The following is a 57,671-nucleotide window of genomic DNA, read 5'->3' on the forward strand; positions in this document are numbered from 1 at the left end:
AAACTGATTTATCTTGGCCTTTTTGAGATCATATCCCCTAAAACCCCCTTTAAGAGAATGGTTTTTTATTAGTCTATATATATAGACTAATAAAAATTGTAGGGTTTTGATTAGATACCTATATTATATAAGGTGACCTTATTAGAGTATCTCAAACTCCTGATTAAACCAAATCCCTTTATACTAACCCCGCGTTAGGAATTGTAATGACATCCTTTTTTACTTTTTTAAAAAAGATATAATGTAAAGCCCAACCCCTGAATGGGGGAACGCCATTATTGTTTTATAAAAAGAAGTTCCAAACAACACCGAAGCGAACAATGAAATCGCGATATGGGTAGTTTGGCGCTGAATAATAGTTATACCCTGTAAAGGCTGAATTGAAATGTTCTGCTTTTAAATAGATTCGAGTTTGACGGATTTTTGCATTTATAAAGAAATCTAGACGAGGGAAATCTCCAAACTCTCTTTCGTTTTGCACATAGAATTCTGCTAACAGCGGACTGTAATCATTCATATAATACTTTGTGAAGTAATTAAGTGTTACTCCTGTTTGCAAATACAAGGCCTTTTTAAATAAATGACTAGAAAAATATAACGTGTTTCTTGTTGTGATCTCTGGAACGTTTAATACATTATTATCGTCTTGAACGTTTTGATATAATATAGTATTGTTTAAAGCAAACTTGCCAACTTTTATTTCGTTTTCAAATTTAACTCTTAGATATGTTATGGAGTTATTGTTTTGAAATGGTTTTACTTGATTACTTGTTTCGTCTTCTTTGAAATAAACATAGTCGTTTATTGTTGAATAATCCAAAGTAATATTTGCTAATTTTTTATATTTTACATTAAATGCTAACTGCTGAGTTTCGGTGTTAGTGAAATTATTTTGCCAGTTGTAATTTATATAATCACTTTGATATAATAGTGTATTATAATTTGGCGCTTGAGAACTATGGTTTAATGTTGCTGTTGCCGCAATATCTTCATTTAACTTAAAGGATGCTTGTGCTTTTAAAAAGTTACCATCAAAGTCGCCAGATATATTAATACCCAATTCCCCTTGTAAATCAAAACCTCTATACTGTTTATGATATTTACCACCAGCTGAAAAGATATCGCCTTTTATTCTGTTTTTTATGGTATTGCCATTTAAAACTACAATTTTATCATAACCATAATTATAATTATTGTTACTTACATTAAATTGCAGGTCTCCTATTATATTATTACTATAATTTAATTTAAGTTGATTGTATAAATTTTCTAATGTTGCACGATCTTTTAGTTTTGATGTTTTAAAAGCATCACCAAAAAAACTTGTGTTGGCTGTTGATTGATCATATTGAAAATATTTATCTTCAAAAGAAATAATATGACCTATGCTTAATTTGTTTTTTGAAAGAGAATCTTTTTCTCTGATGATTTTATAATTATGTTCTAAATGAAATCTCTTTCCTCTTAAGATACTTTCGGCATTTTCAAAATTCACTTCTAATATTGATCGGTCTAAAAACTCTTCTTCTCCTTCTTCAAAAGATTCTATACCATCATCTTGAATACCTCCGTTTTCTTGATTCAACAAATCTTGCATAACTATATGCCCTCTAAAATTATAACGGTCATTTTTTGTTCTGTAATTTGAAGTAAATCTAAAATTACCAGTGCTTGTTAAAATGTGTTGATATTTCCCTAAAGAACGAAGCCCTTTATAAGCTATTGAGAAATTAAATTGAGGTGATGTATTTATGGTAAAAAAAGAATCGGCTAATTGACCTTGCTCAAAAGCTGTTTTAAAAAACAGTTCTGTTAATGGAGTTGGAACGCGATAATAGTTTATATCTTCAATTTCCATGTAATTGAAATGTCTAGCTCGTGCTCCAAACCCAGGGATTAGGCTTGTATTTTCTAAATTATAAGTTAAACTATTATAGGTTTGCCCTAAATTTGAAAAAGGCATTAATCCAAAATTATCCTTTCTTAAATAGTTAAACTTATATTCTTTTTGAATAGTTAAACTGGTGTCGACGTATGTAGTATCGTTCTCAAAAGAAATAATTAGATAATCTTCTATTTTGGCCTTTGGACTTTTTATTCCTGATCCTTTTTTAGATGTTCTACTTATGGTGTCTTGAGTGTTTACTATATCTTTCTTTTCACCAAAACCTCCGAGCTTTCTTTGAGCATTTAACCCATTACAAAACAATATAAAAAGTAAAACAAAAACTAATTTATTCATAAATACATATTTCCGAGGCAAAAGTAATTATTTGAACGTAAAGTGCGGGTAAATATTTTAAATAAAGAAACCCTAATTCTTAAACAAGAAAATAAATACTTATACTATGTTAAACAATTATAAGTTTATGAATATTTTAGCTCTATGTTATTAGAAAAATATTCGAATTATAATATTGAATGTGGCACAGATGAAGCAGGTCGTGGCTGTCTTGCTGGTCCTGTAACTGCTGCTGCAGTTATTCTTCCTGAGAAATTTAAAAATTCGATATTAAACGACTCCAAACAACTTAGCGAAAAAAAAAGAGACCTGTTAAAACCTATTATTGAAGAGCAAGCTTTAAATTTTGGGGTTGCACATGTTTTCCAAGAGGAAATAGATAGTATCAATATTCTCAATGCTTCCATTTTAGCAATGCATAAATCTATTGAAAAATTAACATTAAACCCCCAATTTATAATTGTTGATGGCAATAGATTTAAACCTTTTAAAAATATTCCTTTTGAAACTATTATAAAAGGTGATGGTAAATATTTAAGTATTGCTGCAGCATCTATTTTAGCAAAAACGTATCGAGATATCTATATGAATGTCATTCACGAAGAATACCCTATGTATAATTGGAAAAAAAACAAGGGTTACCCAACTAAAGAACACAGAGAGGCTATTAGAAAATATGGTATAACAAAATATCATAGAAAATCCTTTAGATTATTACCAGAACAATTTAACTTAGACTTATAAGTTTTTATATTTGTAAATAATTCATTCACTTCATGAGATTTTTTTATTTTGCCCTCATTACTCTACTTTTCATAAGCTGTAATACCATTGAATCAAATCGTTCTAAGTTTATTGATTTTGTTCCAGAAAACACCTCTATAATTATAAAATCCACTAATGTTGAAGGTTTAAAAAGCAGTTTAAATAATAGTGACTTTTTACAAAAAATTTCTAATGCCAATTCTTATAAAAATTTAGAAAACAAGCTTGAAGGATTATCTTATTTAAATCCATCAAGTGAAGTATTAATATGTTTTTCAAACGATTCAAAGGATAGTCTTCAATATTCTATAATCACAAAGTACAGTCAAGACCTATTTATTAAAGACTCCTTACCTAATTATATAGAAGAAACACTTAAGCAGAAAAACAAAACCATTACAAAATCTACCATAAACAACAACACCTTTTATAGTACAGTTATAGATAGTATTTTTTTCGCCTCATCTTCAAAAGATATTGTAGATGCCGTTTTTAATAAATCTGATGCCGATATTGAATTAAAAAAAACATACAGTACCATTAATAATGACAAAACGTTTTCTATTTTATTAAAACCTAATAAGGTATTTGCTAAAACATTTTTTGTTGAAGATTCTATTTCATTAAAAACATTCACAAATTATATCGCTGCAGATGTTGATATCACTCAAAACAGCATTCTTATAAATGGTGTTACAAAAGCGAACGACTCATCAAAAAGCTTAATCAATATTTTTAAAAATACGATTCCGCAAGAAAATCAAATTCAAAATATAGCACCATCTAATAGTGATGGTTTTATGAGTTTTACTTTTGATGATTTTAAAACTATTGAAAACAACCTTGCTAAGTTCAATTTAAAAGATTCTATAACCTCTACTTCTACTCTCTTTAATGATATTATTGAAGTTGGAGTAGTATATGAAGATCATAACCGGGCTATTATTTTAAATTCGATTGATATAATTGCTACAAAAGATGCTCTTTTAAGTGAACAAACCGTTATAGACACTTACCGAGAAATTGATATTTACAGTTTTAGTAAACCAAATTTATTCTCAAAAACATTTTCACCATTAATTTCATTTAACGATGCAACCATATATTGTGTGCTAGATAATCTATTTGTTTTTGCCAATAGTATAGAAATGCTCCAAAATATTATTGCTAGTTATCAAAACAAAACCACTTTAAGTAATAACAATGAATTTAAAAATATAAAAGACAATTTAAGTGACGCATCATCACTAATACAAGTAACAAATTCATCATCTTTAAAATCCATATTAAATAAAAATTTTAAAGATGATAACAACTACAAACTAAACAACTATAATGCATCTGCAATTCAATTTATTTATGATAATAATTTTGCACATATTCATGCCATTATAAAAAAGAGTGAAACTAAAGCTTCCATAAATTCGGTTTCAGAAGAACTTAATATTAAACTTGATAAAGATCTTTTAAATAATCCTCAGTTTGTAACAAATCATATTACTAAACAAAAAGAAATTGTTGTTCAAGACGTTAACAACAACTTATATTTAATTTCTAATGAAGGAAAAATTCTTTGGAAAAAAGCATTACAAGGTCCTGTTTTAGGAACTATTGAACAAATTGACATTTACAAAAACGGAAGATTACAACTTGCTTTTGCTACTCCAAATAGAGTTTATGTTATTGATAGAAGCGGTAGAGATGTAGCGCCGTTTCCTGCAAAATTTAATGACGAAATCACGCAGCCTTTATCTGTTTTTGATTATGATAAAAACAAAAATTACCGCCTTTTAGTAACACAAGGTAAAAATATTTTAATGTATACTGTTAAGGCAAAAATTGTAAATGGTTTTAATTTAAAATCTGCTAATAGCAATATTATTTGCCAACCTAAACATTTTAGAATTGGCACTAAGGATTATATCGCTTTTAAAACACAAAACAAACTTTATATATTAGATAGAAAGGGAAAAACAAGAGTATCACCTAAAAACGAAAATAATTATTCTAATCAACCCATTTTTTTATATAATAATACATTTACGACTACCAGTCTTGACGGTAATTTAATTTCTATAGACACTAAAGGAAATGTGTCTTCAAGAAAAATAAATCTTTCAGAAAAACACACTATTGAATCAAGCAGTAAAACACTTGTAGCCTTGAGTGAAAACAAATTATTAATAAAAAATAAAACCACAGAACTGGATTATGGTGATTATTCAAAATGTAAACTTTTTTATATAAACGATAAAATTTATGTAAGTGTTACCGATTTACAATCACATAAAATTCTCCTTTTTGACAGTCAATCCAATTTACTGCCTAATTTTCCGGTTTATGGAAATTCTTCAATAGAAATTAATAATATTGATAGCGACAGAAAGCTAGAGTTTGTAACAAAGGGTGAAAGTAATTCTATAATTCTTTATCAAATTAATTAATTGCTAATAACTCTGTTAGTAATTTTATTTTAAGGCACTTGTTTATCAAAAACTAATCTTTATATTTAACCAGCTATTAATCAAATTTTCACAGAAATCTCTACATAACTAATATACCTGTTTTTTCATTTTAGGATAACACCTAATATGGATAACTATTGTTATGTTAAGCAAAAAATATAACGACAACCAAGTCGCGCAAGTCCTCGAATCTTACGGAACGTCAAAGTGTAATGCTTTGGCGTTCTTTTTTTATCAATATTCAAACTTAATTTAATAGTATTGCAGTCTTAAATATTTATTTATGATTTCACGTAAAAATGCCTCAATTTCAAAGTTCATTATTCATAAAGTTGGTAATAAATTCAACGATACAAAAAATGCTTTTTCAGAAAAATTAGTCGATTTTGATGAAGCCAGTTACGATTTAATGTTACCTTTTCTTTTAAGGCCTTTTGGTAGTGTAGTACAAAGCTATCGTTTTAACCACCATGCAAATATTTCATTAAATGAAATAAATAGCTACAGCACACAAATGTTTAATGATGAAGATGGTTTTGTAGAAATCTCAAAACACATGGTAACACATTTATATGAGCAGTCTAGTTCTGCAAATATAAAAACAGGTGATGTTTTAATAGTTATGTTTGAAGGTATCGAATTTAGAGACATGACAACCAATGCTATTGGTATTTTTAAAATTGAAAATAAAGTAAATTTCTTTCAAACCTTTTTAGAAGATAAAAGTTATGATGTATTGGTGCAAAAAGGAATAAGCTCAAAAAAAGTAGATAAAGGCTGTTTAATTTTAAACCAAAGTGATGGTGAAGGAAATATTATTTTAAGTGTAGATAATAATAGTTACGATGCCCAATATTGGATTAATCACTTTTTAAATATTAAATATGCTGATGATTCTAATAATCATACCCAACAATATATTGAGTTATGTAAAGATTTCTCTACCGAGATTTTAAAAACGAGTTATGGTGCCAAAGAACAAAATACATTTCTAGCAAAAACTATTGATTTTTTTAAAGAAAATGAAATTGTAAATATCGAACAATTTAAAGAAGAACTTTTTGAAGATGAAAAACAAATTAGAGAGTTCGAAGATTATAAAAAAGAATTTGAAGGTGAACAAAATTTAGTTATCAGAAACCAATTTGACGTAGCCGAAGCTGTTGTTAATAAAGAAAAACGAAAAATAAAAACAGATATTAAACTAGACACCAACATACAAATAAAACTAGATATTGATGCTCCAGACGCTTCAGCCGAATATCTAGAACGTGGTTATGATGATGAAAAGAAAATGCATTATTATAAGGTGTTCTTTAACGCAGAAAGCTAAATTTTGCAATTGACTTTATGAAATTATCAGCTAAACTTAAAACGATTTCAAATAATCATCATGTAGTTTCAAACATCTTATGATGTTGTAACAAAAGGTAAGTGAATTAATTCTTCACAACTTTTCTATAATAAACTAAAACTTATCTTTTCTGATATTTAACTTATGTTCCCTACCCCAATCTGAAAGAGCAATAATGGTATTTTTCAATGTTTTGCTATAATCTGTAGATACATATTCCACAACCACAGGGTTTCGTTCTGCATAAACAACTCTTTTTACAAATCCATTCATTTCCAAGTCTTTAAGTTCATTAGAAAGAACACGAGCCGAAATTGCACCAATATTTCTTTGCAATTCATTAAACCGAATGTTTCCAACTTCCTGCAACACAATAATAATTTTTAGTTTCCATTTCCCACCAATTACATAAAGCGCATCTTCGACAGCAAATAATTTTTCTGAACATTTGTTGACACAAACTTCTGTGGGCTTTTCATAAACAGATTCTTTCTCCATAACAATATATAATTATAGTTAACTAACAAAAAGGTTACTACTAACCTTTTGTTTACTACTAATTTTTAATAACCAAATATAAATAACTTTGCAGAACAATTTTAAATTTTAAAAAAAATATGAAAAAAGTATTGCATATTATTTCAAGCCCAAGAACCGACGCATCTGTAAGTAGAAAATTAGGAAATGCTATTGTGGGAGAAATTAAAAAAAAATACCCTGAAATCACTTTGAAAGAGCGAGATTTATCAAAAAATCTTATTCCACATTTAGAAGAAACTCATGTAACTTCGTTTTTTTCACCTGCAGAAAGTCGTACTACTGAACAAGAAAAAATTAATACATATTCAGAGAAACTAATTTCAGAATTGCAGGAAGCCGATATTATCGTAGTTGACTCTCCTATTTATAATTTTTCAATTACTTCTTCGCTCAAAGCATATATTGACCATGTTTCGAGAGCAGGTTATACATTTAGTTATTCCGAAAAAGGACCTGAAGGTTTGTTGAATAACAAAAAATTGTACCTCGCAGTTTCAAGTGGAAGTATTTTTTCAAAAGGAGTATATCAAGCAAACGATTTTAATGTGCCATATCTTAAAGCTCTTTTCAGTTTCTTCGGTGTTAATGACACAAGTGTTTTCCGTGCCGAAGGTTTAGCTATGCCAGGAATTATGGAAAACGCTTTAGAAAAAGGCATCGAAAGTATTGTTATAGATTAATACTATTTTTACCTATGTTTATAAAAAAACCTTCCTAGTTTCTGGAAGGTTTTTTATTTTCAGTATCCTTTTGTATTAATTTAGGCTTTTCAAAAAAAACGCCATTAATTTCAACTACTTTTTTATCCTTAATGGTTTTAAAACTTAAATTAAATATCTTTTTTCAAAATCAAACTTTAGATATTCTAACATAAAACCTGCTTCAAACTAAACAAGCAACTTAATATTTGCATAAGAATTTTCAAGAGCTTCTTTAATTTGGTTGTTATCTAACCACTCTACTTTAGTAATACCTTCATCTACTTGAGCATTTAATTTACCGTTATAGTTAGTTTTCATTTCAAACCAATAAGTTATTTTTATTTTATAACGCCCATTACGTTTAAAAATATGGTAAGTAGTATCTAACGGTTTGGTTATTATTAAACTTTCCACACCAGTTTCTTCTTCTACTTCTCTAATAGCAGTTTTTTCAATGGTCTCTTTTCCTTCTGTCTTACCTTTTGGTAAATCCCATTTATCATTTCTATAAATGAATAAAACCTCCCCTTTATCATTATAAACTTTACCTCCACCTGCAATTACATTAGGCAGCTTTTTTAAGAATTTTTTTAAAAGCTTATCTTTATTTTTATGTATTAATCTAACTTCTTTTAAAGATGTTGTATTAAGCTTTCTAATTGCCTTTCTTATATTTACTGTGTTAAGTAAATAATTCTTAAAGTCATCTTCTTTCTCTACTACCGTTGTTAAAATTATTGGTTTATCACCAACAAAAACTCTATACATACTTAGCTGTAATTAATATTTTCAACATGGTAAAAATATCATTTTTAGTTATAAAATTGTTAAAAAATTTTTTTTTTATTGATAATTAACTGTAACATAAAACTAAATTTATATGTAATTTCGCCAACATGATTTTTAACAAAAATACCGCTAAAAAAACCGCCGAAGTTTTATTGCAGGTTAATGCCATAAAACTTAGCCCTAATGAACCATTTACTTGGGCTTCTGGATGGAAATCACCAATTTATTGTGATAACCGCATTATATTATCATTTCCAACTATTAGAAATTACATTCGTGAAACTATGGGAAAACATATTGAAAAACAATATGGAAAACCAGATGTTATTGCAGGTGTTGCGACGGGCGCCATAGGTATTGGTATGTTAGTTGCAGAATATTTAGGCTTACCATTTATTTATGTAAGACCAGATGCTAAAGGTCACGGACGTAAAAACCAAATTGAAGGATTTATTGAAAGCGGACAAAATGTAGTTGTTGTTGAAGACTTAATAAGCACAGGAAAAAGTAGCCTAAATGCAGTTAAAGCCTTAAAAGAAGCTGGTATAAATGTAAAAGGTATGGTTGCTATTTTTACTTATGGTTTTGATGTTGCTGATGAAAATTTTAAAAAAGAGAACATCCTTCTACATACTTTAAGTAATTATGAAAACTTATTGGAAGAGGCTTTAGAAACCAATTATATTTCAGAAAAAGAATTAAAAACATTATCTGAATGGAATACCAATCCTAGTGAATGGAACGCTAATTGATATAGCAATAAAAAACAAAATTATATTATGAACTTAGAATCCCCAAAAATTAGCGTAAGTAAATCACCAGAAGAAGTATTTAATTTTCTATCTGATGTTAAAAATTTCAAATCATTAATGCCTGAAAATATTAGCAAATTTGAAGTTTTAGGTGACGATAAATTTTTATTTGCTTTAAAAGGAATGCCTGAAATCATTCTTAAAAAGAAAGAAGTTATCCCGCCAAATAAAATTATTTTAGGTGCAGCAGGTGGCAAAATAGATTTTTCACTTATTGGAAATATAGTTAAAATTGATGATGCATCAAGTGAAGTACAATTAGAATTTACTGGTGACTTTAACCCTATGATGGCTATGATGATAAAAGGCCCTATTAGCAAATTCATTGAAACACTAGCAACAAGTATTCCTAAAGCTATTTAATAAAGCAATGTAATTTCTTTAAGATCAAATTTCTTTACAATTTCGTCTTCTAAAATCACTTGTAGTTTACCATACTTGGTAACACCTTTTATAAATCCAGAAAATAACAAACCATCAGTATTTTTGAATGTTGATGGTTTATTTTTTCTAAATAAACTCTCTTCATATTCATTTTTAACAGCATCGTATTTTTCTTGCTGTAAAAGTGAAGAATAATGTTTTGTATCTTTAATAATACTACCTAAAATTTCATCCAAATTATAATGAATTCCAGTAATATTCTTTAAAGATGAAGCCTTTGGAAGGTCACAAAATTTAGTCTGATTTACATTAACACCTACACCTATAATTGTTGAATTGAGTCTGTTTTTTATGACATTTTCAATCAAAATTCCACAAATTTTCTTATTTGCTGACAAAATGTCGTTAGGCCATTTTATACGTAAGTCAGGAATATTTAAAGTTTTTAAAGTTTTTAAAATAGCCAAAGAAATAGCCATACTAATATAAAAAGGGTATTCAACATCATGTTTACTTAAATCCTTAAACAAGCTAAACATAAGGTTTTCACCTTTATTAGAACTCCAAAGAGCGCCCATTTGCCCTCGTCCATTTGTTTGGTATTCTGCAACAACAACAGTATAATCGGCAACCTCTTGCTTACTAATCATCTCTTTTAAAAATGAATTTGTAGAATCGATGGCATCAAGTTTGATTATGTTCATATTGAAGTTATTGTTATGCTTAAAAATCTTATGATTATTTTAAAGTATAAAGAACTAAAAAAATAATAACTTTGCACAAATTAAATAAAATTAATGGCGAAAGAAAAAATAAGCACAGACCAATTAATATCAGTAATAATTAGTGGCATTGAAGATGTTAAAGGCAAAGAAATAAACATTCTAGATTTAAGAGATATTGAAAACACCGTTTGTGATTACTTTATAATTTGCGAAGGTACTTCTAATACGCAAGTAAACGCCATAGTTAATTCCATACAAAAAAAGGTAAGCAAAGAGCTTAAAGACAATCCTTGGCACACTGAAGGTGTTGATAATGCCGAATGGGTTTTAATTGATTATGTGAATGTTGTAGTTCATGTATTTCAAAAACACATAAGAGAGTATTACGATATTGAAAGTCTTTGGGGCGATGCAAAAACAACAGTAATAGAAACTAGCTACTAAAAAAATCAGATGGCAAACGATAAAAAAAATATAAAAGACAAGAAACCTAAATTCAGTCCGTATTGGATTTACGGTATATTAATAGCTATTTTCTTAGGCTTTCAATTATTTAGTAATGGAAGTTATTCAGATGGTAGTGCAACAACTCCTGCAGAATTTTTTAAATATTTAGAAGCTGGTGACGTTGAAAAAGTAGATATCATTAAAAACACCCGTGTTGCAAAAGTTTATTTAACTAAAGATGCTGAAGCTAAAGAAATTCATAAAAACTCAAAGCCTCAAACCTTTATACCTACTGCTACAAAATTACCTAACTATAAATTTGAATTTGGTGATCTTCAAAATTTTGAAAACAAATTAAATGAAGCCACTAAAGATTTAAGTGTTAAGCCAGTTGTAAAATTTGATACCGAAACTAATGATTGGGGAAATCTTCTTATGGGAATTCTGCCTTTCATCTTACTTATTGGTGTTTGGATATTTATCATGCGTCGTATGTCAGGTGGTGCTGGCGGCGGTGCTGGTGGACAAATTTTTAATATTGGAAAATCAAAAGCTAAACTTTTTGACCAAAATACAGAAGTTAAAACAAGTTTTAAAGATGTAGCTGGTTTAGAAGGTGCAAAAGAAGAAGTTCAAGAAATTGTAGACTTTCTTAAATACCCAGAAAAATACACAACACTAGGAGGAAAAATCCCTAAAGGCGCATTACTTGTAGGACCTCCAGGAACTGGAAAAACCTTATTAGCAAAAGCCGTTGCCGGTGAAGCTAAAGTACCTTTCTTTTCATTATCTGGTTCAGATTTCGTTGAAATGTTTGTTGGTGTTGGTGCATCTCGTGTTAGAGATTTATTTAAACAAGCCAAAGAAAAATCTCCTTCTATCATTTTTATAGATGAAATTGATGCCATTGGTCGTGCTAGAGGAAAAAACGCTATGTCTGGAAGCAATGACGAACGCGAAAACACACTAAACCAACTACTAACCGAAATGGATGGTTTTGGCACAAATACTAACGTTATTGTTATTGCTGCTACCAATAGAGCTGATATTTTAGACACAGCTTTAATGCGTGCAGGACGTTTTGATAGACAAATTTTTGTTGATTTACCAGATGTTCGTGAACGTAAAGAAATTTTTGAAGTACACTTAAGACCTCTTAAAAAAGCTAAAGATTTAGATTTAGATTTTCTATCTAAACAAACCCCAGGTTTTTCTGGAGCTGATATTGCTAACGTTTGTAACGAAGCTGCATTAATAGCTGCTAGAAATGGTAAAAAAGCTGTTGACAAACAAGATTTTCTTGACGCTGTAGATAGAATAATTGGTGGTTTAGAAAAGAAAAATAAAATAATTACTCCTAGTGAGAAAAAAGCGGTAGCTTATCATGAAGCTGGTCATGCAACAGTAAGTTGGATGTTAGAACATGCTGCACCTTTAGTAAAAGTAACAATCGTTCCTCGTGGACGTTCATTAGGTGCTGCATGGTATTTACCAGAAGAGCGTTTAATTGTTCATCCAGAACAAATGCTTGATGAAATGTGTGCTGCTCTTGGTGGTCGTGCTGCCGAAAAAGTAATTTTCAACAAAATATCTACAGGAGCACTTAGCGACCTTGAAAAGGTGACTAAACAGGCTAGAGCTATGGTAACCGTTTATGGATTAAGTGATAAAGTTGGTAACCTAACTTATTACGATTCTTCCGGACAAAATGAGTTTGGTTTTTCTAAACCTTATAGTGAACAAACTGCAGAATTGATTGATCAAGAAATTTCAGATATTATTGAAAAACAGTACAAAAGAGCTATTGATTTACTTGAAAAGAACAAAGACAAACTAACAGAGCTTGCTGAAGTTCTTTTAGAAAAAGAAGTTATTTTTAAAGATAATCTCGAAAAAATATTTGGAAAAAGAGCTTTTGTAAAAGAAGAAGCTGAAGAGAAAAAAGTAAATAATGAAACTTTAGAGGAGCAATCTGAAAAGTAGATATTTGTTAAGCTTTTAGTAAAAATCTTAAATTAACTGCATGGTTAATTTAAGATTTTTTATATTTGAAAAACATCTCAAAAATTTTGGTTAATAGCAATTCACTAAATGAGTCTTTTTAGAAAAATTTTTGGTTCTAAATCCGAGAGTTCAGGAGAAGAATTAAAATCTGAAAATAGAGGCAAATATATGCCTGAAATAAAGCTACCAATAGACGAAAGGTTTACTATAAACTTTAAAGCTAATGGCGGTAAGTTCTTGTATTGTGAAAACTTAAACGAAGTTTTTGAAAACTTAGACTATATTATTGCAGAAAATAGCTGGGAACAAGAAAAGGTTTTAATACTTGATCAGAACTTACAAGCTAAATTTAAAAATTCAGGCTTACTACCAACAAAAAAAATAAGTGACTCTACATTTTTATTAACTACTTGCGAAAATTTAATTGCAAATGATGGATCACTCCTTATTTCATCAAAACAAATATTTGAAAAAAAACTCCCAGAGTTACCGGTGAATTTTATAATGTTTGCTACAACTAGTCAAATTGTTGAGAATATCGGAGAAGGTTTACGCGGAATAAAATCTAAAAACAAACAAAAAATTCCAACTAATATTACGACTATAAAACATTTTAAATCAGATGATGAAAAAGATTTTCTAAGCTATGGCAGTAGTGCCAAAAATTTATATCTACTACTTTTAGAAGATTTATAGAATGAAAGAAATTCTTGTACGTTCATTTTCTGGGTTACTCTATGTTTCCTTATTAATTATTTGTTTAAATTTTGAACAAGCATTAATAGCACTTTTTTTTGTTTTTGGTTTAATTTGTATAGGCGAATTCAAAAAGCTCATTCAACTTAAAAGTAATATTCCATATGTTATATTTATTATATTATATGCTGTTTTTGGCTATTGGCAAGCCGTATTAAATACAAATCTTGGTTTAAATGAAGCTACTCAAATACTTATGGTTCTATCTATATTTGTTGAGCTATTTTTAATAAAAGATTTATTTTCAGAAAAAACAATTCCTCTATTTGCAACAAAACGTTTTATACTCACTACATTTTATTTATCAAGTGCCTTTGTTTTTTTAATATTAATTGCAAACTATTATGAAGATTATAACCCTAACATATTATTAGGTTCATTTATTTTAGTTTGGGTAAATGATTCTTTTGCTTATATAGTTGGCAAGAATTTTGGTAAGCAAAAGCTTTTTGAAAAAATATCACCAAAAAAAACTGTTGAAGGTTTTCTAGGAGGATTGTTTTTTTCATGTGTAGCTAGCTATTTTATTGCTACCTTTACAAACTCTTTAGAGTTTACAAATTGGTTGATTTTAAGCATTATTATTAGCGTTTTTGGAACCTTAGGCGATTTAATAGAATCTAAGTTTAAAAGGCAGGCAAAAGTTAAAGATAGTGGTGTAATTATGCCTGGTCATGGTGGATTGCTAGACCGATTAGATAGTATTATTTTTGCAGCACCTTTTATATATTTATTTTTAAGAATTTTACATTATGTTTCATAAGGAAGGTCATAAAATCATTTTTATAACATTTATTGTTATAGTTGCTTCTTTTTTATTGGTTGATAATTTTATAAGTATTTCATGGTTAAGAGCCATTGTTATGATTGCCTTATTGGTTTTCTTAATATTAATACTTCAATTTTTTAGAAACCCTAAACGACAAACCTCTCTAAATAACAAACAAGTAGTATCCCCTGTTGATGGCAAAGTAGTAGTTATTGAAGAAGTTTTTGAAAAAGAATACTTCAAAGAAAAACGTATACAAGTAAGTGTATTTATGTCTCCTATAAATGTGCATGTAACACGTTATCCTATTAGCGGTAATGTTATTTTTAGCAAATATCATCCTGGTAAATATTTAGTTGCATGGCATCCAAAAGCTAGTGAGGAAAACGAACGCACAACAGTTGTTATAGAGAATGAAACTTATGGAAAAGTGCTACATAGACAAATAGCAGGTGCTCTTGCCAAACGTATTGTTAATTACGCAAAACTTAATGACAAAGCAATACAAGGAAGTGATTCTGGCTTTATTAAGTTTGGCTCAAGAGTTGATTTATTTTTACCATTAGATACTGATATAAAAGTGTCTCTTAATCAAAAAGTTCGCGGAGGCGAAAGTGTGATTGCTGAACTTAATGAATAGTAAAAAATTAGACATAGAATTCCAAGATGCAGTAAAGCGTGTTAATGCACACAGTGAACCTTTTCCTGCCGATACTTTATTAAAGCTTTATGCTTATTATAAAAAAGCTACTAATGATTATAGCAGACCTAGTAGTAAAAAAGCTATAATTAATGCTTTTAAAACTAATGCTCTATTTCAAGTAGAAAACATCACTGAGGATGAGGCAAAACAGATTTATATTGACTTGGTAAATAACTACTTTTTATATAGAAAGTAATATTCTAACTTTCACTAGAAAAAATTTAGAAAACTAAAGAATTCAAGAAATTACCAAGTTTTTGTAAAAATAGTTTTCTAGTTAGCTAACTTCTTTCAACAAAAAATCAGTTAAAACATTATTTATTTAACTCCAATTTTTCAGCAAAATAATCACAAAAGTCTTTCATTGTAGCTGTCATTTTTTCGTCTTGAGTTGCCCTATTAAATGTATCACTCATAGCAACTAAGGTTTGATGAAAAAACACTTTCATCTCATCAACAGGCATGTCTTTTGTCCATAAATCTATACGTAATGTCTCTTGTGTTTTACCATCCCAAACAGCAAGCATCATAGCTTTAGCTTCTTCATTTGTTATACCACCATCTTGTGCTGTCCAATGTAGTTTTTCTGGCACTCGGTTTTCATCCAATTCAACATTAAGTTCGATTTTTGAGGTTATAGTATTTGCCATTATTTTCTAGGTTTAAACTTTGTATTGTTAAAAATATCTTCAGTGTTTTTTATTAGCATCTCCTTAAATGTAACATCATTTTGTTCCATGTATGCACGTATAATTTGCCAACCAACATATTGCCCTAATCTCCCAGGGGAATCAGCATCAATATCTTCTAAATAAAACTTAGAAAATGGTGCATCATTTATAAATCTACCTGGTAATTTAGAGTCTGTACTAAAAAGTAATTCACGCTCTACAAAGTAGCGCCAAACATAACTTTCATTAGCCATTGCCCAATCTAATTCTGCTTGGGTGTAACCTATACGTTCTGCATCTGTTTTAAAAGGAATCATAACATCTTTAAAATAGAGTTGCTTTCCATAATAAATCATTTCATCAAGTAACGTTTTACGCTGTGGTTGATATATATATTTCTTGGCATATTCTTCTGCTATATCAACAACTAATTGCTCTTTTTTAAAGTTAGATTTCAAATATTTTTGAATACCACCGTAAAATTCATGATCACTTCCTAAATAAGTGTCAAGCGCAATTACCACAATAGTATCTGTAACTATTACTTTGCTTCTATAATCTACATCGTTTGTGGTAGTAATAACTCTTGGAGGATTAAACTCTGGGAAATAATATTTTAAATGATTAAATAAAGCTTCTATTTCGTTTTCTGTGTCATCAAAACTATTAAAGGTTTTATCAACTTCATTAAACAATTGCACTTGTAAAGTATCATTTTTTTTTGCTAGCCAAAATGAATCCTTATATTTTTCAGAAAACATAAAAGGATAAGCTGTTTTTAATTCGGATAAATTGTTTGCAGTAACTTTTGAAAATAGCTTATCAAAACGTTCTACTTTAATATCAGTATTTATTTTAGCTATTTCAGTCTCTGCTTTATTTTCTTTTTTGCAAGAAATAGCAACAAATAACAATATAAAAGATAATATTATTGATTTCATATGAAACTTAAACGATATAAATTTTTATAAATTGAGCCTATGGTTTATTTTTGTTTACAAAGGTACTATTCTCAGATTTAAATTCATTTAAAATGCAAACAGAAAAAGTTGTAGATTATATAGTAAATTGGTTAAAAGATTATGCCACTAACGCTGGCATGAAGGGTTTTGTTATTGGGGTTTCTGGCGGTATAGACTCTGCAGTAACATCAACACTTTGCGCTAAAACTGGATTACCTCTTTTATGTTTAGAAATGCCTATTCATCAAGCATCTACTCAAGTTAGTAGAGCTATGAATCATATTGAATGGTTAAAATCTAATTTTAATGATGTAAGTATCACTCAAGTTAACTTAACACCAGTATTTGATAGTTTAATAGATGCTTTACCCGATGTTGATAATGAAGCGGAACGCTTTATGTCTTTAGCTAACACGAGAGCTAGGTTACGTATGACAACTTTGTATTACTTTGCTGCTTTAGAAAAGTTTTTAGTAGCTGGTACAGGTAACAAAGTAGAAGATTTTGGAGTAGGGTTTTACACAAAATATGGTGATGGAGGTGTAGATTTAAGTCCTATTGCAGATTTATTAAAAACTGAGGTTTATACTATAGCACAATATTTAGGTGTTAATAAAGAAATTATTGTTGCTCCACCAACCGATGGTCTTTGGGGTGATGACAGAACTGATGAAGATCAAATAGGAGCTTCTTACCCTGAACTAGAATGGGCTATGAAAATGGCTGATGAAGGCAAAACAGCCAACGATTTTAGCGGCAGAGAGCAAGAAGTTTTTAAAATATACAAACGCTTTAATAATTCGAATAAACATAAGATGTTGCCAATACCAATTTGCGAAATTCCCGATACTTTTATGTAATCATATGTTATTGCAGGTTGTTTAAAAAATTCTTACATTTACATCAAGCTTAATCTCTCAAACTTAACTATTTCTCAAAATAGTTCTAAAAAGCTTTTTAATTATGATAAAATTATTAGTAGCAGACAACCACCCTATTACAAGAAAGGGACTAGAAGTCTTATTTTCTGCTTCCTCTGACATAAAAGTTGTTGGAAGTGTTGATGATGGCGAAGCCATCTTAGAATTTATTAAGAAAAACCCTGTAGACATTATTTTAATGGAAACAGATTTTCCTAAACTTAACGGATTAACTGTTTTACGTTATTTAAAAAATGATTACCCAGACATTAAAGCTATTATCTTTAGTGCACAACCAGAAGAAGTGTATGCCATAAACGCCATTAAAGCTGGTGCATCTGGATACATTTCAAAATCTGTAAATGTAATCACAATAAATGAAGCCATATTAAAGGTTAATGATGGCGGTATTTATTTAAGTAACGATTTAACACAACAATTAGCTTTTGGAAATAGAGTTAATAAAACTAACGGTACTTTTTATAAAAAATTATCGACCAGAGAATCTGAAGTTTTAAAACTTCTAACTATTGGTAAAAAGAACAAAGAAATATCTAAAGAATTAGATATTAATGAAAAAACGGTTAGTACTTATAAAGCACGTTTAATGCGTAAATTAAAAGTTACTAATTTAGTTGATTTAGTTAATCAAGCTAAACTTAACGAAGGTCTATAAAACTCTATTTAGTTTTCTAGACAATAACATTTTTAGACCCGAATAGTCTTTTACTTCTTCAAGTATATTTCTATTCGTGTCTATTTTATTTTGCAATGTTTCTTGCTGAAACTCTTTCACCTTTTGATCAATTAAAAAACAACGTAAACTTAAAATAGTTTCGCTAACTAGTTGTGCAATACTGTGTGTTTTTTTCTTTGGAAAAATATTCATGCGGTTCCAATCATCTAATGCATAACGCTCATCTTCCATAAGAATAGTAGTTATTTCATTAGCCATATCTTGTTCTACTGAATTTACAAAGTTTTTAAGTTCGAAATCTGGGTTTTGGTTTAACCTATCTATAATAGTATAGTACAATTCTTTAAACTGTGGATTTGTAAACTCCATCTCATCATCTTGCAGGTCTAAAAACACTTTCTCAAACACTTTAGCTTGATGAATTACAGGCTCTAAAACCAGTTCTCCCTTATCATTCTCTTTTAAAACTAAGTCTTCAAAATCTTCTTTTTTATTTCCGTAAAGCAACAAAACTTCAATGATTTTTCGCTCTAAAACATATTGAACATCCACCTTTTTTACAGGTTGTTGATGCTTTATAACATCAAAAGCTTTTTGCTCATTTTTATATTGCTTATTATCTTCTTGAAACTCCTTTTTATTTATTTGTGCTAGTGTGCTGAATAGAACTTCCTCACTTATATCCATAATTCTGGCACACTCTTGTATATAAATTTCTTTTTTAATACGATCAGGTATTTTAGAAATACTATTTACAATATCCCTAACTGTATCAGCCTTCTTTATGGGGTCGTTTTTAGATTCTTCATATAAAACCGATGCTTTAAACTGAATAAAATCTTTTGCATTATCCTCTAAATACAAAGACAATTCTTCAAGGGTATTTTGTTTTGCAAAACTATCTGGATCTTCACCCTGTGGAAATGTACAAACCTTCACGTTCATACCTTGTTCCAAAATCAAATCTATACCTCGTAACGACGCACGCATCCCTGCTGCATCTCCATCAAATAACACCGTTATATTTTTTGTAAGACGATTTATAAGTCTAATTTGTTCTGAAGTTAAAGCAGTTCCTGATGAGGATACTACATTTTTTATCCCTGTTTGATGAAACTGAATAACATCTGTATAACCTTCAACTAAAAAACAATTATCTTCTTTGGCTATACTTTGCTTGGCATGATAAATGCCATATAACACTTTACTTTTATGATAAATATCACTCTCTGGTGAGTTTACATATTTGGCGGCTTTTTTGTCATTAATAAGAATACGTCCTCCAAAGCCTAAAACCCGACCACTCATACTTTTTATAGGAAACATAACGCGTCCTTTAAACCTATCAAAACGCTTCTCTTCTTTTACTATGGTAAGTCCTGTTTTTTCTAAATAGTCAAGATTATATCCTTGCTTTAAAGCTTCATCTGTAAAAACTTGCCACTCGTTTAATGAATATCCTAAATCGAATGTTTTAATAGTTTCATCTGTAAATCCACGCTCTTTAAAATAACTTAAGCCAATCGATTTTCCTTGATCTGTTTTATGTAATACTTTTTGAAAATAAGTATTGGCAAATTCACTTACTAAATATAAACTTTCTCGTTCGTTAGCTTTTTCTTTTTGCTCGCTAGATTGTTCTGTTTCCTCAATTTCAATATTGTATTTTTTTGCCAAATACCTTATAGCTTCTGGATAAGTAAAATGCTCATGTTCCATTAAAAATGAAACAGATGTTCCGCCTTTACCCGTAGAAAAATCTTTCCAAATTTGCTTTACAGGAGATACCATAAAACTTGGTGAACGCTCGTCGCTAAACGGACTTAAACCTTTAAAGTTACTACCTGCTTTTTTAAGATTTACAAAATCACCTATCACCTCCTCTACTCGGGCGGTTTCAAATACTTGTTCTATGGATGATGGAGATATCAATATGGAAATTTTATGAAATGTAAATGTAATATAAAGTATTTACTTAATAAATTAAAGCTGTTTTGAAATTTGACTTTTCAGGAAAACCGTCTTCAAAAATTTTATATTTAGCTCTGTAAATTAAACTCTATTTATTTTGATGCTAAATGAAATCAAAAAAAAGCCTATCAAAAAATGATAGGCTTTTCAATAAAGAAAAAAATTTTGAGTTAGTCTTTCTTCTTCTTTTTATCTTCTAATCCTTGTACAGTATCATACATTATTGGTGTAGCAATAAATAGTGATGAGTATGTACCTACTACAACTCCTACTATTAAAGCAAACATAAATCCTCTAATAGAATCACCTCCAAAAATAAATATAGCTAATAATACTACCAAAGTAGTTAACGACGTATTTAAAGTTCTACTTAAAGTACTGCTTAAAGATACGTTTACAACTTTATTAAAGTTCCAGTTTGAATGCTCGTTAAAAAATTCACGAATTCTATCAAATACAACTACAGTATCATTTAATGAGTAACCTATTACAGTTAGTATGGCTGCAATAAATGCTTGGTCAATTTCCATACTAAAAGGCATAAACTTGTATGTTAGTGAGAATACACCTAATACAATTAATACATCATGGAATACTGCAACAACAGCACCAAGTGAGTATTGCCATCTTTTAAAACGAATTAAAATATATAAGAATACTACAATTAAAGACCCTAAAATTGCCCAGAATGATGCTTGTTTAATATCATCGGCAATTGTTGGACTTACTTTGTAATACTTCATTAAACCAACTGTTTTAGTATCGGCATCACTAATAAAATCCTCATATGATACACCGTCTAAATGTGGTTGTAAAGCCGAGTAAAGTGTTTTTCTAATATCTTCATCAACTTCAGAACCTGTTTCGTTTACTTTGTATTTTGTTGTAATTTTTAACTGATTTGCATCTCCAAATGTTTTTGCATCTGCACTTCCAAACACGTCTGGCTGAGATAAAACACCTGTTATTTCAGAAGCACTAATATCTTGTGCAAAACGTACTTGATAAGTTCTTCCTCCTACAAAATCTACACCTTGATCTAAACTATTTGTAAATAAAGATCCTAAACTTAATAAAATGAAAGCACCAGAAATAATGTAAGCCACTTTGCGTTTCTTTAAGAATTCTATATTGATGTTTCTAAAAAGATTTTTAGTAATTCCTGTAGAGAAATCTAATTTTCCACCTCTATTTGCATACCAATCAATTAATAATCTAGTAATAAAAATAGCTGTAAATAAAGATGTTCCAATACCTATTAGTAAAGTAGTAGCGAATCCTTTAATTGGTCCTGTACCAAAAATGAATAAAATTAAAGCTGTTAAACCTGTTGTTATATTCGCATCTAAAATAGATGATAAGGCATTACTAAATCCATCCTGAATCGCTTCTTTTTGCCCCTTGCCTTTGCCAAGTTCTTCTCGAATACGTTCAAATATAAGTACGTTCGCATCAACTGACATACCAATTGTTAGCACGATACCTGCAATACCTGGCAATGTTAGGACAGCTCCTAATCCTGATAAAATACCGAAGATTAATAAAATGTTTAATAACATAGCAATATCTGCAAATGCACCCGCTTTACCGTAGTAAAATATCATCCAAAGTAATACTAATGCTAAAGCAATTGTGAAAGACATTTTACCACTATCAATAGCTTCTTGACCCAATGATGGCCCAACAACTTCACTTTGAATAATATCTGCTGATGCTGGTAACTTACCTGCACGTAATACGTTTGCTAAATCTATTGCTTCATTTAATGTGAAGTCCCCAGAAATAGAAGAACTTCCTCCAGCAATTGGACCTGTAGTTACTCCTGGGGCAGAATATACAACGTCATCTAAAACAATAGCTATTTGGCTACCTTGTGTATATGCTTTACCTGTCATTTCCTCCCAAATCTTAGCACCTTTTGCATTCATTTGCATAGATACTTCCGATTTTCCTGTTGGTCCAAATTGGTTACGAGCATCGGTTACTACCGCGCCACTTAATTGCGGTGTGTTTTCTCTATTACCATCTAATGCATATAAATCGACTAATTCGCTATCTTTTTCTGGTTTCCCGAAAACGAATTTAGTATAACGTTGTTCTGCTGGAAGTAATGATCTAACTTCTGGTTTATTTAAATAATCAAGAACGGTTTCTTTGTCTTTAATTTCAAACTTAGCAATAACTGGTCCTCCAGGATAACCTTGTCCTCTTATTAAATCGAAAACCGGGTTTACTGCTGCAACAGCCGTAGAATCAGTTTCAGCATCACCTAATAAATCATCAATTTGAGAATCTGTAGCATTTTCTTCATCTTGTGGTTCAGCTTGTTCTGCATCAGTTTTTGTATCAACAATATCTTTTAAAACTTCATTAGCTTGAGATAAAAATGGAAAGAATTGCTCCCCTTTATAAGCATCCCAAAATTCTAATTGTGCTGTACTTTGTAATAAACCTGTAGCACGTTCTACATCTTTAACTCCTGGTAATTCAACTAAAATACGACCAGATGACCCTAAACGCTGAATATTTGGTGATGTTACACCAAACTCATCAATACGTTTACGTAATACCTCAAAAGCAGAAACAATTGATTCATCAATTTTTGTTTCGATGATGTTTTTAACCTCATCATCAGACATGGTTCCATCAATTTCACCATCTAGTGCTTTGGTATAAAATATATCTGGAGATGCTAATTTTGTGTCTCCTTTAATTTTATCAAAAGCCACAAAGAAATCTTGTAAATAAGTATTTTGACTATTCTTTTGAAGCTCGGTAGCATCATCTAAAGCCTTGTTAAAAAGAGGGTCTTTAGTGTTATTTGTTAATCCTTTTAAAATGTCTTTTACAGACACTTGAAGAATTACGTTAATACCACCTTTTAAGTCAAGACCAAGGTTCATTGCTTTTGCTTTCACATCGTTATAAGTGAATTTTGCAATACCTATGTTAAAAACCGTATCGGTTGCTATTGACTGTAAATAGTTAGCTTCTTCTTGACTACGTTTTGCACGATAGTCATCTTCTGATTCTGGAATTTTATTAATAGCTATTTCTGCTGCTTCACTTTCAATTTGATTTGATTTGAATGTGAATGAAAGTTGATAAAGACTTACCAAACCAAACAAAAGAGCAAATAACTTTACTAATCCTTTATTTTGCATTTTTATATTTTTTAGGTCAAATTTTTTTAAACGAGCAAATATAGAATTTCCCGTATAATTTGACAATTTTTATATTTAATTAAAATTTCTAGCTTTTTTTAATTGATGAAAGCTAATTTGAGAATGTATTTATGAAACAATTTTAAAAGTTTTTATGAATCTTTTTATTGATTATGAAAAGATTCACTTTTAAATTTGCCCATTAGCAAATGGGGCCAGCTCTAACTTCAGGAATTTTGTGTAGTATATCATCTATTGTAATAGCAATATTCCTACGCACTTTATAGGTTAGTTTTACAATTTTATTGTCGTTACTAACTATTATAGTATTGAAAAGTATGTGTGGGTTTGGGTCAAAAAAACGATCACTTTTTGTGTCGAACTGAATAACGCTTATGCCATTTAAATCCCAATCGGTATCGTTTCCATCTTGAATTTCATAAATATCAAGATTATAACTAATAGTATCTTCACCTAACGGAAGTTGGTTTGAATTTTTATTATGATTGGCTGTAAAATCAATTTCTACCTTTTTCTCTTTAGAAAATGTTTCTTTTATAAGAGTAACATCAGCATCGCTATAATAAGTTATTTTCAACTTACCAAGTTCACCTTCTTTTACTTGAATATTGTCTACACCTAAATCTTGCAACTGTTTCTTTACAATTGCAATAGTGTTTTTAACCTCATCAATGGTTACTGCAACATCTGTAAATTGCAATACAATTTCTTGATTTGCTATAACTGCAGGTCGTTGGGAAACAATACCCAACAGAGTAAGAATAATAATAAAAGTACCTATGTACCATTTTTTTAACATGCGCCAAATATAAAAAATAAAGACTGTATTTCTACAGTCTTTATATAAATATCTACTTAAATGTATTTAGATGTTATACATCTAATAATCCATTTGTTTTTCTAACACCTTCTGCACTATTTAACATATGTGCTTTTTCAGCATCACTTAATTCAATATCAACAATTTGTTCTATACCGTTTTTACCTAAAATTACTGGTACACCAATACATATGTCATTTAAACCATACTCACCTTCTAATAGCGTAGAACATGGGTACATTTTCTTTTGATCACAAGCAATGGCTTGAACTAAACCACTTACTGCAGCTCCAGGTGCATACCATGCCGAAGTACCTAATAATTTAGTAAGTGTAGCACCTCCAACTTTAGTATCGGCAGCTACTTGCTCTAAACGCTCTTCGCTTAAAAATTCTGAAACTTTTATACTGTTTCTAGTTGCATGAGAAGTTAATGGAACCATACCTGTATCACTATGTCCTCCAATCACCATACCATCTACATCACTAATTGGCGCTTCTAAAGCTTCAGCTAATCTATATTTAAAACGAGCAGAATCTAAAGCTCCACCCATACCTATAATTCTGTTTTTAGGCAATCCTGTAGATTTGTGTGCTAAATACGTCATGGTATCCATTGGGTTACTCACAACAATTAAAATAGTATTAGGAGAATGCTCTATTAAACTTGAAGACACCGCTTTTACAATACCTGCATTAATACCTATTAATTCTTCACGTGTCATTCCTGGTTTACGAGGAATTCCTGAAGTAATTACACAAATATCACTATTTGCTGTTTTGCTATAATCGTTAGTAATTCCAGTTATTTTAGTATCAAAACCATTTAAGGATGCGCATTGCATTAAATCCATGGCTTTTCCTTCTGCATATCCTTCTTTGATGTCTAACAAAACAACTTCTGAAGCGAAGTTTTTAATGGCGATATACTCTGCACAACTTGCACCTACGGCACCTGCTCCTACTACTGTTACTTTCATTTTAATTTATATTTTAATTTAATTGATATTTTACGATACAAACTTCAACATTTTAAATCATTAAAATACTGATGTAAGTCATGCGAAATTACGAATTAAAATACTCTAAATAAAAAAAGTACAAGATTTAATCTTGTACTTTTTAAGGAAAACTAAACATAAACTAACTAAAACTAAATAATTATATTTTCTAAACGCTTACTACCTGAAACCAAAATTGATTCCTACTGAAAAAGCGTTAAATTCTGATAAATGATATTCTGCATTAAGTCTAAAAAAACCTAATTTTAATTTTGTTCCTATAGTTCCTCGTACCGAAGAAGCTTCACTTGATACCGAAAATGGATCTACAATATCTTCTGATGTTAAAACACCATTAGTAACCCTATAAGTTCCTAATAAATCTGATTCTGATTTCCCTTTAATATATCCTAAACCGCCGTAAAAATTAATTATTGGCAATTTAGTAGATGCTATTAATTGAAACAACCAAGTATTAGTAGCGTTTTCAACACGTTGATTTTCGCCTTGTATTCCAGACGAATCTGTTAAGTCATAAGAACCATCTAAATGCGTGTAAGCCACTAAACCAGATATAGCAACTGGTAATAATTTATCTGCAGGCAACCACTTGGTCACTTCAAACTGTACGCCTGCACCATACATGCTTAAAGAAACATCATCTGCATCAATTTTAGGCACAAAACGCGCTTTAAGTTCTATACCTTTACTTAATCCTAATGCACCTTGTATAAATGCTGTTGGTATTAAACTTATATTTTCTGAACCAATACCTTGTGGTAATTCTATTTGCTCTGTCTGGCTTCCAAAAATTGCATCTTCATACTCGACCTCAACAAAAATGGCTGGGTTATTTTCCCCTAAAACTGATGAAACCATTTGAGAACTTGGCCCTTGAACAAATTGAACATTATTATAATCATCAGTATTTAAATTAAACACCTTATTTTCATCTTTTACAGATGCAGCATTTACAACAACAGAAATTTCAAAACCTCCTAAAGGTTTTGCATCTGCCGTGTTAAACCAGTTAGAGTTCATACTGTGCATTAAACCATTAGTTCCTGGTGCTAAATAATCATTAGCAAATTTTGCAGCATCATCAACACCCGCAGCAAGTAATGCATCGATATCATTTTGAGCTTGAGAAATTGTTGTTGCCAACACTAGTAACGTAAGTAAAATTATCTTTTTCATTTATAATAAATTTGGTTACACAAACATAAGAAAAAAAAACACAAAAAAGCATTTAATCGTGTAAAATTGTATTTAATCGATGTTATTTATTTAGAATTTAACTCTAAAACTTAAATTCGGAGTTAAACCAAGAGATTTATTATCTATTTGTAAAGCTTTATTAGAATCATCTGGATTAACCTCATAATAACGATTAATGCTGTTTTTTCTATTTAAAATATTTAAAACACCAACTCTAAATACCCCTAAAACAGATTCTGAAATATTAAAATTATAATTGATTGAAGTATCTAACCTTATAAAATCTTCTAAATTTTCATTGTTAGGTGTGTCATAATTAACAGTAGTTGTATTACCATTTTGTACAGTTTCGTTACCTTCAATTGGTTTTGTATAAGGCTGGCCGGATCTACAAATACCGCCAACTGAAACTTCTAAATTATCTAAAACGTTATAATTAAAAGCCAAAGAAACTGAATGCCTAATATCAACATTATTAGGAAAAGTAGATGGTGTAAAACTTTCAAATTTATAATCGTTAATACTGTATGTATAACTTAACCAAGCACTGGATTTGTTTGCTGTTTTATTTATTAAAAACTCAACCCCCTTAACATTATAACTTCCTGTAGCATTTATATATTGAAAATTGTTATAAAACCCTTGATTTGAAGCGGTAATACCATCAATTACTTTATAAAAACCCTCGACATCAATTAGTATATTATTATGTTTAAACTCAAAACCTAAAGACCCTTGTTTACTTTCTGAAATTGGAATATCTTTCTCATTTGCTAAAATCCAACGTCTGTTTTCAACACCTAAAAAATCATCTTGAAAATCTATTTTTTGATTTGCAGACTGATTTTTAAACTCACCTTGCAATTTAATAGCTAGTTTATTGGATAACTTTTGCCTGAAATTTAAACGAGGCTCAACAATAAATTTATCAAATTTTTGAAAATAGTTTCCACGAACACCTAATCGCAAATACGTATTATCCTTATTATATTCTAACTCGCTAAAAAGCGCATGGTTTAATAAAACGTCTTTTTTTGTTTTACTATAGGATGGCGAACTAACTGTGGTTTCGTTTAAAATACCAATTTCACTAAACTGATAGCCATTTAAGAGATTAAAAACCTTATTAATTTTAAAATTAGTTTTAAGCTTAAATCCTGTTTCTAAAACCTCATTAGCTTGTGTTAATTTTTGATCTGTTTCAATTCTATAATCTGTTGCATCTACATTGTATTTAGAATAAAAAGCAGTTATATCTGTTATAAACTTATCGCTCCAAATAGCGTTCCAACTAGTTCCTAAGCCTAAATTTTCTTGTTGTAAATTACTTGTTTTAGATTCTGTTTCATCTGTATTATTAGTATAACTTTCAGTATAATCTAAATTATTACTTATACCAATTATATTGGCTCTAAGCTTATGATTTTCATTAAAATCAAAAAGTATTTTTGCTGTGTAATCGTAAAAGTAAAATTCTGATGATCTATTACTTTCACTTATGTTGTCATCATTTGTTGTAAGCTCGCTATCTTGAAAACTACGTTCAAAATAATTATCATAAGTTGGTGTATTAAAAATATCTGTAAAAGATCTTCTTCCAGAAACATGTAAGGCTAATTTTTTACTTATTGGTATTTCTAAAAAGGCATCGACATGCAATAAATTAAAGCCAAATCCACCAGAAAAATCATCTCCAATCACATCTTTTGTAGACATATTAATAGTGCTAGACACACCATCACTAAACTCACTAGGTGTCCCATTTTTCATTACAACAACTTTATTGGTAAGATAAGGATTGTATGCTGAAATGAGTCCGAAAAAATGTCCAGAATGATACATTTTAATATTATCCCAAAGCATTAAATTTTGGTCGTTAGTACCTCCTCTAACATTAATATTCGCAATACTTTCATTAACACTTTCAACACCTGGCAATGCTTGAATAGATTGTAAAATATCTGGCTCGGTAAGTCCTGGTAAAATACCAAATTTTTCAGTATTTAAAATGGTGCTTCCATCAATTCGCTTTTGCAAACCTGTGGTTAAAAACTTAGATATTAAAACTTGATTTAACTCTTCATTTTTTTCTTGCATAACTATTGTTTTGCAAGTATTATCTATGAATCTTAAATCTTTTGCTTTAACCATCAGATTTTCATAGCCTAAAAAAGAAATTACAACGGTTTCATTAATACCAACATCTGCTAATTGAAATTCCCCATCAACATTTGTAATTAATCCTTTTGAAGAGTTTTTAATCACGACAGACGCACCCAATAGAGGTTCATTATTGGCCTGAGTAATCACCAAACCACAAATAGAAATTCTTTTATCTATTGTAGAAACCGTAATATAACGCTCGTTAAGAAACTTGAAGTTTAAAATTGTGGTTTGATTAAGTGTTTCTATAATCTTATTTATCGAATCGGCTTCATTTGGGCTATCAACAATAATAGCATTAACATCGCTTTCTGAATAAGAAAACTTTACATCAAATTTAATTTCTAATTGCGGAAGTAAATCTAAAAGTGGTAACTTTTCTTGAGATTGAATACTAAAAGAAAAACTACAACATATTAAAAATAAACTGAAAAAATTTTTAGTTCTTTTCATAGTTATAGAACTCTACTTTTTTACTATTTATTTTATAGCTTAATTTAAGTGGAATCGTTACAGATTGCAACGCCATATTTTTATTGGTATGTGTAAAACTACCAGAAAACATTTTATTCACATTAACATTAGAAGCTTTTATAGTTATATCATATTGAATTTCTAACTCGTTTATAACTTGCCATAATGGCACATTATCAAAATTAGACTCTTTAGCTAACCATGATGGATTTTTAGCATAAAAATCTTTAGTCTCAATAATTTCTCCATCAACAACTCTAAATGCTTTTCCTGTGGTTAATATGGTTGTTTTATTATTATGTGTAACTCTTACAGAGCCTTCATAACATTTTACTTCAAAATAATTAGCGCGTTCTTTTACATTAAACTGTGTTCCCAACACTTGTATATTACCAACATCTGTTTTTACAGTAAACTTTTCACCTTTAGTCACTTTAAAAAAAGCTTCACCTTTTAAATTAAGATTTCGGCTTTGCTTCCACTCTTTTTTATTAAATGTAAGTTTTGATTGCGCATTTAGAATAACTTCAGAATTATCTGGAAGGCTTAAGGTTTCTGTTTGTGCTATTTCTGTTGAATAAGACTTTGTGTTATTAAAAAACAAGAAGTAAGAAGACGTTAGCATAACCACAAAAATGGCTGCTATTTTTAAAAATGATTTAAAATTTAATGAAATAACCTTTGTCTCATCCTTTTTAAACGTTCTTGTTTTAAAATCTTCTAGTGCTTTTTGAGCATCTATTTTAGGAATATCAATTTGTTTTGAATAAAAACCTAGTTTTTCAAGCGATGAAAAATCTTCCTGAGGATATCTTTTTTTAATTTCCTCAAGAGATATTTCTCCATTAAACCACTTTAATATGTCGTTTTCTTTATTCATTAATTTTATACTTCTATAACTAAGACACCTATATATATATTTACCCTACAGTAAAATTTAAACTTTTAAATTATCTACTTTGTTACGCAATATTTTTAAAGCAGCAGACATTCTTTTTTCTACCGTTTTTTGCGAAATATTAAGTAAATCGGCAATTTCTCTGTACTTTTTATCTTCCATTCTATTTAATAAAAATACTTCGCGCTGCTCTTCACTTAAATCTGAAATTGCAGAGAGCAACTTCTTTTTAAATTCATCTTCTTCTAATAAATATTCAGGACTTTGGTTCGTTTTATCTATATATGGAGACTCTTTCGCATAAGACAACACAACTTTTTGGTGGCGTATCGCATTTAAAAATAAATTATTAACTGTAGTAAACAGATACGTTTTTGCTTTTTCGAAATCTATTTTAGAACAGTTTTCCCATATTTTTGCAAAAGCATCTTGTACATAATCTAATGATGCCGCTTTATCGCCACACTTATAAAACGCAAAATTATTTACAGCTTGAATATGCTCTAAATAAAAGTTATTAAAATAAGATTCATCACAAAGTTTGTGCTTGGGGTTGCTCATAAATTGTTTTTACAATGTAGATTTAGGCAAAAATAGAAATAAAAAACCAATTAAATAATTGATTAAAAATCAGTTTATTAAACACAAAACACTAAAAAATTAAAAAAAAGCGTAGGGTAAATTTAATGCTAAGAGTCTTAAATACAGAAAGGCGAAATAATCGTCATTAAATTTACAAACCCTAAAATTAATATTATGAAAAATTTAAAATTTTTAACAACTTTATTATTTATTTCAATTCTATCATTAACATCGTGCCAAGATGAAATTGATAACGAAAACGGACAAAATCCAAATACAAACTCTGCTCAATCTCCTACAGCAAATAATTTAGAACGTTCATCAATGTACGATGGTAGTTTTGACGACTTTTTAGATGGCGCATCATGTTCATCAATTTTATTTCCTGTTACAGCAACTATAAATAACACTGATGTTACATTAATAAGTCAAGCAGATTATGCTTTAGTTTTAAGTATTCTTGGAGAGTTTACAAACGATGATGACAATATTCAGTTTCAATTCCCATTATCTGTAAAACTAAGTAACTATACAGAAGTTGAAGTGGCAAACCAAACAGAATATGACGCCCTTATTAATGCTTGCTCTCAAGCTGAAAATACTGGTGAAGATGCTATTAACTGTTTAAATATTGATTTTCCTATAACAATTTTAACTTATAGTTTAAATTTTGAGCAAACGGGTAGTGTTGTTATAGAATCGGAACAACAATTATATGCTTACATGAATAGTTTTGGAAATGATGAATTATTTGCTGTAAACTATCCAATAACAGCTAACTTAAATGGCCAAAGCAATACGGTTATTGAAATTACAAGCGACATGGATTTACAAGCACATATTACAGATTGTTTAGCTAATGATGATGCCATGGATGAAGCAGAAGAAAATGCTCAAAATCTAGAAAACATTTTAGTTGAAGGCGCTTTTAAAGTAGAATCTTTTATAAACACAGGTGTAAACACAGCAAATGATTATGCAGATTACACTATAGATTTTGCAAACGATTTATCATGTTTAGCACAAAATACAGTAAACACAACTATAAATGATGTTGAAGGAACTTACGAAGTTGCTTCAGAATTAGAAGTTTATTTAACACTTACTTTTAGTGGAAATGCAACTTTTGAGTTATTAAATAATACATGGGAAGTAACTAGTTATTCTAACAGTTCAATATCATTACAAAGCACAACAAATGCTGCCATAACTTTAGTTTTAACCCAAATTTAAAACTAAATTAGCATTTGTTACGTATGTTATGGTAAAACAGCTACCTAAATTAGGTAGCTGTTTTTAATGTTAAAAATAATTGTAAAATCATGAAATTTAAAATTTTAATACTTACGCTATTATTAGTCATTATAACGGCTTGCTCAAAAGACGAAGCAACAGATGGCGATACAAACAACCCAAACCCAACAGTAAACAAAGCCTTAAATAGGCAAGCTACAGGCAGTTCTGCTAACGATTTACTCTCAGATAATACATTTACAAGCATGATTATTGAAATAGTTTATGTTGAAGGTTTTGAACCTTCACAAACTGCCATTGATAATTTTGTATCATTTATAACAAACAGAACATATAAACCAGATGGCATAACCTTTGAAAAAAGAGCCATTTCTTCTCCTGGGGAATCCGTTTACACTATTAATGATATTGCAGATATTGAAAAAGAACAGCGTAAATACTACAACACAACAGACCAGATTGCAGTTTGGGCATACTTTTCAGATGGAAAATCAGATAAAGATTCTGATGAAGATAACACTATTGTTTTAGGAACTGCTTATTGGAATACCTCTTTTGTAATTTACGAAGAAACAGTTAAAGGTTTAAGCAATGGCCCTTTAAAACCAAATCGATCTCTTTTAGAAACTACGGTAATTAACCATGAATTCGGGCATATTTTTGGACTCACAAATCTAGGAACAGCTTTACAAAGTGATCATGAAGACGCAGAACATCCAAAACATTGTAATGAAGAAAGTTGTTTAATGTATTGGGCAACAGAATCTGCAAGAAATATTTCTAACATGGCAAATATGAGTTCTGCACCACAGTTAGACTCACAATGTATAGCAGACTTACAAGCTAATGGAGGAAGGTAATTCTTATAAATTCATTTAAGTTTCATAAAATTTTCAAATTAAATAATAAACCGTAGGGTAAAATACTTTTAAGGTGTCTTATTAATGAAGGCTCATTAGAGCAAATTAATAATTTAAAAGTTGAAAATTATGAAATTATTTAAAACATCCGTATTCATTATAGTATTAGGTTTTTCTTTTATAGGTCAAGCTCAAGAATCTGAAATTTCAAATGAAACAACCATTGATAAGAAATCATATTATCAAAAAAGAGCTGTGGAAGATGCTAAATACGAACAACAATTCATTGCTGAAACTAAAGCTGATGAAGAGTCCTTTTGGGAAGATCAAAAAGCATACGAGAAAAGCCTAAAACAAAAAGACAGAAAAGCGTACAAAGCTTATATGAAGGGCAAAAAAGATGCTTATGCAAATCATTATGAACATTGCGATAATCATTGTCATCATAGTGATTACTATTATCAACATGCTTCATTTTATTATTATGGCTATCATGACTATTACTATAATAGACACCCAAGAAGAAGTACAATTAGTACAGGTGTTAGAGTTAATACACCAAGTGTAAGAGTAGGTATATTTTAGTTGATTGATGTTAGGTTGATAATATTATGTTTTAGGTTTTAATCCATAGCTTTTATAAAACATATTATCCCTAATAATGAAAGAGGCTCTCTAAAATTTTAGAGAGCCTCTTTTTAAATAACACTAAAATTAATACTTTATTTACGCATCAATATTTGCATAAATAGCATTCTTTTCAATAAACTCTCTACGAGGTGGCACTTCATCACCCATAAGCATAGAGAAAATTCTATCGGCTTCTGTTCCATTGTCAATTTGAACTAAACGCATGGTTCTAAACTCAGGATTCATTGTTGTATCCCAAAGTTGAGATGCATTCATTTCTCCAAGACCTTTATAACGTTGTATTTTAGAACCATCTCCAAATTCTGAAACAATACCATCTCGTTCTTTATCAGACCAAGCATATTGCTTTTTAGCACCTTTTTTAACTAAATACAAAGGTGGTGTTGCAATATAAATATGTCCGTTTTCTATTAATTCTTTCATGTATCTAAAAAAGAACGTTAAAATTAAAGTTGCAATGTGAGAACCATCAATATCTGCATCACACATAATTACAACTTTATGATATCTTAATTTTGAAAGATTTAATGCTTTACTATCTTCTTCTGTACCAATAGTAACACCTAAAGCTGTAAAAATATTTTTAATCTCTTCGTTTTCAAACACTTTGTGAACCATTGCTTTTTCAACGTTCAAAATTTTACCACGTAGTGGAAGAATCGCTTGAAAGGCTCTATCACGACCTTGCTTTGCAGTTCCACCTGCCGAATCTCCCTCTACAAGAAACACTTCACATTTAGCTGGATCTTGTTCTGAACAATCACTTAATTTCCCAGGTAAACCTCCAATACTCATCACCGTTTTACGCTGCACCATTTCACGAGCTTTTTGTGCTGCATGACGTGCTTGCGCTGCAAGAATTACTTTTTGAACAATAATTTTCGCATCATCTGGGTGTTCTTCTAAATAATCGGTAAGCATTTCTGAAACCGCTTGACTTACAGAAGCAGAAACCTCACGATTACCTAATTTAGTTTTAGTTTGCCCTTCAAATTGAGGTTCTTGAACTTTCACAGATATAATTGCCGTTAAGCCTTCACGGAAATCATCTCCGGCAATTTCAAATTTTAAATTTTTCAGCAACCCTGATTCATCAGCATACTTCTTAAGTGTATGTGTTAAACCACGACGGAAACCAGACAAGTGTGTTCCTCCTTCATGCGTATTAATATTATTCACATAAGAATGTAAATTTTCTGCATAAGACGTATTGTAAACCATTGCTACCTCTACCGGAACACCATTTTTTTCACCTTCAAAAGCAATTACATCTTTCATTAAAGGCTCACGAGTAGCATCTAAATACTTGATAAATTCTTTTAAACCTTCAGTTGAATGAAATGTTTCACCTTCAAACTCACCGTCTTCTTTTTTACTTCTTCTATCAACTAAATGAATGGTAATACCTTTATTTAAGTAAGCCAATTCACGTAATCTACTAGCTAAAGTATCGTAACTGTATTCTAATGTTTGGGTAAAAATTGTTGAGTCTGGTTTAAAGGTAACTGTTGTTCCTCTTTTATCAGTTTCTCCAATTTGTTTTACTGGGTATAAAGATTTACCACGCTCATATTCTTGTTCATAAACTTTTCCATCTCTGTAAACGGTAGCCGTTAAATGCTCTGATAAGGCATTAACGCAACTTACACCAACACCGTGTAAACCACCAGATACTTTATAAGAATCTTTATCAAACTTACCCCCTGCTCCAATTTTAGTCATTACAACCTCAAGCGCAGAAACTCCTTCTTTTTTATGTAAATCTACAGGAATACCACGACCATCATCTTCTGTGGTAATAGAATTATCCTCATTGATAATTACTGTAATATTATTACAATGTCCAGCAAGCGCCTCATCAATTGAGTTATCTACAACTTCATATACTAGATGATGCAATCCTCTAGTACCAACATCACCAATATACATAGACGGACGCATACGCACATGCTCCATACCTTCTAAAGCCTGAATACTATCTGCTGAATAATTGTGCTTATTAAATTCTTCTTTTGGTTCGCTCATATTCTATATTTTATCTTAATTTGAGTTTAGTTGTATTTCACAAAAAAAGATGCCAAATAGCATCCTTCTGAATACAAACAAATATACGAAATTATCACCCTTTTAAAAAGCTTTTTATCGACTCAACAAGAAATTTATCAACATTTGTTGATTAATTAAAAACGTCTTAAATCGCTTAAAAAACACCTTAAAATTGATTTTAACACTTTTCACTAACACTTCAGTCTAACAAAAACACAAAAGGTCTTAAAATTGATTTATAAGATTTTCAGAACCTTGTTTTTCGACATAAAAAATCATCATTTATATCAAAATTGATAATTTAACCAGAAGAAATAATCCCCAACCATTAACAATCACAGATAATTTATTGAAGTATCAAATAATCTTAAAGTTTTTTAATAATTTGATAATACAGTATAGGATAATAGAAAAAATAGTGTATAGTCTATTATTTCTACATATATTTGACGCATTAATAAGATATTATGACAAATAATAACAATAATAATTTCAATAATCCTAATTTTTAGGAAAGGAAGGTTATTGTTTTAAAATATATAAAGCCTTCCAAAATTGGAAGGCTTTTTTTAATCTAAAAATGTAAAAAATGAGTAAAATTATGACAGTCGACGTATTGTCGAGTATTAAAGGAGCACAACCTAGTGAGGCTGTGAACAAGTTATTTGAAGTCATTAAAAATGCAAATTCAACAAATAATAATTCTTTTAATAATAATCATAATAATTGCGTGTCATTAAATGATTTAAGAGAAGATGTGGTGATAGAAAGTTCTGCTATTGAAAAACAAATCATTATTGAAAACTTCCCAAAAGAAAAAAACGGCTATTTAGTAGTTTCTAAAGTCATAGAAGAATAGTTATGGATTCTCAAATACATAAAATTCATCAGCAATTGGCGAATAAGGAAATAACTTGTACCAGCTTAGTACAAGAAAAACTCGATTTACTAAAGCAAAATACTAACAACACGGTTAATAGCTTGCTGGATACATTAGCTTTAAGTTTAGCTGCAAAAGTAGATGCAAAAATTAAAAAAGGTGAAACTATTGGCTTATTAGAAGGTATTCCTTTTGGTATAAAAGATGTTTACATGCTTCAAGGCACTACTGCTACAGCGAGTTCAAATCTATTAAAAAACTACAAATCTGCTTACACGGCTACCGCTATTCAAAAATTGTTAGATGCCGGCGCTATTCCTTTAGCTAAAGAAAACTGCGATAGTTTTGGTCATGGATCTTCAAGTGAAAATACCATTTTCGGAGCAGTTAAAAACGCTATAAATCCAGATTTAGTTGGTGGAGGTTCCAGTGGTGGTTCGGCTGTAAATGTCGCTAAAGATTATACAGTTTTTTCTATTGGTGGCGATACTGGTGGATCTGTGAGACAACCAGCAGGTTACAACCATGTTTATGGATTAAAGCCAACTTACGGACGCATTTCTCGCTTCGGATTAATGGCTTATGCTTCGTCTACAGATTGTGTTGGACCTATAGCAAAATCGGTTGAAGATATTCGCATCGTGTTGAATGTGATGAGTGGAAAGGATATAAAAGATCAAACCACTTACGCTTCCGCGGAAATAAACGAAGACAGCATTTTAACTTCAACAGAAATTAAAACCGTTGGATACTTTAAAAACTTTATTGAAAGTGAAGCAATCAACCCAGAAATTAAAACAGAATTTTTAGCTACAATTGAGAAAATTAAAGCAAAAGGCATAGTAGTTAAAGAATTAGATTTTTTTAAATCCGATATTTTAGTATCTACTTATTATACATTAGCAATGGCAGAAACAGCCTCTAACCTATCACGCTTAGATGGCTCAAACTATGGCAATCGTATTGAAGACAAAAGCTTAAAAGAATCTTATGCCATAACACGCTCTGAGAATTTTTCAGAAGAAACAAAACGACGTATTGTTGGTGGAAACCAAGTGTTATCTCAAGGATTCTCTGATGAAATCTATTTGAAAGGACTTGCATTACGTGATTCAATTTCTGAAAGCTTTGAAAAAGATTTCAAAGAGGTCGATGTAATTTTATCACCAGTTACACCTAACACACCTCCAAAAATAGGAAATAGTTTAAAAGATCCGCATGCTATGTATTTAAGCGATGCTTACACCGTTGGTTTTAGCTTAGGGCAACTTCCAACTTTAACAATACCTCAAGGCACCGAAACAGGCTTACAAATTACAGCTGCAAAAAACAATGACGAACTCGTTTTGAAGTTTGCTAACTTCTTAAAAGATACGATATAATGGAACTGGAACAATTAGACGCGGCATTAAAAGCCCACGAATTAGAATTGGTTATCGGACTAGAAACACACGTTCGTTTAAACACTAAGACCAAGTTGTTTTGTTCTTGTCCTAACCAAGAATTAGAAACGCCAAACCAAAATATATGTTCTGTTTGCACAGGACAAATGGGAGTTTTGCCAGCAATAAATAAAGAAGCTATTTCCAAAGCAATTTACTTTGGAAAAGCTGTGAAATCTACTTTCTCAAATGATGTGATTTCATGGGATCGTAAACATTACGAATATCCAGATAACCCGAAAAACATACAAATTACACAGTTTCATAATCCTGTAATTCCAGACGGACAAGTGTCTTGCTTCCGAAATGATGGATCGCAGTTTACTGTTAATTTAACACAGGTTCATATTGAGGAAGATGCTGCAAAATTGATACACGAAAAAAATGTTTCATTAGTCGATTTTAATAAAGCTGGTGTACCACTTATCGAGATTGTAACCGAGCCTTGCATTCGTCATATCGAAGATGCTTCAACTTATGCGCAATATATTCAACGTATTGTTCAGAATTTAAAAATATCTGAAGCGAATCTTGAAAAAGGAGAGTTTAAATCGGATGTTTCAGTATCGCTTCGCAAAAAACATAGTTATAATTTAAACCCGCGTACAGAAATTAAAAACTTGAATTCATTCAAGTTTATGGTTGATGCTTTAAAGGAAGAAATTGAAAAACAACTCAACTATTATATAGAACATAAAGAATTTAGACCAGACCAAACTACGGTTTTATGGGATGCCGAATTAAAGCAAACCAAAACCATGCGTAAAAAGGAATTTGAGGCTGATTATCGTTTTATTTCGGAACCTGATTTACCTTTTGTAAGTATCAAAGATGTTGTTGAATCTATTAATGTTGATGTGAGTTCATTACCATTTGCGGTTGAATCTATTCTAATTAAAGGAGATGTTTTACCACAAGATGCTAAATTTTTTACTGCTGATTCATTACGTTCTGAAACGTTTGTAACTATAAATAATACTATTAAAGACCCTTCATTTGTTGCAAAAACATTAACCAACAATATAAAACCTGAAGATTACGCAAGCATTGAAAATGTTTCAGATGTAATAGAAATTTTCAGCTTATTTAAAGATGAAAAAGTAACACCTGTACTTGCTCAAAATGCCATTAAATCGCTTTTAGCTGATTCTAATTTTGATTATAAAACCTATTTTGAAACAAATTCAATTTCTGAATCTCAAATTCAAGAAGCTATTTCTAAAGTCATTTCAGAAAATGAGGCTGTTGCAACCGATATTAAAGCGGGAAATCAAGGTAAGGCTGGGATTTTAGTTGGTAAAGTAATCGCTATTATTGGTAAAGGCGCTTCTGGAAAAGTAATTCGTGAAGGTATTTTAGATGCTCTTTCCGGAAGTATAGAAAACACAGAATTGGAAACTAGTGTTGAGGAAAAGCCAAAAACAAAAAGCCAAAAACTAGAAACAAAAGACGAAGAAGTTCTACCTGAAATTCCACTAATAATAAAAGAGGAATATAGAACACATTTAATTACTGATATTTCTGAAAATAATATCTCAGAAAAAATCACTTTTGCTGGTTGGGTAGCTAGTGTTAGAGATCACGGTGAACTTATTTTTATCGATTTACGAGATTCTAGTGCCGAAAAATTCCAAGTCCGTTTAAGTAGAGAATCATTCCCAAATTTAGACGAATTGGTAAAACTAAAACCAGAATCGGTAATTACCGTTACAGGAAGTATTGTAAAACGTAAGGAAGATGATTACAATGCCGCTTTACGAACTGGGAAAATAGAACTTGAAGCCAAAGAACTAGATATTTTAAACCTATCTAGAACCTTACCATTCGAAATTAAAAGAGCCACAAAAACGAATGAAAATGTTCGTTTTCAATATAAATATTTAGACCACAGAAATGACGATGTGCGTCGTGTTATAGTTAATAGACATAAAGTAATAAAATTACTGCGAGATATTTTAGATGAGCAAAATTTCTTAGAAATTGAAACTCCTATTTTAAGTGCTGGGACTGATGAAGGCGCACGTGAGTTTATTGTGCCTACACGTAAACAAGCTGGCCTATTTTACACATTGCCTCAAGCGCCACAGCAGTTTAAGCAAATGCTTATGGTAAGTGGTTACGAAAAGTATTTCCAAATTGCACGTTGTTTTAGAGATGAAGATTCTCGTGGCGATCGCCAACCAGAATTTACGCAATTAGATTTAGAAATGGCTTATGCGAGTATGCAACAAATTATAGATTTAAACACCAAAATGTTTAATGATGTTGTTGAAAAAATATATGGTAACAAATGGATTTTACGTCCGTTTGAAGTGATTACTTATAAAGACGCCATGGATAAATATGGTTGTGACAGACCAGATTTACGCTTTGGTTTACAATTACAAGACATTACAGATATTGTAAAAGAGACAACCTTCCAAGTATTTAGTAAACCTATTGAAGAAGGCGGTATTGTAAAATGTATTAAAGTTTCAGCTGAAGAACAAGGTAAAAAACGTTTATCAAAAGGGCAAATAGAAAAATTAACTACTATTGCACAGCAACACGGCTTAGGTGGTTTAGCTTACATTATTGTTAATGAAAACGATTTGCAATCGCCAATTATTAAGTTTTTAGGTGAAGATATTGCTGCCGGAATTATTAAAACTACAAATGCACAAGTTGGTGACATTGTATTTTTCTCTGCAGCAGATTATGCTACAGCAAATAAAGCTTTAGATGCAGTTCGCCAAGAATTAGGAAGTATGTTACGCTTAATAAATCCTAAGGAATTAAGACCTGCTTGGGTTATAGATTTCCCGATGTTTGAAAAAACAGATGAAGGACGTTGGACATTTACACACAATCCGTTCTCTATGCCTGCTATTTACGATATTGAAAAGCACATGAATGGTAAAGAAGATGAAATTGGAAGTATTATTGCACAACAATACGATTTAATTTTAAACGGCTATGAAATTGGAGGTGGCTCTGTACGTGCCCACAAACCAGAAATTTTAGAAGCTACTTATAAAAACATGGGCTACAATAAAGAGGAAATGCTTAAAAGTGTTAGCACCATGTACAAATCATTTCATTATGGTGCACCACCACACGGCGGTATTGCTTGGGGAGTTGATAGATTAATGATGATTTTAGAAAAAAAAGCATCTATACGTGAAGTTATGGCTTTCCCAAAAACAGGAACTAGTGAAGATTTACTATTTGGAGCACCTTCTCTTTTATCTGATAAAAAAGTAGAAGAAATGAATGTAAAAGTGATGAGGAAATAACCTGATATTTTCATAATTATAAAACCTTAAAGCTTCAGTTATACTGAAGCTTTTTTTATTTTATCTTTTCTAAAATGTAAACTTTAACATTAAACTTCGACTTTTATAAAAACTTTAAGAGTTTTTAAAACTAACTTTATGAAATTCAAAAACTTAAAAATTTAACATGAAAAAGTCAACATTTTTTACAACAATTACTTTTGCTTTTGTAATCCTATTATCAACTAACATAAATGCTCAAAAATTTGCAGGCTTAGATAAAAGCCCTTTAGATATAGCATATTATAAAACTGATAGAAATTCGCCACCAATGGTAAAAGTTATTTATAGCAGACCTCAACTTAAAGGAAGGGATTTAAGTAAACTTGCACCTAATGGGAAAGTGTGGAGAACTGGTGCTAATGAAGCTACTGAAATAACATTTTTTCAAGACACAAAATTTGGAGATGAAACAGTAGAGGCAGGAACTTACTCTTTGTTTACAATACCTGGTGAAACCGAATGGACCATTATATTAAGTAAAGATTTAGATGTTTGGGGCGCTTATAACTATAATGAAAGCAAAGATGCATTACGAATTAAAGCACCTGTTAGCTCAGGAGATTCTGTTGAAGAATTTTCTATAGCTTTTGATAGCGGCAATATGTATTTAGCTTGGGATACTGTTAGAGTTTCTATTCCTGTTAGTAAATAATATTTACTTCTTTAAATAAAAAAAGCCTTGAAAAATTCAAGGCTTTTTTTATTATGGTATATTTAAGTATTTATGGGTTTGTAAGGATACTTTCCATTTAGGGTTTTTCATCACATAATCTACAATTTCTGGAACTACTTTATCGCGCTTGCTCCATTCGGGCTGTAAATACAAAATACAATTTTTATTAACTTTTGCTGCCTGTTCTTCAGCGAAGCGAAAATCATCTTTATTGTATATAATCATTTTTAATTCATCGGCTCTTTCATAAACTTCTTTAGTTGGGAGCTTCATTTTTTTTGGAGATAAACAAATCCAATCCCATATTCCTGTTAGCTTATAAGCACCAGATGTTTCAATATGTACTTGTAAACCTTCTGCTTTTAGTTTTGTGGTCAAAGCTGTCATATCCCAAGTTAGGGGCTCACCACCTGTAACCACAATAGTATCACTATGTTTTTTTGCATTTTCAACAATTTTTGATGTTTCTGTAGGTGGATGCAAATTAGCGTTCCAGCTTTCTTTCACATCACACCAATGGCAACCAACATCGCAACCACCAATTCGCACAAAATAAGCTGCAGTTCCTTTATGAAACCCTTCGCCTTGTATGGTGTAAAACTCCTCCATTAAAGGTAACATTTCACCTTTATCTACCAATATTTGAATGTCTTTATTCATAACATGCAAATATACATATTCCCTTTACTTTTCTAAGCATTTTGGATTTCAATTTATTTAACTAACTTAGCATTATAATTAATTAACCAATGCTTTCTTCTCTCAACCTCTCAAAACATGAAACACATCCCTTATGTGATAATTATGCTATTTGGCATAAATTATAGCTACTCTCAAGTTGGCATTGGCACTACTACCCCAGACGACGGTTCAATTTTACAAATAGATAGTACTACTGGCGCTCTTGTTCCTCCTAGAATGACTTCTAGCGAAATGAATGCAATCCCTACTCCCCTTGATGGTGCTTTGGTTTTTAATATTTCAAGAAACTCTTACTATGTATTTAAAAATAGTACATGGTCTAATTTAGCAAATAGCTCATTAGTAATAAATAAAGACTTTGGAGGAAGTAATAATATTCTTGCTACCCCAGACAATACATATGTCAACTTCCCCATTGGTCCTTCTGAAGTAATTGTTACAAATCCAGACGTATATAATGTTACTGCTAATGGAACAATTACAATAAAAGAAAAAGGGAATTATTTATTTAGTGCCTCCTTATCTACTCCCAATATGCCAAGTGGAAATAAAAAATATATTTTAGCAATTTCAATTAACAACTCTCTTAAAGCATACCTAAGCAGAGGTGTAGCAACTTTACCTAGTTCTGATTATTGGGGTACTAGCGGTAACATAATGTATCCTATAAATGCAAACGATGTTGTAAAAATGCAATATGTTTTAAACAATGGAGGTACTGCTTTAGATGCTAAATTTATAAATATTGGAATTAGCCGTTTAAACTAGATTTATTATTCAATAAGCTTTTAACAAAGTATATTCTTTTAGTTAAATAGCATATTTTTTTCTTCATTTTTTTTCGTGTATTTTTATGCAAAATATAACGCATGAGTACAAAGGAAACTTTTTTTAAATATATTACTGAAGGCAATACAACAAAAGGAGATTTTATCCCTGTTGGAGCGGCCATGTTAGATGGTGAAACTGTTACAGGTGCATATGTAAAAATACCTTTAAAAACCATGAACCGACATGGTTTAATTGCAGGCGCTACTGGTACAGGAAAAACAAAATCATTACAAGTTTTAGCCGAAAATTTAAGCGACAAAGGTATTCCTGTTTTATTAATGGATATTAAAGGAGATTTAAGTGGATTAGCACAACCAAGTCTAGGTCATGCAAAAATTGATGAGCGTCATGAAAAAATAGGTCTTCCTTTTGAAGCAAAATCTTTCCCTGTTGAAGTTTTAACGCTTTCGGAACAAGATGGCGTTAGATTAAGAGCTACTGTTAGTGAATTCGGACCTGTTTTACTTTCCAGAATTTTAGATTTATCTGAAACCCAATCTGGTGTTGTTGCTGTTATTTTTCAATATTGTGATGATAATAAATTACCTATTTTAGATTTAAAAGATTTTAAAAAAATATTACAATACGCAACTCAAGAAGGTAAGGAGGAATTTACTGATGCTTATGGTAGGATTTCAACAGCTTCAACTGGTGCTATATTGCGTAAAGTATTAGAATTGGAACAACAGGGAGCAGATTTGTTTTTTGGAGAAACCTCGTTTGATGTTCAAGATTTACTAAGAATTGATGAAAATGGCCGAGGCTATATTAACATTCTTAGACTTACAGATATTCAAGATAGACCTAAATTATTTTCAACTTTTATGTTGAGTTTATTGGCTGAAATTTATTCCACTTTTCCAGAACAAGGCGATAGTGATAGGCCTGAGCTTATTTTGTTTATAGATGAAGCACATTTAATTTTTAATGAAGCATCAAAAGCGCTTTTAAATCAAATTGAAAGTATTGTAAAACTTATTAGAAGTAAAGGTGTTGGTTTATATTTTGTAACACAAAACCCAACAGATGTTCCTGAAGCTGTGTTGGGCCAATTAGGTTTAAAAATTCAGCATGCATTACGAGCCTTTACTGCTAAAGATAGAAAGGCTATTAAACTAACTGCGCAAAACTACCCAGATTCTGAATATTACGACACAACCGAGGTATTAACTTCTTTAGGTATTGGCGAAGCTTTAGTTTCTGCTTTAGATGAAAAAGGTCGACCTACACCATTGGCTGCAACCATGATGCGAGCGCCTATGAGTAGAATGGATGTTTTAACCGATATGGAATTAAGCACTTTACTTTCCAAATCTAAAATGGTTAAAAAATATAACGAAACCATAGATAGAGAAAGTGCTTACGAAATGCTTAATGAAAAAATAGAAAAAGCAGAAGCTGAGGAAGCGAAAGAAAAAGCACGACAAGAAAAAGAAGCCTTAAAGAAAGCTGAATCTAAAAAAAGAACAACAAGTACACGACGAAGAAGTACAGCAATGAACCCAATTGTTAAGGTGCTTACAAGTGCTACTTTTATAAGAAGTGTTTTTGGTATCCTTACTAAAGTGATGAAAAAATAACAACAACAAACAAACCTACATTAAACAACAAAAAATACAATCAATTCAATGCGAAATTCATTATTAGGCTTAATAGCCTTAGCCCTTTTATTTATCAGTTGTAAGAAAGAACAAAACCCTTTTGAAATCTCAACCCACCATGTTGGACTACTAACAGACTCAACCCAAGTTAAAGATCTTAAATCTATTTATATTAACGATTCTATTGTTAAATTTATTAGTGGTGACGAGTTTACGGGAAACATCAATACCATAGAGATTTTTGAAAAAGGTGGCAAACAATTACTATCTCTAACACCAAAACAAACTTTAGATTCTACCTCTACAATAGAAAATGTTAGAATCCTTGACGGGCGTTATAAAACAGAAAAAAACATTTCAACAATAAGTACTTTTAAAGATATTCAAAGCCAATACAAAATATCAAGAATTAGCAATTTAATTAACTCAATAGTTATAGCTGTAGACGATAAAAATGTTAGCTTCACCATTGACAAAAAAGAACTTTCTGCTAATTTAAGATTTGATATGAATTTAAAATTTGAAGCAACTCATATCCCAGATGATGCTAAAATTAAATACTTTTTTATAAACTGGAATAATTAAGATAAGCCAAAGTGAATCCATTCCTGTCTAAAATATTAGTAGATTTAGCTAGAAAAAGGCTTGAAAAAAAACAAACGAACAAGCCTGTTAGCAAAAAGCAAATAGTGCCTTTAGTTAGAATTTTTCAAGTTGAATTAGCGCATGCTCTAAAGGAATATATTTTTATAATAATTGGTGTGTTTTCAGCAGGATTTGGCTTAAAAGGCTTTTTATTACCTAACCATTTTATAGATGGTGGTGCCACAGGTATTTCTCTGTTATTAGAACATATAACATCCATAAATTTGGGATTGTTACTAGTATTAGTTAACCTTCCTTTTATAATTATCGCTTCAAGAACTATAGGTAATAAGTTTGCTATTAAAAGCATTGCTGCCATTACACTATTAGCATTTGTTGTTCATTTTGTTAACTACCCAATTGTTACCGAAGACAAATTATTGATTGCCGTTTTTGGTGGATTTTTTCTAGGTTTGGGAATTGGTATGTCTATGCGAGGCGGAAGTGTTATTGATGGCACAGAAGTTTTAGCTATTTTTTTAAGCAGAAAGCTGTCGTTAACTATTGGAGATGTACTACTACTTATTAATATTGTAATTTTCTCTGTTGGCGCATATATCTTGTCTATTGAAACAGCATTGTATGCCATTCTTACTTATCTAGCAGCGGCGAAAACAGTAGATTTTATAGTTGATGGTGTTGAAGAATATGTTGGAGTTACTATTATTTCAAACAAACATGAAGATCTGCGAATAATGATAACTGAAAAACTAAGACGTGCATGTACTATTTATGCAGGTAAAGGTGGTTATGGTACTCAAGGAAAAAGTTACGACAAAGATATTATTTACACTATTGTTACACGTTTAGAACTAGCAAAACTTCAAACGGAAGTAGACAAAATTGATAGAAATGCTTTTATAATTATGGGAATTGTTAAAGATTTAAAAGGCGGAATGATAAAGAAAAAACCATTAAAAGAACAACATTGAAAAAATACACAATACAAAACAATCCATTTATTGTACCAACAACAGATGGAAAAATTATAAAAGAACATTTTGGAAAGGCAACCGATGGAGATTCAAAAATAAGTATCGCCCACATGAAAGCGCCAGCAGGATGGAGCGAACCCTTTCAAACACCAGAATTTGATGAATACACCTTTATTATAAATGGCAAAAAACAATTTATTATTGAAGATGAGATTGTTATTTTAGAAGCTGGTCAATCAATAAAAATAGAAAAAAATACACGAGTTCAATATTCTAATCCATTCACTGTAGTATGCGAATATATAGCTATTTGCATGCCTGCTTTTTCAATAGATTTAGTAAATAGAGAAGAATAAAATGAACCAAAACTTACTAAAAAGAATAGGTTTTTTATTAAACCTAATTAGCCAATTTTCATCAAAACTAGCGGCAAAACTTGCTATTTTATTGTTTTCAAAACCGCAAAAAGGAAGATTAAAAGGCACAGATTCTCCGTTTTTAAAATCTGCTACTCAAGAAGTATTAAAATATGAAGACATATCTATAATGACTTACCATTGGAAAGGAACAAAAGATACTATTTTACTAACACATGGGTGGGAAAGCAACTCTTATAGATGGAAAGATTTAATTAAAATTTTAAAAAAATTAGACTATAATATTATTTCAATTGATGCTCCAGCACATGGGAATTCTGGCAGTAAAATATTTAATGCCTTATTATATTCTGAATGTATAAATGTAGTGGCCAAAAAATTTAATGCCAATGTTATTATTGGTCATTCTGTTGGTGGTATGGCTTCTGTTTTTTGTCAACATAAATATCAATTACCCTCTATAAAAAAATTAGTCTTGCTAGGTGCTCCATCAAATTTTACAGGTATTTTTGATAGGTATTCAAAAATGATGGGTTACAATAAAAAAGTTTTAAACGCCATGAATCAATATGTGTTAAAAAAATTCAATCATTTACCTGAATATTTTTCAGCAGCAAGATTTTCAAATGAAATCTCTTCTAAAGGATTAATAATTCACGACAAAAAAGACCGTATTATTCCTTATAATGATGCTCTTGATTTTAAAAATCATTATTCAAATGCTAAACTTATTTCTACTAAAGGTTTTGGTCATGGGCTTAAATCTGAAAAAGTTTATAATCATATATTAGAGTTTTTAAACGACTAAGTTTATTGTATTTTTGAATTATGGCAGAAGAGTTAAAACGTATTAATAAATTTTTAAGTGAAGTAGGTTATTGTTCGCGACGTGCAGCAGATAAACTTATAGAAGAAGGACGTGTTACCATTAACGGTGAAGTTACAGAAATGGGAACTAAAATATCACCCAATGATGTGGTTGCCGTTGATGGCAAAGAAATTGAAAACACTAAACAATCTTTCGTTTACCTTGCTTTCAACAAACCTGTTGGTATTGTTTGCACAACAGACACTACAGTAGAAAAAGATAATATTATTGATTTTTTAAACTACCCTAAACGTATTTTTCCTATTGGAAGATTAGATAAACCAAGTGAAGGTTTAATTCTTTTAACAGATGATGGTGACATTGTAAATAAGATACTTCGCGCTAGCAATAATCACGAAAAAGAATATGTAGTAACGGTTGACAAACCTATATCACAAACTTTTATTGAACGTATGTCTGGAGGTATACCTCTAGCTGAATTAAATAAAACTACAAAAAAGTGTAAAGTAGAAAAACTAAGCACATACGAATTCAAAATTATTTTAACCCAAGGTTTAAATAGACAAATTCGTAGAATGTGCGACTATTTAAATTATGAAGTACAAACTCTAAAACGCGTTAGAATTATGAATGTTAAACTAGATGTTCCTGTTGGTGAATATCGAAACTTAACTAAAGAAGAGTTTGATGAGTTAAATAAGTTAATTAGTAATTCTACCAAGGAACACAATAAGCCTATTATAGATAAAAGAAAAAGAAAAAATTAAATCCAATGTCAAGTATTCAACCTTTTCACTTAGCTATTCCTGTTTATAATTTAGACACTTGTAGAACCTTTTACAGAGATATTTTAGGATGTGAAGAAGGAAGAAGTAGTGAACATTGGGTTGACTTTAATTTTTTTGGGCATCAATTAGTAATACATTACAAACCAAAATCTGAAGAAGAGTTACACACCAATTCTGTTGATGGAAAAGATGTTCCAGTACCTCATTTTGGCGTCGTTCTACAATGGGATATTTTTCACGCTTTCGCTGAAAATTTAAAAACTAAAAACATAAAATTTGTTATTGAACCCTATGTACGTTTTGAAGGTTTAGTAGGAGAACAAGCTACCATGTTTTTTTACGACCCTTCTGGTAATGCTCTAGAGTTTAAAGCCTTTAAAGATATAACGCAATTATTTGCTAAGTGATTTTTTACGTTTTTTTTCTACTATATAAAACGGCAAGTAAATCAATAAAAAATAGGGTATTAATATAAGCTGGACTACAATAATATAAAACGGCCACTCACCTAAATAATCTAATACCGATGCAGATTCTGGCTTTCTGTTTAAATACGAGTAATTAGCATTTAAAATAAAGTTTAAAATCACCATAAAAATCACATAAAGTTGTAATGCAAAAAAGGATTTAAATATACTTTTAAAAATAGGCTTCATTTTAAAAACGAATGTGGCATAAAGCATTATAATAATGATTCCTAAATGCACAAGCCAGTATCTAAAAAAATTAAATGATGGAAATCCTTCAGAAATATCTGGTGTTAAAATTGCTTGTGTAGTTCCGGCAATAATCCAAAACAAAAGAATTTCATACATCCAAAGTTTTCTGTAATAGGTGAAAACAGGTATAATTAATCCTAAAAAACTACATAAAAACAGAGGCAAATCTGTTTTTATACTATAATTACCTAAACTTATTTTATATATATGAAAAGCGACAACCGTCAAGCAAATAAAAAGTGCAAAAAAATGAAGCATACTATGTTGCTGACTTTCATTTAATTTTCTGTTTGCATATCTAATAAATAATACACAAAATAAAATTGCTAACAGTATGGGAACTATATGTTCAAAGCTGCCCATAGCAACTCTTATAAATAAAAAAATTGCATTATAGATTAAAAAACTCATAATGCAATTTAGTTAATTATTGTTTTATTTATAATTTATGTTGTTCTCTTGCTAACAAGGTATTTTTAAGCAACATTGCAATCGTCATAGGACCAACTCCACCAGGAACAGGTGTAATGTAACTTGCTTTTTTACTCACATTAGCAAAATCCACATCACCAACAATTTTATATCCTCTTGGTCTGCTTTCATCAATTACACGTGTAATGCCAACATCTATAACGACCACATCATCCTTAACCATTTCTGCCTTTAAGAAATTTGGAACACCTAAAGCTGAAATTATAATATCTGCTTGTGAAGTAATTTGAGTAATATTTTTTGTGTGACTATGCGTTAGTGTTACTGTTGAGTTTCCTGGAAATCCTTTACGTCCCATTAAAATACTCATTGGTCTACCAACAATGTGAGAGCGCCCAATTACAACCGTATGTTTTCCTTTAGTTTCAACACCATAACGGTCTAGTAATTCTAAAATACCAAATGGAGTTGCTGGAATAAACGTACTCATATCTAAAGCCATTTTACCAAAGTTTGTTGGGTGAAAACCATCAACATCCTTATCTGGATTTACAGCTAATAATACTTTCTGCTCATTAATCTGTTTTGGTAACGGTAACTGAACTATAAACCCATCTATTTCTGGATTTTCATTTAGTTCTTTAATTTTCTCTAATAATTCAATTTCACTTGTTGTATTAGACATTTGAACTAAAGTAGACTCAAAACCAACACGTTCACAAGCTTTCACCTTACTACCAACATAAGTTAAACTTGCACCATCATTACCAACAATAATGGCTGCAAGATGAGGGACTTTTTCTCCTTTATCTTGCATCTTTTTTACCTCAGCAGCAATTTCATCTTTAATATCGTTACTTACTTTTTTTCCGTCTAAAATGGTCATGTTATATAGTTTTCAGTCGCAGTTACAGTTAGCAGTAAATTACTCTACTTTTACTCCGAATTTATGTGGATTATTAATCATAAAGTTAATTAGTTTTCCTATCTCTTTTCCTTCATTTGAAAATTTAGAATAATCTTACGTTAGTAATATACTTACAACCTAATGCAAAATCTAACCATGTATTGGTTTCTAAATTTTCACCATCAGCATCTGTGAGTTTACTTATAAAATGTTTAGGATATTTTCTCTTTCTATAGGCCTCAGAAATATTTGCACAAACAGATCGAGAACTTCTTCTTATTTGATCTGTTAAAGAATATGTCTCTTCTTTTGGAAATGTTTTAGAAATTTCAAAAATTAACATGGCCAAATCAAACGATTTTTTATAAGCTAATAATTCTTTGAAATCCATAATTCTAAAATTGATGCTGTTTCTGTAAACTGAGACTGAGACTGAGACTTTTTACTTAAGATTAATTCATCCCTTTCATCATTTGCATCATCTTTTTACCGCCACCGCCTTGCATCATCTTCATCATTTTGCTCATTTGGTTAAATTGCTTTAAAAGCTGATTTACTTGTTGTACAGAAGTACCAGACCCTTTTCCTATTCTAATTTTTCTGCTTGAATTTATTATAGATGGATTACTACGTTCTTTTGGCGTCATAGAGTGAATTATAGCCTCAATACCCTTAAATGCATCATCATCGATATCAACATCTTTCATCATTTTTCCAGCTCCAGGAATCATACCCATAAGGTCTTTCATGTTTCCCATTTTCTTTATTTGCTGAATTTGCTTTAAGAAATCGTCAAACCCAAATTGGTTTTTAGCTATTTTCTTTTGAAGTTTACGAGCTTCTTCTTCATCAAATTGTTCTTGTGCTCTTTCTACTAAAGAAACCACATCACCCATACCAAGAATACGATCTGCCATACGTGATGGATAGAACACATCAATAGCTTCCATTTTCTCACCTGTACCAATAAACTTAATAGGTTTATTAACTACAGATTTAATAGAAATTGCTGCTCCACCTCGTGTGTCACCATCTAATTTGGTTAGGATAACACCATCAAAATTCAACACATCGTTGAAGGCTTTTGCAGTATTTACAGCATCTTGCCCTGTCATAGAATCTACAACAAACAAAGTTTCTTGAGGCTTAATAGCTTTATGAATGTTTGATATTTCGGTCATCATCGCCTCATCAACTGCTAAACGACCTGCGGTATCAATAATAACAACATTAAACCCGTTTGCTTTTGCATGAGCAATACCTGCTTTAGAAATCGCAACAGGATCATTATTTCCTCTATCACTAAAAACCTCAACACCTATTTGATCTCCAACTACATGTAATTGGTCTATTGCAGCAGGACGATATACATCACAGGCTACTAATAAAGGTTTTTTTGTTTTTTTGTTTTTAAGATAATTAGCAAGTTTACCAGAAAAAGTTGTTTTACCAGAACCTTGTAAACCAGACATTAAAATAACACTTGGTGCACCAGACAAGTCAAGACCTTCTGCATCGCCACCCATAAGTTCGGTTAGCTCATCTTTTACAATTTTTACCATTAATTGCCCCGGCTGCAACGTCGTTAAAACGTTTTGTCCCAGTGCTTTTTCTTTTACTCTAACAGTAAAGTCTTTGGCTATTTTAAAGTTAACATCGGCATCTAATAAAGCACGTCTTACTTCTTTTAAAGTTTCCGCAACATTAACTTCTGTAATACTACCGTGACCTTTTAATACATGTAAGGCTTTATCTAACTTATCGCTTAAATTATTAAACATAATTTTTATTGAAATTTTAAGTTCAGATTTATCGTATAAATCGAGGTGCAAAAGTAAAGAAATATTTTGTTTTTACCTTGAACAGATTCCCGTTTTAACGGTAATAACCAATTATTGTTTATTCAAAAAAACTGAAGAGAATATTTTTGAGTTAATCATTTGAAATTAGAATAAAAAAAATGAATAAAAAAAGGCTGCCAAAATTTAATTTGACAGCCTTTATAAAGGAAACTTAACTTGATATTAACCTAACCAATCGAAAATATGGAGTTTCCTTTTAACCAAAAACATAATTAATTTCTCTTTTCAAGGACTAATGTTCTTTCTACTTCTCCTGTTGAACTGAAATCTTTTAATTCAATTCTATTTGGAGATACTTCTACAATTTTCCATCTGTAATTTAGAGCATTAAATGGTTCGTAATCTCTAAAAAACATACCAAGATATAAACCTTCGTTTCTGTATGCTAACCAAGAACCACTAAACTCACCATAGTTTGGATCTGTTATTTTTACTCTTCCTGTTACCTGGAAATCTACTGTATACATAAAGTAATTTTCTGTTTTATTCACATCTCCATCTTGGTAAAGTGCAACTTCCCACTCTCCTGTTATTAATACACCATCAATGTAAATTAAATCGTCATCAACATCTACGCAGTGTCTGTATAAAACCATTTTATCATCTCTATTTCCTAGGTTTTCTAATTTAATTAAACCTGGCTCTAAAAACGTAACTAACCATTCTAGTTGTAAATTGGCTTTGCCTTCTATTTGAATTTGCAATACAAAACCATCATTAAAAGAAAGCACACTATAAGTACCAGTAACAAACTCACCATCAACTCTAATTTTAACCACATTATTCTCAAAGAATTTTAATGGTGTACCAATGTAATCTATATCATTCTCTACTCCATCTACACTTAAACGGTGCACTCTCCAGAAACATTCTTGTAAATAGTTTTCAATACGTTCTTTTGTAATATCAACAACTATATCGCAGTTTTTCTTTAGTATGATTTTATTTCCGCCAGCCTTAAATAATTTTATTTTACCTGGTTCTAAATCGTACACAAACCACTCTAAAGTAAAGTCTACCAAAGCATCAAACTCTAATTGAATTAAGGCTCCATTATCTGTAACTCGTGTGGACCAAGTTCCTGTTATAATAGTTCCTGCTCTAGTATGAACTTTAACTACATTATCTTCTTTAAATGCCATGATATACTCACGATATTGGCCGTTTAAATTATTGGCGTTTCTTTCAAATTCGTAAACAACCCAAGGACATGTAACTAATAATTCATCCAGACGTTCTTTAGTAAAATCATCGTCACCATAATCATTATCATCATCCTCATCACAAGCGTCTTTAGCTTCTTTAATAGTTCTTGCTAATTCTATATTATTATTTACTGTAATTTCTGTTTCATCAGATAAAACCATAGTTACAGGAAAATTAAGACTAGCTAAAAATCCTTTTTCATTTTTTACTCGTTTTAGAAAAAGATACAATTCTCTATCACTTTCAATAGTTATAACATCAATAATTTGAAATTGAATGTCATAAACCGAAAACGATATTGGGTATTTAAAATCGATACATTCTATATCGTCATCTTGTTCGTTTTCTCCTTTACATTCTTTAATTAATGCTTCTAATTGCGTACGGTTTTCTATAACTATTTCTTCATGGCTAGACAAAATAATGGTTATAGGAAAAACAATATCTAATTTATCCTCATCATCTTCAAACTCATTAAAAATAGCTTCGATTACTTTAAAATCTGCTTCAGAATCAATAATAATTTCAAGACCATTCACAATAACTGTAACAGGTAATTCTACTGATGTACAACTTGCATGATCTATAATATTATCGGCAGATCCATCCATGGTAGACGTAGAAAACATTAAATTTGTTAACTCAGAATTTGGAGCTAATGCTTCTGTCTCTTCAGGTTGTGTAATTTCTGTAACCTCATCTTGACAAGAGGTCACCATTAAAAGGGCAAAAAAAGGTAATAATAGTAATGTTTTCATTTTAGTTTTCATCGTAATTGATTTTGGGTTGAACATAGCTTTTTTATTATAAAACAGGATAACTTTAAAAATTCCTACCCTGTGTTCGCTTTTTTTTTATTTTAGTGCCACCAACTACCAATAATAATGGGGAAACAATTACATGATAATATTTGCGAAGAGCATATTTTTTCGTCCTTATTTAATAAACACGCTAAAGATTTACACAACTTTTTATACTATAAGTTTGGTGATTTACTAAACCCAAAAGATAAAGTACAAGAAGCTTTTATTAAGTTATGGGAAAATTGCGCTAAGATTTCTCCAGAAAAAGCGAAGAGTTTTGTTTTTACCACAGCTAATAATTTAATGTTAAATGAAGCGGCACACCAAAAGGTGGTTTTAAAACACCAACAAACAAAACCTAAAACGTATACTAACGAGAATCCTGAGTTTTTAATGCAGGAAACCGAGTATAACGATAAACTACAAAAAGCATTAAGTAATTTAACCGATGCACAACGTGAAGCTTTTATGATGAACCGCGTGGAAGGAAAACGTTTTAAAGAAATTGCTGAAATTTTAGAGATATCTACCAAAGCGGTTGAAAAACGCATTTACGGTGCTTTGGAGAAATTGCGGAAGGATATTAAGGAGTTATGATTATATTATTTCTGTTTACCATAACCAATGTCAAATTATAACAATATGCAAATTGACTTTAAAGAGGATTATATTTTAGAAAACGAGTTTGTAAAATTGAGACCATTAGAATTATCAGATTACGAACACCTGCTAGAGTATTCAATTAACCAACCAGAACTTTGGAAATATAATTCTGGTGGAGCAAATGGGGAAGAAAATCTAATAAAATACATATCAAATACTATTGAACAACGTAAAAATGAAAATGAATATCCGTTTATAGTATTTGATAAGCTGAGAAATAAATTTGTAGGAAGCACTCGATTTTACAGATTCAGTCAGTTAAACAATACCGTTGATTTAGGTTATACTTGGTATGGAAAAGAAACACATGGAAATGGAATAAATAAAAATTGTAAATATCTAATGTTAGAATTTGCTTTTGAAAAAATGGATGTAGAAAGAGTGGGATTTGGTGCCAATAATTTAAATTACAGAAGTATAAATGCAATGAAAAGTATAGGATGTATCATTGAAGGAGTTTTGAGGAATTTTAGTCTAGATAATGATGGAAATAGAATTGATGCTATAATCTTAAGTATTTTAAAAATTGAATGGTTTGAGAATATTAAAGAAGATTTAAAGCTTAAAATAAAAAAGCACTCACAAAACTAAAATTTATTTTTTCAACCCAAGGGTAGGAAAAAAATAAACTTAACTGTTATATAGTTGTAAAGCATTATGAAACGAGAAACTTTAATATCAAAATGGTTAGATAATAATCTAAATGATCAAGAACTTGAAGCGTTTAAAAACCTTGAAGACTATGATGATTTAGTAAAGTTAAACAACAATGTGCAAGCTTTTAAAGCAGACAATTACGATACTACCAAAGAACTAGAAAACGTATTATCTAAAATTAAAAGCAAAAAAGCACAATCATCACATTGGATAAAACCTTTTATGCGTGTTGCTGCCCTACTTGCTATTTGTTTCAGCTTATATTATTATACAACTACTTTAGATACCACTATTAAAACGGAATATGCTCAAAAAACAACTGTTGAACTTCCAGATGAATCAACAGTTTCTCTCAATGCTAAGTCGTTATTAGTTTTTAATAAAAAAGATTGGAAAAAAGAACGCGATGTAGAACTTAATGGTGAAGCTTTTTTTAAAGTAGCCAAAGGGTCTTCATTTAATGTTATAACAAAATTAGGAACCGTAAAGGTTTATGGTACTCAATTCAATGTAAAACAACGAGACAATTATTTTGAGGTTATTTGCTACGAAGGATTAGTTGGGGTTAGTTACAATTCTCAAGAAACAAAATTAAAACCTGGAGACAGTTTTTTAATTATTGATGGGAAAACAATTGCTAAAGAAAAAGAAAACCGCTCAACGCCTTCGTGGTTAAATAACGAAAGCACCTTTAAAAGTATGCCTTACAAAACCGTTATTGCAGAATTTGAAAGACAATACAACGTAGATATTACATTACTTGGCATCGATTCAACACAATTATTCACAGGTAGTTTTGCACACGATAATTTAGATGTAGCATTAAAATCAATTACTCTACCTTTACATGTAACCTATAGTAAAACTAACAATACTATAACATTAAAGCGTGAATAAGAAAGAGCTACTTTCTATTATTATATCATTGTTTTTTTTGAATGTTGCACCACTAAAAGCACAAGAACTTCAAAAAGAAAAACAACCACTTATTAACGTTTTAAAACTAATTGAAACTAAGTACAGTATTAGTTTTTCTTACGCAGATGAAACCATAAAAGACAAAACAAGCACGCTCCCAAATGATGATTTATCTTTAGAAGAAGCCTTAGCGTTTCTTAAAGCTAAAACCAATTTAGACTTCGAATTATTAGACAATAGGTTTGTTGTTATTAAAAAACCTGAAATCAAAAAGACAAGTTATAACATACAAAACCTAGAAGAAGTCATTATTACAAACTATTTAACTTCGGGTATTACAAAACTTAACGATGGTTCTATAACTATTAAACCTGAAATATTTGGCATTTTACCCGGTTTAATTGAGCCCGATGTTTTACAAACCATTCAATCACTGCCAGGGGTTTTAAGTGCAGATGAAACGGTATCAAACATAAATGTGCGTGGTGGCACACATGACCAAAACTTAATTCTTTGGGATGGTATAAAAATGTATCAATCTGGTCACTTTTTCGGCTTAATCTCAGCATTCAATCCATATACCACAAAGCGTGTAAGCGTTTATAAAAATGGCACGCGCGCAAAATATGGTGATGGTATTTCAAGTATTATTGACA

At 30.4% G+C, this 57,671-nt stretch carries 53 protein-coding genes and 1 pseudogene (1 of these 54 running past the window's edge); 33 read left to right on the forward strand and 21 right to left on the reverse strand.

The features are described from left to right. Nucleotides 1-283 precede the first annotated feature (283 nt). On the reverse strand, nucleotides 284-2,242 hold the full coding sequence (locus tag BT151_RS00005; RefSeq protein WP_072399506.1) for a putative porin: 1,959 nt from the start codon (nucleotides 2,240-2,242) through the stop codon (nucleotides 284-286). A gap of 144 nt (nucleotides 2,243-2,386) precedes the next feature. On the opposite strand from BT151_RS00005, the gene BT151_RS00010 reads away from it, so the two are divergent. The 3 genes from BT151_RS00010 (at nucleotide 2,387) to BT151_RS00020 (ending at nucleotide 6,805) form a co-directional block, all read left to right on the forward strand. Further along, nucleotides 2,387-2,986 carry a ribonuclease HII gene (locus tag BT151_RS00010; RefSeq protein WP_072399507.1) on the forward strand — a complete coding sequence of 200 codons (600 nt, stop codon included), beginning with the start codon at nucleotides 2,387-2,389 and terminating at the stop codon, nucleotides 2,984-2,986. Nucleotides 2,987-3,018: 32 nt separating this feature from the next. Next, nucleotides 3,019-5,451 (forward strand): ribonuclease HII, encoded by a 2,433-nt coding sequence (locus BT151_RS00015; protein WP_072399508.1) that lies wholly within the window; start codon nucleotides 3,019-3,021, stop codon nucleotides 5,449-5,451. Between the two features lie 304 nt (nucleotides 5,452-5,755). Next, entirely contained in the window at nucleotides 5,756-6,805 is a 1,050-nt protein-coding gene (locus BT151_RS00020; RefSeq protein WP_072399509.1) for a nucleoid-associated protein, read from the forward strand. 135 nt (nucleotides 6,806-6,940) lie between these two features. On the opposite strand, the gene BT151_RS00025 is transcribed toward BT151_RS00020, so the two are convergent. After that, nucleotides 6,941-7,324, reverse strand: a complete 384-nt coding sequence (locus BT151_RS00025) for a winged helix-turn-helix transcriptional regulator (RefSeq protein ID WP_072399510.1) — start codon at nucleotides 7,322-7,324, stop codon at nucleotides 6,941-6,943. A 119-nt stretch (nucleotides 7,325-7,443) separates the two neighbouring features. Here BT151_RS00025 and BT151_RS00030 point away from each other — a divergent pair, with 119 nt between their 5' ends. Continuing rightward, complete coding sequence (locus BT151_RS00030; RefSeq protein ID WP_072399511.1) at nucleotides 7,444-8,046, forward strand: FMN-dependent NADH-azoreductase; 603 nt, start codon at nucleotides 7,444-7,446, stop codon at nucleotides 8,044-8,046. 207 nt (nucleotides 8,047-8,253) lie between these two features. Here the strand turns inward: BT151_RS00030 and BT151_RS00035 are convergent, their stop codons facing one another. Further along, nucleotides 8,254-8,835 carry an NUDIX hydrolase gene (locus BT151_RS00035; RefSeq protein ID WP_072399512.1) on the reverse strand — a complete coding sequence of 194 codons (582 nt, stop codon included), beginning with the start codon at nucleotides 8,833-8,835 and terminating at the stop codon, nucleotides 8,254-8,256. Between the two features lie 128 nt (nucleotides 8,836-8,963). Between BT151_RS00035 and pyrE the strand changes: the two genes are divergently transcribed. After that, the gene (pyrE, locus tag BT151_RS00040) at nucleotides 8,964-9,608 is read left to right on the forward strand and encodes an orotate phosphoribosyltransferase (protein WP_072399513.1); all 645 of its coding nucleotides are present in this window, start codon (nucleotides 8,964-8,966) and stop codon (nucleotides 9,606-9,608) included. 27 nt (nucleotides 9,609-9,635) lie between these two features. After that, complete coding sequence (locus BT151_RS00045) at nucleotides 9,636-10,031, forward strand: SRPBCC family protein (RefSeq protein WP_072399514.1); 396 nt, start codon at nucleotides 9,636-9,638, stop codon at nucleotides 10,029-10,031. Here BT151_RS00045 and BT151_RS00050 read toward each other — a convergent pair. Then, a complete protein-coding gene (locus BT151_RS00050) occupies nucleotides 10,028-10,756 on the reverse strand; it encodes a biotin--[acetyl-CoA-carboxylase] ligase (RefSeq protein ID WP_072399515.1) in 729 nt (242 codons plus the stop codon). The genes BT151_RS00045 and BT151_RS00050 overlap by 4 nt on opposite strands. A 93-nt stretch (nucleotides 10,757-10,849) precedes the next feature. Here BT151_RS00050 and rsfS point away from each other — a divergent pair, with 93 nt between their 5' ends. The 6 genes from rsfS to BT151_RS00080 all read left to right on the forward strand — a co-directional run bounded on the left by rsfS (nucleotide 10,850) and on the right by BT151_RS00080 (nucleotide 15,652). Next, a complete protein-coding gene (rsfS, locus tag BT151_RS00055; protein WP_072399516.1) occupies nucleotides 10,850-11,221 on the forward strand; it encodes a ribosome silencing factor in 372 nt (123 codons plus the stop codon). 9 nt (nucleotides 11,222-11,230) lie between these two features. Further along, a complete protein-coding gene (ftsH, locus tag BT151_RS00060; protein WP_072399517.1) occupies nucleotides 11,231-13,207 on the forward strand; it encodes an ATP-dependent zinc metalloprotease FtsH in 1,977 nt (658 codons plus the stop codon). A 108-nt stretch (nucleotides 13,208-13,315) separates the two neighbouring features. Beyond that, nucleotides 13,316-13,924, forward strand: coding sequence for an LUD domain-containing protein (locus tag BT151_RS00065; protein WP_072399518.1), 609 nt, complete (start codon nucleotides 13,316-13,318; stop codon nucleotides 13,922-13,924). 1 nt (nucleotide 13,925) lies between these two features. Beyond that, the gene (locus BT151_RS00070; RefSeq protein ID WP_072399519.1) at nucleotides 13,926-14,747 is read left to right on the forward strand and encodes a phosphatidate cytidylyltransferase; all 822 of its coding nucleotides are present in this window, start codon (nucleotides 13,926-13,928) and stop codon (nucleotides 14,745-14,747) included. After that, nucleotides 14,737-15,393, forward strand: coding sequence for a phosphatidylserine decarboxylase family protein (locus BT151_RS00075; protein ID WP_072399520.1), 657 nt, complete (start codon nucleotides 14,737-14,739; stop codon nucleotides 15,391-15,393). The genes BT151_RS00070 and BT151_RS00075 overlap by 11 nt, the downstream gene beginning before the upstream one ends. Next, entirely contained in the window at nucleotides 15,386-15,652 is a 267-nt protein-coding gene (locus BT151_RS00080) for an acyl-CoA-binding protein (RefSeq protein WP_072399521.1), read from the forward strand. Before BT151_RS00075 ends, BT151_RS00080 begins: the two co-directional genes overlap by 8 nt. 118 nt (nucleotides 15,653-15,770) lie before the next feature. Here BT151_RS00080 and gldC read toward each other — a convergent pair whose 3' ends face one another. Continuing rightward, entirely contained in the window at nucleotides 15,771-16,106 is a 336-nt protein-coding gene (gene gldC / locus BT151_RS00085; protein WP_072399522.1) for a gliding motility protein GldC, read from the reverse strand. Continuing rightward, on the reverse strand, nucleotides 16,106-17,068 hold the full coding sequence (gene gldB / locus BT151_RS00090; protein ID WP_072399523.1) for a gliding motility lipoprotein GldB: 963 nt from the start codon (nucleotides 17,066-17,068) through the stop codon (nucleotides 16,106-16,108). The genes gldC and gldB overlap by 1 nt, the downstream gene beginning before the upstream one ends. Nucleotides 17,069-17,160: 92 nt before the next feature. On the opposite strand from gldB, the gene nadE reads away from it, so the two are divergent. After that, the gene (gene nadE / locus BT151_RS00095) at nucleotides 17,161-17,949 is read left to right on the forward strand and encodes an NAD(+) synthase (RefSeq protein WP_072399524.1); all 789 of its coding nucleotides are present in this window, start codon (nucleotides 17,161-17,163) and stop codon (nucleotides 17,947-17,949) included. Nucleotides 17,950-18,052: 103 nt separating this feature from the next. After that, a complete protein-coding gene (locus tag BT151_RS00100; protein ID WP_072399525.1) occupies nucleotides 18,053-18,685 on the forward strand; it encodes a response regulator in 633 nt (210 codons plus the stop codon). Here BT151_RS00100 and dnaG read toward each other — a convergent pair. From dnaG to BT151_RS00140, 8 genes are all read right to left on the reverse strand, one after another. Continuing rightward, nucleotides 18,680-20,638: a DNA primase gene (dnaG, locus tag BT151_RS00105; protein ID WP_072399526.1), complete on the reverse strand. Its 1,959-nt coding sequence runs from the start codon at nucleotides 20,636-20,638 to the stop codon at nucleotides 18,680-18,682. The two genes, BT151_RS00100 and dnaG, sit on opposite strands and share 6 nt — an antisense overlap. Before the next feature lie 209 nt (nucleotides 20,639-20,847). Further along, nucleotides 20,848-23,841 carry a protein translocase subunit SecDF gene (secDF, locus tag BT151_RS00110; protein ID WP_072399527.1) on the reverse strand — a complete coding sequence of 998 codons (2,994 nt, stop codon included), beginning with the start codon at nucleotides 23,839-23,841 and terminating at the stop codon, nucleotides 20,848-20,850. A gap of 202 nt (nucleotides 23,842-24,043) precedes the next feature. Next, on the reverse strand, nucleotides 24,044-24,661 hold the full coding sequence (locus BT151_RS00115) for a hypothetical protein (RefSeq protein ID WP_072399528.1): 618 nt from the start codon (nucleotides 24,659-24,661) through the stop codon (nucleotides 24,044-24,046). A gap of 73 nt (nucleotides 24,662-24,734) precedes the next feature. Next, a complete protein-coding gene (gene mdh / locus BT151_RS00120; RefSeq protein ID WP_072399529.1) occupies nucleotides 24,735-25,661 on the reverse strand; it encodes a malate dehydrogenase in 927 nt (308 codons plus the stop codon). Nucleotides 25,662-25,862: 201 nt separating this feature from the next. After that, nucleotides 25,863-26,879, reverse strand: a complete 1,017-nt coding sequence (locus BT151_RS00125; RefSeq protein ID WP_072399530.1) for a DUF6588 family protein — start codon at nucleotides 26,877-26,879, stop codon at nucleotides 25,863-25,865. A 90-nt stretch (nucleotides 26,880-26,969) separates the two neighbouring features. Further along, nucleotides 26,970-29,516, reverse strand: a complete 2,547-nt coding sequence (locus BT151_RS00130; protein WP_072399531.1) for a TonB-dependent receptor plug domain-containing protein — start codon at nucleotides 29,514-29,516, stop codon at nucleotides 26,970-26,972. Further along, complete coding sequence (locus BT151_RS00135) at nucleotides 29,503-30,417, reverse strand: FecR family protein (RefSeq protein WP_072399532.1); 915 nt, start codon at nucleotides 30,415-30,417, stop codon at nucleotides 29,503-29,505. The genes BT151_RS00130 and BT151_RS00135 overlap by 14 nt, the downstream gene beginning before the upstream one ends. A 57-nt stretch (nucleotides 30,418-30,474) precedes the next feature. Beyond that, nucleotides 30,475-30,996, reverse strand: a complete 522-nt coding sequence (locus BT151_RS00140; protein ID WP_072399533.1) for an RNA polymerase sigma factor — start codon at nucleotides 30,994-30,996, stop codon at nucleotides 30,475-30,477. A 195-nt stretch (nucleotides 30,997-31,191) separates the two neighbouring features. Here BT151_RS00140 and BT151_RS00145 point away from each other — a divergent pair, with 195 nt between their 5' ends. The 3 genes from BT151_RS00145 (at nucleotide 31,192) to BT151_RS00155 (ending at nucleotide 33,716) form a co-directional block, all read left to right on the forward strand. Then, nucleotides 31,192-32,250: a hypothetical protein gene (locus tag BT151_RS00145; protein ID WP_072399534.1), complete on the forward strand. Its 1,059-nt coding sequence runs from the start codon at nucleotides 31,192-31,194 to the stop codon at nucleotides 32,248-32,250. A gap of 89 nt (nucleotides 32,251-32,339) precedes the next feature. After that, a complete protein-coding gene (locus BT151_RS00150) occupies nucleotides 32,340-33,131 on the forward strand; it encodes a membrane metalloprotease (RefSeq protein WP_072399535.1) in 792 nt (263 codons plus the stop codon). Between the two features lie 129 nt (nucleotides 33,132-33,260). After that, nucleotides 33,261-33,716 carry a hypothetical protein gene (locus BT151_RS00155; protein ID WP_072399536.1) on the forward strand — a complete coding sequence of 152 codons (456 nt, stop codon included), beginning with the start codon at nucleotides 33,261-33,263 and terminating at the stop codon, nucleotides 33,714-33,716. A 141-nt stretch (nucleotides 33,717-33,857) separates the two neighbouring features. On the opposite strand, the gene gyrB is transcribed toward BT151_RS00155, so the two are convergent. Further along, nucleotides 33,858-35,807 (reverse strand): DNA topoisomerase (ATP-hydrolyzing) subunit B, encoded by a 1,950-nt coding sequence (gyrB, locus tag BT151_RS00160; protein ID WP_072399537.1) that lies wholly within the window; start codon nucleotides 35,805-35,807, stop codon nucleotides 33,858-33,860. A 610-nt stretch (nucleotides 35,808-36,417) separates the two neighbouring features. Between gyrB and BT151_RS00165 the strand changes: the two genes are divergently transcribed. The 4 genes from BT151_RS00165 to BT151_RS00180 all read left to right on the forward strand — a co-directional run bounded on the left by BT151_RS00165 (nucleotide 36,418) and on the right by BT151_RS00180 (nucleotide 42,119). Continuing rightward, nucleotides 36,418-36,687: an Asp-tRNA(Asn)/Glu-tRNA(Gln) amidotransferase subunit GatC gene (locus tag BT151_RS00165; RefSeq protein WP_072399538.1), complete on the forward strand. Its 270-nt coding sequence runs from the start codon at nucleotides 36,418-36,420 to the stop codon at nucleotides 36,685-36,687. Nucleotides 36,688-36,689: 2 nt separating this feature from the next. Further along, entirely contained in the window at nucleotides 36,690-38,090 is a 1,401-nt protein-coding gene (locus tag BT151_RS00170; protein WP_072399539.1) for an amidase family protein, read from the forward strand. Further along, complete coding sequence (gene gatB/aspS / locus BT151_RS00175; protein WP_072399540.1) at nucleotides 38,090-41,425, forward strand: bifunctional amidotransferase subunit GatB/aspartate--tRNA ligase AspS; 3,336 nt, start codon at nucleotides 38,090-38,092, stop codon at nucleotides 41,423-41,425. The genes BT151_RS00170 and gatB/aspS overlap by 1 nt, the downstream gene beginning before the upstream one ends. A 166-nt stretch (nucleotides 41,426-41,591) precedes the next feature. After that, nucleotides 41,592-42,119 (forward strand): DUF2911 domain-containing protein, encoded by a 528-nt coding sequence (locus BT151_RS00180; RefSeq protein WP_072399541.1) that lies wholly within the window; start codon nucleotides 41,592-41,594, stop codon nucleotides 42,117-42,119. 51 nt (nucleotides 42,120-42,170) lie between these two features. Here the strand turns inward: BT151_RS00180 and BT151_RS00185 are convergent, their stop codons facing one another. Further along, complete coding sequence (locus tag BT151_RS00185) at nucleotides 42,171-42,800, reverse strand: 7-carboxy-7-deazaguanine synthase QueE (protein ID WP_072399542.1); 630 nt, start codon at nucleotides 42,798-42,800, stop codon at nucleotides 42,171-42,173. 117 nt (nucleotides 42,801-42,917) lie between these two features. Between BT151_RS00185 and BT151_RS00190 the strand changes: the two genes are divergently transcribed. The 8 genes from BT151_RS00190 to BT151_RS00225 all read left to right on the forward strand — a co-directional run bounded on the left by BT151_RS00190 (nucleotide 42,918) and on the right by BT151_RS00225 (nucleotide 49,255). After that, a complete protein-coding gene (locus BT151_RS00190; RefSeq protein WP_072399543.1) occupies nucleotides 42,918-43,610 on the forward strand; it encodes a hypothetical protein in 693 nt (230 codons plus the stop codon). A 101-nt stretch (nucleotides 43,611-43,711) separates the two neighbouring features. Further along, on the forward strand, nucleotides 43,712-45,253 hold the full coding sequence (locus BT151_RS00195; protein WP_072399544.1) for a helicase HerA-like domain-containing protein: 1,542 nt from the start codon (nucleotides 43,712-43,714) through the stop codon (nucleotides 45,251-45,253). A gap of 48 nt (nucleotides 45,254-45,301) precedes the next feature. Beyond that, the gene (locus BT151_RS00200) at nucleotides 45,302-45,859 is read left to right on the forward strand and encodes a hypothetical protein (protein ID WP_072399545.1); all 558 of its coding nucleotides are present in this window, start codon (nucleotides 45,302-45,304) and stop codon (nucleotides 45,857-45,859) included. A gap of 11 nt (nucleotides 45,860-45,870) precedes the next feature. Next, the gene (locus BT151_RS00205; protein WP_072399546.1) at nucleotides 45,871-46,851 is read left to right on the forward strand and encodes a YitT family protein; all 981 of its coding nucleotides are present in this window, start codon (nucleotides 45,871-45,873) and stop codon (nucleotides 46,849-46,851) included. After that, nucleotides 46,848-47,210: a cupin domain-containing protein gene (locus BT151_RS00210; protein WP_072399547.1), complete on the forward strand. Its 363-nt coding sequence runs from the start codon at nucleotides 46,848-46,850 to the stop codon at nucleotides 47,208-47,210. The genes BT151_RS00205 and BT151_RS00210 overlap by 4 nt, the downstream gene beginning before the upstream one ends. A gap of 1 nt (nucleotide 47,211) precedes the next feature. Next, nucleotides 47,212-48,039 carry an alpha/beta hydrolase gene (locus tag BT151_RS00215; RefSeq protein ID WP_072399548.1) on the forward strand — a complete coding sequence of 276 codons (828 nt, stop codon included), beginning with the start codon at nucleotides 47,212-47,214 and terminating at the stop codon, nucleotides 48,037-48,039. Nucleotides 48,040-48,059: 20 nt separating this feature from the next. Further along, entirely contained in the window at nucleotides 48,060-48,827 is a 768-nt protein-coding gene (gene rluF, locus BT151_RS00220; protein WP_072399549.1) for a 23S rRNA pseudouridine(2604) synthase RluF, read from the forward strand. A gap of 5 nt (nucleotides 48,828-48,832) precedes the next feature. Continuing rightward, entirely contained in the window at nucleotides 48,833-49,255 is a 423-nt protein-coding gene (locus BT151_RS00225) for a VOC family protein (RefSeq protein WP_072399550.1), read from the forward strand. On the opposite strand, the gene BT151_RS00230 is transcribed toward BT151_RS00225, so the two are convergent. The 5 genes and pseudogenes from BT151_RS00230 to BT151_RS00250 form a co-directional block, all read right to left on the reverse strand. Continuing rightward, nucleotides 49,241-49,978: a YwaF family protein gene (locus tag BT151_RS00230; RefSeq protein WP_084647812.1), complete on the reverse strand. Its 738-nt coding sequence runs from the start codon at nucleotides 49,976-49,978 to the stop codon at nucleotides 49,241-49,243. The two genes, BT151_RS00225 and BT151_RS00230, sit on opposite strands and share 15 nt — an antisense overlap. A gap of 28 nt (nucleotides 49,979-50,006) precedes the next feature. Continuing rightward, nucleotides 50,007-50,885: a bifunctional 5,10-methylenetetrahydrofolate dehydrogenase/5,10-methenyltetrahydrofolate cyclohydrolase gene (locus BT151_RS00235; protein ID WP_072399551.1), complete on the reverse strand. Its 879-nt coding sequence runs from the start codon at nucleotides 50,883-50,885 to the stop codon at nucleotides 50,007-50,009. A 39-nt stretch (nucleotides 50,886-50,924) separates the two neighbouring features. Then, a pseudogene (locus tag BT151_RS00240) lies at nucleotides 50,925-51,297 on the reverse strand (four helix bundle protein). Nucleotides 51,298-51,358: 61 nt separating this feature from the next. Then, the gene (gene ffh / locus BT151_RS00245) at nucleotides 51,359-52,687 is read right to left on the reverse strand and encodes a signal recognition particle protein (protein WP_072400935.1); all 1,329 of its coding nucleotides are present in this window, start codon (nucleotides 52,685-52,687) and stop codon (nucleotides 51,359-51,361) included. Nucleotides 52,688-52,980: 293 nt separating this feature from the next. After that, a complete protein-coding gene (locus BT151_RS00250; protein WP_143144223.1) occupies nucleotides 52,981-54,732 on the reverse strand; it encodes a hypothetical protein in 1,752 nt (583 codons plus the stop codon). 126 nt (nucleotides 54,733-54,858) lie between these two features. On the opposite strand from BT151_RS00250, the gene BT151_RS00255 reads away from it, so the two are divergent. From BT151_RS00255 to BT151_RS00270, 4 genes are all read left to right on the forward strand, one after another. Then, nucleotides 54,859-55,374 (forward strand): RNA polymerase sigma factor, encoded by a 516-nt coding sequence (locus BT151_RS00255; protein WP_072399552.1) that lies wholly within the window; start codon nucleotides 54,859-54,861, stop codon nucleotides 55,372-55,374. 27 nt (nucleotides 55,375-55,401) lie between these two features. After that, nucleotides 55,402-56,031: a GNAT family N-acetyltransferase gene (locus BT151_RS00260; RefSeq protein ID WP_072399553.1), complete on the forward strand. Its 630-nt coding sequence runs from the start codon at nucleotides 55,402-55,404 to the stop codon at nucleotides 56,029-56,031. Between the two features lie 66 nt (nucleotides 56,032-56,097). Next, nucleotides 56,098-56,994: a FecR family protein gene (locus BT151_RS00265; RefSeq protein ID WP_072399554.1), complete on the forward strand. Its 897-nt coding sequence runs from the start codon at nucleotides 56,098-56,100 to the stop codon at nucleotides 56,992-56,994. Next, nucleotides 56,987-57,671, forward strand: partial view of a TonB-dependent receptor gene (locus tag BT151_RS00270; RefSeq protein WP_245794665.1) — the start only. 1,634 nt of this gene lie beyond the right edge of the window; 685 of the gene's 2,319 nt are visible here — the first part of the coding sequence; the start codon lies at nucleotides 56,987-56,989; its stop codon lies off the right edge, out of view. Before BT151_RS00265 ends, BT151_RS00270 begins: the two co-directional genes overlap by 8 nt.

The organism is Flaviramulus basaltis, assembly GCF_900114265.1.
In the GTDB taxonomy this organism is placed as follows: Bacteria; Bacteroidota; Bacteroidia; order Flavobacteriales; family Flavobacteriaceae; genus Flaviramulus; species Flaviramulus basaltis.

Excerpts from the sequence above, each read along its gene's own strand:
- BT151_RS00025 (WP_072399510.1), bottom strand. The coding sequence starts at position 7,324 with ATGGAGAAAGAATCTGTTTATGAAAAGCCCACAGAAGTTTGTGTCAAC.
- BT151_RS00045 (WP_072399514.1), top strand. The coding sequence starts at position 9,636 with ATGAACTTAGAATCCCCAAAAATTAGCGTAAGTAAATCACCAGAAGAA.
- BT151_RS00075 (WP_072399520.1), top strand. The coding sequence starts at position 14,737 with ATGTTTCATAAGGAAGGTCATAAAATCATTTTTATAACATTTATTGTT.
- BT151_RS00255 (WP_072399552.1), top strand. The coding sequence starts at position 54,859 with ATGGGGAAACAATTACATGATAATATTTGCGAAGAGCATATTTTTTCG.
- BT151_RS00065 (WP_072399518.1), top strand. The coding sequence starts at position 13,316 with ATGAGTCTTTTTAGAAAAATTTTTGGTTCTAAATCCGAGAGTTCAGGA.
- rluF (WP_072399549.1), top strand. The coding sequence starts at position 48,060 with ATGGCAGAAGAGTTAAAACGTATTAATAAATTTTTAAGTGAAGTAGGT.
- BT151_RS00125 (WP_072399530.1), bottom strand. The coding sequence starts at position 26,879 with ATGAAAAAGATAATTTTACTTACGTTACTAGTGTTGGCAACAACAATT.
- BT151_RS00180 (WP_072399541.1), top strand. The coding sequence starts at position 41,592 with ATGAAAAAGTCAACATTTTTTACAACAATTACTTTTGCTTTTGTAATC.
- secDF (WP_072399527.1), bottom strand. The coding sequence starts at position 23,841 with ATGCAAAATAAAGGATTAGTAAAGTTATTTGCTCTTTTGTTTGGTTTG.
- gyrB (WP_072399537.1), bottom strand. The coding sequence starts at position 35,807 with ATGAGCGAACCAAAAGAAGAATTTAATAAGCACAATTATTCAGCAGAT.
- BT151_RS00200 (WP_072399545.1), top strand. The coding sequence starts at position 45,302 with ATGCGAAATTCATTATTAGGCTTAATAGCCTTAGCCCTTTTATTTATC.
- BT151_RS00155 (WP_072399536.1), top strand. The coding sequence starts at position 33,261 with ATGAAATTATTTAAAACATCCGTATTCATTATAGTATTAGGTTTTTCT.
- BT151_RS00135 (WP_072399532.1), bottom strand. The coding sequence starts at position 30,417 with ATGAATAAAGAAAACGACATATTAAAGTGGTTTAATGGAGAAATATCT.
- BT151_RS00165 (WP_072399538.1), top strand. The coding sequence starts at position 36,418 with ATGAGTAAAATTATGACAGTCGACGTATTGTCGAGTATTAAAGGAGCA.
- BT151_RS00230 (WP_084647812.1), bottom strand. The coding sequence starts at position 49,978 with ATGAGTTTTTTAATCTATAATGCAATTTTTTTATTTATAAGAGTTGCT.
- BT151_RS00250 (WP_143144223.1), bottom strand. The coding sequence starts at position 54,732 with ATGAAAACATTACTATTATTACCTTTTTTTGCCCTTTTAATGGTGACC.
- rsfS (WP_072399516.1), top strand. The coding sequence starts at position 10,850 with ATGGCGAAAGAAAAAATAAGCACAGACCAATTAATATCAGTAATAATT.
- ftsH (WP_072399517.1), top strand. The coding sequence starts at position 11,231 with ATGGCAAACGATAAAAAAAATATAAAAGACAAGAAACCTAAATTCAGT.
- BT151_RS00035 (WP_072399512.1), bottom strand. The coding sequence starts at position 8,835 with ATGTATAGAGTTTTTGTTGGTGATAAACCAATAATTTTAACAACGGTA.
- gatB/aspS (WP_072399540.1), top strand. The coding sequence starts at position 38,090 with ATGGAACTGGAACAATTAGACGCGGCATTAAAAGCCCACGAATTAGAA.
- BT151_RS00070 (WP_072399519.1), top strand. The coding sequence starts at position 13,926 with ATGAAAGAAATTCTTGTACGTTCATTTTCTGGGTTACTCTATGTTTCC.
- BT151_RS00130 (WP_072399531.1), bottom strand. The coding sequence starts at position 29,516 with ATGAAAAGAACTAAAAATTTTTTCAGTTTATTTTTAATATGTTGTAGT.
- BT151_RS00030 (WP_072399511.1), top strand. The coding sequence starts at position 7,444 with ATGAAAAAAGTATTGCATATTATTTCAAGCCCAAGAACCGACGCATCT.
- BT151_RS00015 (WP_072399508.1), top strand. The coding sequence starts at position 3,019 with ATGAGATTTTTTTATTTTGCCCTCATTACTCTACTTTTCATAAGCTGT.
- BT151_RS00150 (WP_072399535.1), top strand. The coding sequence starts at position 32,340 with ATGAAATTTAAAATTTTAATACTTACGCTATTATTAGTCATTATAACG.
- BT151_RS00170 (WP_072399539.1), top strand. The coding sequence starts at position 36,690 with ATGGATTCTCAAATACATAAAATTCATCAGCAATTGGCGAATAAGGAA.
- nadE (WP_072399524.1), top strand. The coding sequence starts at position 17,161 with ATGCAAACAGAAAAAGTTGTAGATTATATAGTAAATTGGTTAAAAGAT.
- BT151_RS00140 (WP_072399533.1), bottom strand. The coding sequence starts at position 30,996 with ATGAGCAACCCCAAGCACAAACTTTGTGATGAATCTTATTTTAATAAC.
- gldC (WP_072399522.1), bottom strand. The coding sequence starts at position 16,106 with ATGGCAAATACTATAACCTCAAAAATCGAACTTAATGTTGAATTGGAT.
- BT151_RS00010 (WP_072399507.1), top strand. The coding sequence starts at position 2,387 with ATGTTATTAGAAAAATATTCGAATTATAATATTGAATGTGGCACAGAT.
- BT151_RS00195 (WP_072399544.1), top strand. The coding sequence starts at position 43,712 with ATGAGTACAAAGGAAACTTTTTTTAAATATATTACTGAAGGCAATACA.
- BT151_RS00260 (WP_072399553.1), top strand. The coding sequence starts at position 55,402 with ATGTCAAATTATAACAATATGCAAATTGACTTTAAAGAGGATTATATT.
- ffh (WP_072400935.1), bottom strand. The coding sequence starts at position 52,687 with ATGTTTAATAATTTAAGCGATAAGTTAGATAAAGCCTTACATGTATTA.
- BT151_RS00115 (WP_072399528.1), bottom strand. The coding sequence starts at position 24,661 with ATGTTAAAAAAATGGTACATAGGTACTTTTATTATTATTCTTACTCTG.
- BT151_RS00190 (WP_072399543.1), top strand. The coding sequence starts at position 42,918 with ATGAAACACATCCCTTATGTGATAATTATGCTATTTGGCATAAATTAT.
- BT151_RS00225 (WP_072399550.1), top strand. The coding sequence starts at position 48,833 with ATGTCAAGTATTCAACCTTTTCACTTAGCTATTCCTGTTTATAATTTA.
- BT151_RS00265 (WP_072399554.1), top strand. The coding sequence starts at position 56,098 with ATGAAACGAGAAACTTTAATATCAAAATGGTTAGATAATAATCTAAAT.
- pyrE (WP_072399513.1), top strand. The coding sequence starts at position 8,964 with ATGATTTTTAACAAAAATACCGCTAAAAAAACCGCCGAAGTTTTATTG.
- BT151_RS00185 (WP_072399542.1), bottom strand. The coding sequence starts at position 42,800 with ATGAATAAAGACATTCAAATATTGGTAGATAAAGGTGAAATGTTACCT.
- BT151_RS00100 (WP_072399525.1), top strand. The coding sequence starts at position 18,053 with ATGATAAAATTATTAGTAGCAGACAACCACCCTATTACAAGAAAGGGA.
- BT151_RS00235 (WP_072399551.1), bottom strand. The coding sequence starts at position 50,885 with ATGACCATTTTAGACGGAAAAAAAGTAAGTAACGATATTAAAGATGAA.
- BT151_RS00050 (WP_072399515.1), bottom strand. The coding sequence starts at position 10,756 with ATGAACATAATCAAACTTGATGCCATCGATTCTACAAATTCATTTTTA.
- BT151_RS00215 (WP_072399548.1), top strand. The coding sequence starts at position 47,212 with ATGAACCAAAACTTACTAAAAAGAATAGGTTTTTTATTAAACCTAATT.
- mdh (WP_072399529.1), bottom strand. The coding sequence starts at position 25,661 with ATGAAAGTAACAGTAGTAGGAGCAGGTGCCGTAGGTGCAAGTTGTGCA.
- BT151_RS00005 (WP_072399506.1), bottom strand. The coding sequence starts at position 2,242 with ATGAATAAATTAGTTTTTGTTTTACTTTTTATATTGTTTTGTAATGGG.
- gldB (WP_072399523.1), bottom strand. The coding sequence starts at position 17,068 with ATGAAATCAATAATATTATCTTTTATATTGTTATTTGTTGCTATTTCT.
- BT151_RS00020 (WP_072399509.1), top strand. The coding sequence starts at position 5,756 with ATGATTTCACGTAAAAATGCCTCAATTTCAAAGTTCATTATTCATAAA.
- BT151_RS00080 (WP_072399521.1), top strand. The coding sequence starts at position 15,386 with ATGAATAGTAAAAAATTAGACATAGAATTCCAAGATGCAGTAAAGCGT.
- BT151_RS00145 (WP_072399534.1), top strand. The coding sequence starts at position 31,192 with ATGAAAAATTTAAAATTTTTAACAACTTTATTATTTATTTCAATTCTA.